Origin of the sequence: Micromonospora sp. RTP1Z1, from assembly GCF_033804685.1 — a bacterium.
Classification (GTDB): domain Bacteria; phylum Actinomycetota; class Actinomycetes; order Mycobacteriales; family Micromonosporaceae; genus Micromonospora.
On the sequence record NZ_JAPFQV010000059.1, the window covers coordinates 1 to 41505 of the forward strand.

Genomic DNA, 41505 nt, shown 5'->3' on the forward strand with positions numbered 1-41505 from the left:
CCGCCACACGCCGGCGATCCACGAGCCTGCGGCAGGGACGGAAGGCAATCCTTGACCGGGCAGTGGTTCTCGTTCAGAGAGGCGCACAAACGAACAGGCCAGTGCACCCATCTGCCGCGATCCGCGCCTGGCGGAGCGTGACGGCGGCTGCTACCGCTCGGCATCCTGATCTGCCGATGAGGAGCGGACGTTCTGGCGGGGTGACAACTATTGAACCCACCGGTCGCGGACCGTGGTTCACTCTCAGTCGTGAACACCCCCGATCTCGCCGCTCTGGTGCCCGGTCAGATGGCTCGGCATCTAAGCTTCGAGTGGACCATCCTGTCGGGCTGGGTCCCGGAGGAGGACCTGGTGGTCGAGTTGCACCCTCGCGGCTGGCCGGAGCGGGTGGCCACAGTCCAAGTCAACTCCGGGGCGGAGGTCTTCAGCTTCACCTTCGCTGGGCACTTGAGCCACGGGTTCGCCTACGAGGATCAGGACCGGTCCGAGACCCTTCAGGAGCGAATCGACCTTGCCGCTGAGGCCGCCAGCGGGCCCACGCGAGTCATCCGTGACTGCCGTGGCGGCATCACTGTCAGAAGCACGTTGGTGGTAGATCCCGATGGGCCGTACCCACGCCCGGACGTCGTCAGCTACCCCTTACGGCGCCTTAAGTCGCTTTTCAGAGCGGGCCGCGGTACACGAGAGGTTGACGACTTCCCCGCTGTACGCTGCAGCTAGCAATCACGACTGCTCTGCGCCAATGCTCGCGCATGCCACGAGGCGTGCGCCCGAAAGTGACGGATGCCGAGCAAGCGCGACCGCGACGAGAATGGCTGCCCGCACTGGCAGGGCTGCTTCGAGCAGCCGCGTTGAAGACAAGGGCGGCAAGGGATGACCACCAAGATCGTCCAACTGTGGGCCGAGGGCCTCGCGCCTGCGTGGGACGGCCTGTACCGGGCGGACGGCTCTGCACGCGCCGTCGAACTGAGCGGCGGAGCGAGGTTGGTCGGGTTCGAACTCGGCCCGCCGCTCGACGTGGACGCCATGCTGGACGAGGACCCCGACAACGTAACCCACGTCGACATCCTTCGCGGCGCGGACGTCCCCATACCGGACGGTTCCGGTTACGTCTGCGGCGGCGACGGAGCCCACGGTTCCGAAGGCTTCTTCGCCCGACTGGACAAGGACCGGAACCTGATGTGGATCGCGGCGCTGACCGACTCCAACCCGTTCGAGAAGGCGGAAGTGCGTGGCTCACTGGCCACGTTCACCAACAACTGGGGCAACTCGGTGACGGTCGACCTCGACCATCCCGACTTCGCCTGAGCGTCCGCCGCATCGGCAACGGGCGGGAGCAGGCCCCCGGGTGCGGGGCGCGCCACCTTGCACCTGCTCGGCCTGGGCAGGTTGGCACCGGGCGATGCCGATCGTGGCAGGCACCGCGAACTGGTACGCCGCCTACCTAATCAGGGTGGTGCGGGTCGGATGGCGCGCTCGGGTCGATGCACTCATTTGCCGCAGCAAGCGCGTCGACTACGGCTTACCGGCGCAGGTCTCGGACGTGAGGCTCATCCATCGGCCGCAGCACCTCCATGGGCGTGCGGCCGGTCGCCGCAGCCAGAGCGGTGATTGCCGTCGCGGCGAGTGCGGTGAGGTTCAGCGCAAGCGCCAAGCTGTCCTCGCGAACAGCAGCGTCCGTGATGTTGTAGACGTCGACATCCTCGTCCGCGAGGTAAGCCGCTACGCCGTTGACCGCAGCTCGACGCGATTCGGCGCCGATACGTCGTCGACTCTGTGCCACGGATCGAGTATCCACCAACGACCCGCGTGCTCATGCGGACGCCCTCTTCTGCCGCGATCCGCGCGGCACGCAGCGTGACGGCTGGAGCTGCCGCTCGCCATCCGGAACTGCCGATGACAGGGCATTCGTTCAGGTTGATGTGCCGGAGCCGCTCGGGTCGCCCCCGGCGATGCGGCTTGACGTCGCTACTACGTCCTGCGATGCTACGCACAACGTTGTAACTGGAGGAAAGTATGTCTGGGCTGTCTCAACTCGGTAGGTTCTCGGAGCCCGCGTTGCTCATCCTGGTCAGCCTCGCTGACGGGGCGAAGCACGGCTATGCGATGCAGGACGACATCGCCGCCCTTACCGACGAACGGCCAGGACCGGGCACGCTGTACGGCGCGATCCGCCGCCTAGAGGAGCAGGACTACATCGAGTCGTTGCCGGAGCAGGACCGTCGGAAGCCATACCAACTCACCGACAAAGGCCGGGCGGCCCTGCAGACCGAGCTGCAGCGCATGCGTACGGTCGCCAGCACCGGGCTGCGTCGGCTGGCAGTCGCCTGATGCCCACGAACCGAAGCCGGTTTGTCCACGTGGTGCTCGCGCTCTACCCGAGACGCGTCCGCGACCGCTACGGCGCCGAAATCACCGAGTTGCTCACCCACTCTCCCACGCCGGGACGTGACCTCGCCGACGTGGCGTGGTGCGCCCTTGCCGACCGAGGAGCGTCGCTGACCATGTCCCACGCTCGCCCACACCTGCTCAGACTGACGGGGCTGCTCGCCGCCCCGCTCGCGTTCGGAGTCGCGCTGGCGACCCTGGCCAGCATTGCTGTCGCCGTCCTCGGTTTGTTGGAAGGTTTCGGCTACCGGGTCGGTTACCGGCTCGTGGACGTTGTGATCGCCGCTTCCGTGGTGCCGGTCGCTGTGGGCACGGTATGGCTGGCGCGCAGAACCGGGCGTAGGGAACACATCGCCGCGCCGATATTCGTCGTACCCACGGCCCTGGCGCTGGGAACCATCGCGGTGGCGAGCCTGCCCTACCTAGGCGAAGCCCTGGGCGAAACATGGTGGGCAACGCTGGTGTCGTCGCTGTGCTGGTACGCCGCCACGTTCGCGCTCGCCACGGGCGGCGCCGCACTGAATCAGCGGGCAAGGACCGGCGCCGCCTGGACGGTCATGGTGCTGGGCGGCCTCGCCATCCTCGAACTCACCTGCACCGTGTACGTGCTGCTCGTACACCGTTCGTACGGACTGCCTTCGTCGTCCGCGTTCGGCGCCTACCCGGTAGTGATCACCGGAATCGACCCCGGGCTCGTCGGTGACCCGGCGGGCCAGTTGGCCGAGGCGCTCAAAGGTCTGCCTGCCCTGCTCACGGTATGTACAGCGTTCACGCTCACGCTGGTCATCACCCGCGCCACGCGACGGCACGCGACGCCGAAGCCAGCCTCAACCCCACCCGCCACGTCGTGAATCGTGCAGAGCCAGCAGAGATCTCCACCCCCTCCGGACGCAAAGCAGATATCCGCTTCTGCCGCAGACCGAGCGGTTGAGGTCGCGGCTGGATCGCGACCAGCAGGCCAGGCAGAAACGAAACTGATTGGTGCGGGCGGGCGCGGCTGGCATGATCATGCGACCCGGACGGCGACCGGTCCGGACGCCGGGGTTACCGAAGGTGATGCCAGTGCGACTCTTCAAACGGCGACCGTTGACTCCCGTCGAGCGGCTCATGGCCGCCGCCGGGCTGCCCACTGCGGGTGGCGAGATCCCGGTGCGGGACGTCGTCATGGACGTGGTGCAGCGTAGGAGCAGGCGGGTCACGGCAACCCTTGCCGTCGTCGAGGAGTTGCTGGTTGAGGAGGGCGACGCGTCGCGCATCGCGCTGGACTTTCTCGAGGATCTTCAGAACGCGGCGTCACACGGGACGGAGGGACTGTTCACCACGGAGGAGCTGCTGCCGTTGCGCGGACCCCGGACGGTGGAGGGCTGGGAGACGGTGGACCGGTTCTGGGCCGCTGTCGTCGCCTGGTGCGACGAGAGCGGGGTGGAGCTGGAGTCGAGTGAGTCGCTCCGCGTCGTCGAGCATCCGGCACTGCGGTCGATCATGTGGCCGTCGTGCCGCAGCCTCGCTGACGGGCGACGGGTAGGTCTCAGCAATGTGGTGCTGTACGAGAAGGCGGTTGGCGTGCCGATGGCCGGCTTCGGTCACCACCCGACGGCATGACCGGACAGGCGGCGGCGCGACCAGCACGCCGCCCCGCCGGAACCCGAATCATCATCTCCCAGAGCAGGACCTCGACGGCGACAGCCGGAAACAGTCCTGTACAGCTACGCGGCCTCCGACGCCCCGGATCTGCACGCCGAGGTTTCGGCGATCCTACGGCCATAGCAATCCACTGCATCACTCTGGAGGCCTCGCCTCGCAAGTCGCTGGCTTATCGGGCACGTGGAACATCACGTCCAGGCCCCAAAGGCAACGAGACGTGCCCCCGACGCACATGCCGACGCAACACGCTCTTCTAATGCCGCGATGTGTGCGCGGCGGTCGATGTCGGCTTCGTACGCTTAGTAGCGACACCCGATTGAGGGCACGGCCAGCAAGCAGGCGACGGACGTCATGGAAACATCCGCGCCCGTATGCGAAGCTCCGCGCCAATACGAAGGCAAACCAGGTCGGTAAAGCTGACGACTACCCCGAGCTACTGATCGCAGGACTGGACCCCGCCAAATCGAAGGCGCTGCTCAACGACCTCGCCGGCAGGGTGTACGACAGGGCCGAACGGTTCCACCACGGCCAGCGCATCAGCGACCTCATCGCCGGCTACGACGCCGTCATCGTAGGCGGCGACGCCACGCCGGAGTTGCATCCCGGCACCGCCTATGGCCGCTATTGGCGCGACCGTGTGCGCCTGCAGCAGATCGTCTGGCCAGATCCGCAGGGCCGCTTCCCCTGGGACAGCGGCTACGCCTACCCCAAGGGCTGCAGCCGATCATCGGACGACTGTAGTCCCGCCCTGTCACCACGGGCTTGAGGCTGGGCCGGCGCTCTACGTGCGTCGGCCCAGCCTCCAGCGGGCCCTGCCGCCGACGGCTCGCGTGCCCACGCTCCCGGTGGGGTTCCCGGGCGAGGAAGGAGGCGGCCTTTTGTCGTTCACCGTCCGGCAGATGCGGCCGAGCAAGGGCCTCAGACGGGCCTCCCGTCCTCATCGGGCGGACGGCGTACGTGGGAGTCGTGGCCGCTGCGGCGCAGGTCTGCCATGAGGCGGTCGGCCAGTGTGAGGGTGTCGTCGCTGGGCTCGGCATCGATCTCGGCGAGCTGGCGGGTCAGGGTCCGGCGCAGCGCCCGCACGGCGTCGAGGTCGCCGAGCTGCGCGCGGGCGCGCATCGCTGTCTGGTAGAGCGCTTCGACGTAGGGGTGTTGTGGGATCGCCGCGTCCAGTACGGCAAGCTGCTCGGCTGGGTCGCTGGTGAGTTCCTCGGCGAGGGCGACGGTGGCGTCGAGGGCCTCTTGGCGTATGGCCTCCCGGTAGGGCTCGAGCCATTCGTACTCGCAGCCCTGCGCCAGTGGCCGGCGGTAGGTGTCGGCGGCGCGGCGCAGTGCCGCGACCCGCTCAGGTTTGCTGGTGGCGGCGTCGGCGGCGCGGATGTCGGCGCGCATCCTCCACAGGTCGATGTCGAAGCGCTCGGCGTTGAGCTGGTAGCGGTGGTTCGGGTGGGTGAGGTAGCTGCCGGGGCCGGCGTTGTGGCGCAGGACGCTGCGCAGGTCTGAGACGTAGGTGTGCAGCCGGTGCGCGGCCTTGCTCGCTGGGGCGTCGGGGAGCAGGTCGTCCAGGATGGCCTCTGCGGAGGCGCTGCCGTCCCGGACCGCCAGGTACACGAGTAGATCGAGGGACTTCGCGCGCAGGTGGCGTTGCGGGTCGGCGCCGACGATGCCCGGCGCGCCGAGCACGGCGACCTCGACCGGGCCGGGCATGCCTGCGGTCGTCTCCGTGCGAGGTGGCGTCGGGGCGTCGGTGGCCGAAGCGTGGCCTTCGCCGGGGTCGTCGGTGTCCGCTGTAGCAGCAGGGCCGCCGCGGGCCGTGGAATCAGCGGCCGATGCCGTGCCGCCTGAAGCACCCGCGGTGCCGCTGTCGACTGGACGGGCGGGAGCTTCGGCGGCTGCTTCCGTCGGTGGCTGCGCATCATCAGGTTGGGTCGGCGGGCGGGCTGGCGGCAGCGGCTCGGGGTCCTGCTCAGGAGGGGGTGCGGCTTCGGCGGGGGCGGGTGCGGGAAGCTGGCCGGTGTGGGATTCCGCTAGGGTCGCGAGGAGGGCGGCGGTTTCGTCGGGGTTGATGACGGCGAGCCGGCCCACGTCTGCCGGGTGGGAGCCGTGGCGGGTGGTGTCGCCGTCGGCGGGGGTGGTGGTGCCGTCATCGGCGACGTCGACGGTGTTCCCGTCGGGCCATGTTCCGAGGAGCACGCCGTGAATGTCCAGGCGTTGGCCTTGCGTGAGCAGGGCGGCGATGCGGGCGCGTTCGTGGCGACCGGTGGCGTCGGCCAGCAGGATGATCGGTGGCAGGGGTTCTTCGTAGGGGTCGGCGGCGCGCAGGTCGGTGACGGTGTCGACCTCGTGTTGGTAGACCAGTCGGGTGCGGTGCAGTGTCTGCGCTTCGAGGATCTCCAGGGCGTCGTCGAGGCCGGCGGTGATGGTCAGCCGGGGCGTGCGGGGCAGGGTGACTGCGGCGGCGCCGAGCAGCGTCGCCGCGGTGGCTGAGGGCATCACCACCTGGGCGCGGGATTCGGGGTGGTCCGGTCCGCCTGCGGCCAGGGCGGCGGTGAGGAATCCGCGGGCGGCGGCTTCCGCGCCGGGGCCGGTCAGGCCGAGCCCGGCGGGCGGCCATACCGTCGTCAGCGGGTGGGCGAGGGCCGGCGACACCGGTGTGGGCTCGCCGCTGCCTTGTTCGCCGACGTCCTGGGCGACTGCGGGGGTGGTGTCGGGGTCGCCGGTGCCGCCGTGGGTGGGCTGGGCGTCGGTGTCGTCGGGGTCGCGATGGGTTCCGGCGGTGGGGTGGTCGTCGCTGCCGTCGAACTCGCCGGTGGGCCTGTCGGCGGTGTCGTACTCGTCGTGGTCGGGCGTGTCGGGCTGCCCGGCAGCGGTGCGGCGCAGTGCGCGGCGGATCTGGTCTATGACGGGAGGCATGGGCGCGAGGTTGGGGTCGCCCAGGCGCGGCAGAGCCGAGGGCTTGCGGGGGGTGTAGCGGCGTTGGCGGTGTGCCCACACCAGCGCGGCGGCGGCGGCGATTGCCAGGGCGAGGCCGAGGTCGACCCAGCTTCCGGTGGGAAGTGACACGCCGCGGTTGTTCCGCTCGCCGTTGGGGCGGCTGGTCTGGGTCGGGCTGGAGCCGGCCGCGTCGCTCGTGCTGGTGGTGGCAGTGGTGGGTGCGGGCGCAGTGGTGCCGCTGCTGGTGGGCGTTGGGGTGGTGGCCGTAGCACTCGGGGTGGGGGTGGATGCCGACGCTCTGGTGGCGGTCGGTCCGGCCGTGGGGGTGACGTCGGTGGCCGTCGGGGGTGTCGGTGCCTCAATGTCCGGACGCTCTGCGGGTGGCTTGGGCGGCGCGGGTCGGGGGTGGTGGCCGGCGGGTGGGGTGGCGTCTGCGGGCAGGTCGAGGGTCCAGCCGGGGTAGATGATGTTCGGGTTGCGCAGGGTTCCGCCGACGTCGGTGAAGTGGGTGCCGCGGTTGAGGGCGAAGATTTCCGGCCAGCGGTGAGGGTCGCCGAGCCACTGCTCGGCTATCTCGGACAGGGTGTCGCCGCGCTTGACGGTGTAGGTGTATTCGCGGCCAGCGGCGACGAGGATCAGGTCCCCGGTGGTTTCGGTCTTGCGGGCAGGTGCCGCAGCGGCCGACGGTGTGTCCGTCCCGGCCGCGGTGGCGGCCCGTCCGCTCCCAGGGTGCGACGTGTCGGAAGCTGCCGTGATCATGACCGTGGCGCCGGGGCTGGCCTGTGCGGGCGCGGACAGGGGCGGTGTGGCGGCCTGGGCGGCGGTGGCGAGGACGCCTCCGGTGATCGTGGCGACGAGGAGCGCGGCGAGGCCGCGCGTAGGCGCGAGGGCGCGCGGTTGGGGTAGCCGCACGCCGGTGAGGGCGGCGGCGAACTCGGCGATGACCGACCAGGCGAACGACGTCCAGGCCAGCCAGAGCAGTCCGACGAGGAGTGCGCCGAGGGTCTGGTCGGTCAGTGGGGTGGTCAGGGTCGTCGCGATGTCGTGCCAGGACGGCAGGCTGTTCGGCAGCGGTGGGTGGAGGTAGCGCAGCAGGGTCCAGGGAATCCCGGCGAGCAGCAGCGCCAGCATCGCGACGCCGGCGACGCGGCGGGCGGTGGAGGTGAGCAGGGCGAGCACGGTGGCAGCTCCCGGGAGGAGTCGGGGGTGGTCAGGTGGGGGCGGTGACGCCGGTGAGTGGTGTGGCGGTCGCGGTGGCGGAGACCGGCAGGCTGGTGATGCCGACGAGGGTGAGCAGTTGGGTGGGCCGGCGGGTCGTGATGGTGACGGTGACGGTGGTGGTTGAGGCGGTGGCGGTGCCGGGGACGGCGGCTTGGGCGAGGAAGGCGCGGGCGGCGGTGGTGGCCTGGGCGGGGTCGAGCTGCACGGTGCCGGTGCGGCGGTAGGTGTCCAGGTCGATCTCGCGGGCGCCGGCGCGGGCGGCGGCCTGGGCGAGGTCGAGGACGCGGACCTTGTCGGACATGCCGAGGCCGAGGTCCAGGACGAGGCCGGCGAGGATGAGGACGATGAGCACGCCGACGATGGTCCAGGGGGTGACTTGGCCGCGGTCGTCGTCACGCAGCCGCCGCAGCGGGCGGCGAGGCTGGTGGTGGGTCATGGCTGTTGTTCCCCGATGTAGGTGTCGACGGGCTGGCGGGCGGTGCCGGTTATGCGGACCGCGCCGGGCAGGCCGAGCCCGTAGAGGTCCTGCAGCGCGACGGTGCAGGTGACCGTGACGGCGACCTGTCCGCCAGGGGCGAGGCCGCCGGCGTCGACGGTGACGGTGCGCGGTGAGCAGGTGATGTCGCGGCCCTGCAGGGTCGCGGCGGCGGCGTCTTGCCCGCCGGCGACCGCGGCGGCGGGGCTGCGGGCCAGGGATGCTTGCCGGGCGGCGGCCGCGGCGGCGGCGTTGACGTCGCTGTCGGCGGAGACCAGGCGCAGGCAGGCGACGATCGCGACGGTGGCGAGGACCATCAGCGGCACGTAGCTGAGCACGATTTCGGTGCTGACGGAGCCTGTGTCGTCGCGCCACCTCGCCCGGCGGCGTGTCGGTCCAGGCCCAGGGTGCTGGCGGGCGGTCATGCTCGGTTCTCCTTCGCCGTCTCGGTCTGCTCCTGTCGTGGCATGGCTTGGGGTCGGAATCGTTCGGTGGGGGCGGCGGCGGTGGTGGCGACTCGCAGGCACAGGAAGGGCACGACGCGGGGAGCGGTGCCGCTGATCCGCACCGTGGTGCGCTCCTGGGTGCGGGTCACGCTGACCTGCCGGTCGCCGACGAGGCTGCCGGCGAGTTGGGTGAGCACCGTGTTCGCGTCGGCCTGTCCGGCTGTCGTGGTGCCCTGGTAGACGCGGGTGGTCTGCAGGGCGTGGTTGGCGGCGTGCTGTACCGCGAGGTGGGCCAGTCCCAAGGTGGCGAACTGCACGCTGAGCAGGACGAGCAGCATCAGCAGGGGGGCGTAGAGGACGACCTCGGTGGTGACGGAGCCCCGGTCGCCACCGGGTCGTCGTCGCGTGCGGCGCATCGTAGTCCCCGTCCGTTAGAGGTTGATGCCGGTCATCTTCGTGATGATCTTGGTGTTGAAGATGGCGTAGACGGTGGCGACGAGGATGACGAGGAACGCGATCCACAGGACCTTCTCGGTGGTCTCGCTGCCCCGGTCGCGGGAGTCTCGCAGGCGGCGCGTCCGGTCGGTCAGGGTGAGTCCGAGCAGGGTCAGTGCGGCGTGCAGTCGGGACACGATGTCTGCTCCTTGGCGAGAGGGGTTAGAAGGTGTCGATGGCGGCGACGGCCGGGTAGAGCAGGAAGATCATGTAGGCGACGGCGAGCAGCATCACGGGCATCGACATGCGTTCGGTGGCGGAGTTGGCCTTGGCCTCGAGGGCGTTGGCCTGGTGGGCGCGCATGGTGGCGGCGCGGATGCCCAGGGATGTGCGGATCCGGGCGCCTTCGGCGCCGGCGAGGCTCATGGTGGCGGCCAGTTCCTGCAGTTCGATGACGCCGGTGTCCTCGCCGAGCTGGCCGAGGGCCTGCCAGGGTGGGATGCGCAGCAGCCGTGCGGTGGCCACGGCTCGGTTGATCCGGTTGGCGGCCCAGCCGGAGGTGTCGGCGCAGGCGTCGTCGAGGGCCTGTTCGAGTCCGGCGCCGCCGGCCAGGGAGATGACGACCAGGTCGAGCACGGCGGACAGGGCGTAGCGCAGCTCGTCGCGGCGGCGTTGCGCCTCGGCGTGCACCGTGGTTTCGGCGAGCCACCATCCGCCGACGCCGCCGGCGAGGGACGCCCACAGCGGCACACCGGCGGCGAAGGTGGTGCCACCGGCGGCCAGCAGCGCGACGACCAGGGGCGGCAGCAGCAGGCCGGCGATCACGGCGAGGGTCTGGTCGGCCAGGTGCGCCGCGACGAGACGCTCCAGCACGGCCAGGTCGGCGCGGGTGCGGGCGCCCGGCAGGTTGACCGTCTGCCACGGCCCGGCCAGCAGCCGCACGCGCCACGGCAGCGGCCCGCCCACCGGTTCGGGTGCCCGGCGTAGCCCGTCGAGGACCTGGGCCAGGCTGGGGCGGGCTGGCACCAGACCGGACACGGCGAAGAGAACGCCGATACCGGCCACGACGCCGGCGGCGAGGACCAGGGGGCTCATGCCGGTATCCGTTCGCCGGCCTCGGAGAGGATGCGGGGTGGGGCGGGGATGCGGGAGGCGCGGGCCAGCCACCAGAACCCGCCGGCGAACACCGCGCCGACGAGGAGCAGGACCATCTGCCCGGTGAGGGTGCCGTAGGGGGCGAGGAAGCCGCGGTTGAGCACGATCAGCCCGGCGACCATCACCACCGAGGTGCCGGTGATGACCCGCGCGGCGGTGCGGGTGGTGGCCCGGGCGGTGGCCACGCGCATCCGGATCGAGGCCTGCTCGCGGGCGGTGGCGGCGAGGCTGGTCAGGCTGTCGGTCAGCTGCCCGCCGTGGTAGCCGGCGGCCTGCTGCAACGCCCGCACCACCAGGTCGGCGGTCGGGTCTGCCAGCTCGGCGGCGAAGACTCTCAGCGCGTCCAGCAGCCGCGCTCCCGACCGGACGCCATCGGCCAACGCCTGGACTTGGGCGCGGATCGGTGCCGGGGTGACCGCGGCGGTCACGGTGATCGCCTGCTCCAGCCCAGCCGCCGAGGACAGGGTGTCGCGCAGCAGTTCCGCCCACGTCGCGATCGCCTCGATGCGCCCCAGTGACCGCTGGTGCTCCCGGTCCGGCCCGAGTACCTGCGGCAGGGTCCACACCCCTGCTGCGGTCAGCAGCGCCGCGACCGGCCAGCGGGTCAGCACGGCGGCGGCGAACCCCGCCGCCACCGCCACCGCCAGGCGGGTGCGGTCCGCCGGCGTCCATGCCCGCCGCCGGGAGGCCGGTGCCGGGCCGGGTGGGCGGCGGCGCAGCCCGTCGACGATCAGGGTGAGCCCGGCCGCGCACACCAGGCCCAGCAGGATCGGCAGGAGGTTCATCGCTTACCACCGGTCCTTGTCGAGCAGGTCGGGGTCGAGGCCGGCGGCGACGAGCTGGTCGAGGGTGTCCGCGCGCATCGGCGCCGCGGGCAGGGCGCGCCGGTCCGGGCCGGGCCGGTAGATCTCGTTGCTGGGCACCTGCGTGCCGTCGGTCTCGAGGACCTGCCGGATGGAGGAGACGACCCGGGTGCCGTCGGTCGCGGTGTCCAGGTGGATGACGAAATCGACGGCCTGGCCGATGAGCATGTTCGCCGCGTCGAAGGGGAACCGCTCCGGTGCCTGCATGACGTAGGTGGCCAGCCGGGACAGGGCCTGCTTCGACGAGGAGGCGTGCAGGGTGCACATCGACCCGTCGTTGCCCTGCGACATGGCCAGGAGCATGGGTACGGCTTCGGCGCCGCGGGATTCGCCGACGATGACCCGGTCGGGGCGCATCCGCAGCCCCCACCGCACCATCGTGGACATGTCGATCCCGCCGACGCCCTCCAGGTTCGGTTCGCGCTGCTGCAGCGCGGTGGTGTTCGGGTGGGCGTCGGCGTCCTCGTCAAGGCCAAGTTCGTAGGCGTCCTCGACGGTGACGATCCGCTCCAGCGGGCTCATCGCCCCCGCCGCCGCGCGCAGCAGGGTGGTCTTCCCGGCGCCGGTGCCGCCGGAGATGATCAGGTTCTTGCGGGCGCGGACCATCGCCGCGATCAGCTCCCGCAGCCCCAGGGTGATCTCCCCGCGCTGCTGCAGGTCGTCGAGGGTGACCTTCTGCAGCACGTTGCGGCGGATCGACAGGCTGGGTCGCTTCGCCACGGCCATGACGGCGAAGAGCCGCTGCCCGCCCGGCAGGCGCAGCGACAATCCCGGCGACCCGCGGTCGAAGCGCCGCTCCTCCTGCCCGCTGCGGGCCGCCGCGACGCGGACGAGGTCGACCAGGTCGGCGTCGGAGGCGGCCACGGGCGGTAGCCGCATCACCCGGTCCTCGGTGGTGCGGATCCACACGTTGTCGCAGCCGTTGACGAAGATGTCCTCGACCTGAGGGTCGTCCAGCAGCCGTTGCAACCCGCCCAGCCCGGTGAACGAGTCCCGCAACGCGCGGGCGACCGCCGCCTCCGCCTGCGGCGACGGCGGGGTACGGCCCGCGGCGATGTCCGCCTCCGCGCTGCGCACCAACTCCTCAGCGATAAGCCTCGCGATCAGGGCATCACGCTCGGCGTCGGGCAGCCCGGCGCCCCGTTCGGCGAGCCGGTCGCTGACCCGCGCCCGCAGGCGCGCCACCACCTCCGGCGGCGCCGCCGACCGCCCAGCAGGGTCCGCCCCGGTCACCGCGACACCACCCCCGACTCCGCCTCATCCCGGTGGGTGACCTGCTGGTGCAGGGTCGCGGCGAGGTCGCGCAGGGCCCGCACCAGACGGGTGCGCTGCCACGCCCGGCCGACCAACCGGCCCGTCAGGACACCGGCTCCCCACCGGTCGCGCGGCAACACCGCCCACACCGGTGCTCCCAGCCGCGCAGCGATCTCACCGGCCGGGTAGGAGCCGGGCCCGGCGAGCGCCAGTCCCAGCACACCGGGCCGGGTCACCTCCCGCAGCCACGGCATCCGCGCGTCCACATGGTCCAGGTACTCCGTGGCCGGCGATGCCAGGACCAGCACCGCGTCGGCTGCGGGCAGCAGTCCCCCGGCGGGGCTGCCCGGGTAGAGCCGGCCCACGTCCGCGACCACCACGCCCGCGACGCCCCGCAGCACGGTGCCCGAATTGCGGCCCAGCACCGTCACCGACCCGGCGACGGTGTCCGCCGACCCCGGCGCGACGACCGCCTCGATCCCCAGCGGCAGCCCCTGCAGGTGCTCGGCTATCGACTCCACCCCGCCGCCGTGGCGCGTCGAAGCCGCCAGCGAGGTCAGGCCCGGCTGCTGCGCCAGCCCGAACCGGGCCGCGACCACCCCACCCGACGGGTCCGCCTCCACCAGCAGCGCCCGCCCTCCCGGCCACTGCGCCGCCAGCCCCACCGCCGCCGTCGACACGCCTGGAGCGCCCGACAGGGACCCGCACACGATCAACATGCGGTCCTCACCTGCCTGGCCCGAGCTGCACCACCGACACGTCCCCCGTCGCCGACGCGACCGCCTCCGCCGCGTCCGCAGCGAGCAGCACCGTCACCAACTGCGCGCCGACCTGGTCTCCGCCCGCCTCGACCGACACCACCGTGGCCACCGCCCGCCGCACCCCCGCCCCACCGGCGGCGCCCTGCGGCGCGGTCTGCGCCGCGCCGGCCGGCGGCGCGACCAGCACCACCACCCGCGCGCCCGCCGCCAGACCGGCCGGCGCCCGGCCCGGCTTCACCGGCAGCGCGATCACCGCCTGCCCCGCCGGAGGCCACGCCGCCGGCCCCACCTGCCCGACGGTGAGCAGGCTGCCCGCGGCCAACGGCACCGCCGCGGTCCGGCCCACCACACCGGTGCGCTGCCCCGCCGGCAGCAACGCCAACCCCGAGGAGTTCGCCACCCACACCACCTCGACGTCCGCGTCGGTGATCACCTGCCCAGCCGCGACCGGCCGCGCGACCGCCAGGAATGACTCATCCGCATGCCGCCGCAGATCGACCTGCCAGAACACGACCACGCTCAGCACCACCAGCAGCGCCCCCACAGCGACCCGACGGCCGCTGCGCTGCCCCACCCGGCGCCCCGCAGGCGGCACCGCTACCGTCCGCGCAGCCCGATCCGCTTCCGCCGACCGCGGGCGGTTCACCGTCACGCTCATCGCTGCCCCGTCACCGTCGCCTGCGACTCCGCCACCGGCAGCCGCACCGACCCGGTCGTCGTCAACGGCGGCACCCTCGCGCTGCGCCCACCACCGGACCAGGACACCGACCAGATCACCGTCGCGGTCAGCGTGAACGCGTCGCCCGGCGCGCCCGCCGAGCTGACCCGGTAGGTGTGGCCGCACGACGACGCCGCCGCCGGGTCGCCCCCGGGACGCCACGGGGTTCCCGGCCCCTGGCACACCACATCGCCGGTGCCGTCACCCGGGCGCCACACCACCCGCACCGGCGTCGCCGTGGCCGTCACCGACATCCCCGGCACCGACGCCGTCGCCGTCGCCGAACGCTGCCCCCACGTCGAGGGATCCACCCACCACCACACCGGGACCTGCGCCAGCACACCCGCCGCGGCGCTGGGGTTCCTCCGGATCGCGGGGGCTGGCAGCCGCAGCCGCGACACCGCCACCCGTGCCAGCGCCTCCGGGTCGGCGACCTGCCCGTCGGCCAGCCACACCACCTGCTGCGAGCCGATACCGCCCTGCAAGCACGACTGCTCGTACCAGGCACCCGGCCCCGCACCCGCCGGCGGCGCCTGCTGCTGCGGCAACCTCCTGTAAGTGCAGGGCGATTCGCTGCCCCCGCCGGATCCGTCCCCTGATTCGCCGTTGCCATCGCCGCCGGACCCTCCGCCGCTCGGCGACCCCGGTGTGCCTGCGGTGACCTGGCACTCGGGGGCTGTGGGCGTCTGGTCGCAGGTAACGCCGCCCATGCCGCCGTCGGCCCTGGCACCGGTGGCAGGAACGATCAGGGCAGCGGCGAGGGCGGAGACGATGGTTGCTCGTAGGAGGTTGTGCCTCAGCATGTCCCTACTTCCTGTACTCCGAAGCTGGTCACGCTCCAGCCCTCCGCGCCGAGGTCGGTCACCGTGGCCCGAGTAGCTCGGCGTCCACCAGGCGTGTCGTTGATCGGCTGGCCGGAGGCGGTGTAGACGAGGAACTTGGTGTCGTCGACGCAGTCGGTGAGAGTCACCGTCCGCGGCGTGGCGGCGAGCGAGACGTCGGCGACCTCTGGGTTCGAGATGTACTGACCCGAGAGAATCTGTCCCTTGCGCCGGTAGGCCGTCAGGCCGTTCCGCAGGTACTGCAAGGCGTTCCCGCTGGCAAACTTCGGCAGGTTGGGCTCCTGCGGGTTGGCCGTGAGGCCCGCCTTCGCGTACGCCTGCCACATGCCGCGGTACGCAGCAAGCGCCGCCTGCTCCGCAGCGTCTCGGGCATCTGGAGCCGGTGCCGACACCGATGGCGGCGCGCTCTCGTTGGCTTTGGGGGAATCGGTGCTACGGCAGGCTCCGACCAAGCCCAAAAGCACAACGGCGGCAGCGGTGACGCGAAGCCGTCGAGGCCAGGGCGCAGGGAGGAAACTGGGGACAGGCTCTATCCTCTGGTCACCGTCCGTCACGTCGTTCACGTTCAACCGGACGCGTGCCCGCCGCACCATGACACCCCCGCAGAAGTCGCACCAATCAAGGTCTGAAATCACCTCTACACCCAACACCCGCGGTTACCGCAAGGTGCTTACCGGCCAGTGACTACCGATTGGTAACCACCTCCTGGTAACTAGCGATGTACACGTATGGGTTCAAAACCGGACGCCGAATGTCGGCTTCGCGCACTATGCCCGCAGGGTTCGAAAATCGTAGAACCGCGTCACCATCGCTGGGGAGTGCGGATATGAGGAGCGATGACGAGGGCCGAGACCCTCACGGTCTTGCGACTGAATTGGCCCGCAGATCGAACGCGATCACGGCGCTCGTTACTCTGTGCACATTGGAGGGCGCCACCCTCGGCGAACTTCATCAGGCGGCGCGGTGCCCGACCGGGCAGCGGCTGGGACAGGACCTCCGGTGGCTGGCGGCTGTCGGGCTGGTGCGTCGCGAGTCAGCGTCGGGCAGCTGGGATGTCAGCGACCCCGCCGCGATCTATCGACTCTCCGAGCCCGAGCCCGAGCCCGAGCCCGGGCACGCGCTAGCCAAGTCACTAGCGGAACTCGCTGAAGGGTGCGCCAACCTGCGCATTTACCAAGAGCACCCCACTATCTGACGCATCCCCGTCGCAGGGACGGCAGTCAATCTCACAGCCGAGCGCGGTTCACGGATTGCATTCGTGCGCTTACACTCGCCGAGTTGGTCGACCGTGACGGGGAGGGAAGGCGGGTGCAGCGTTTTGAAACTGTCTACGACGCGGTCAGGCTGTGCGGGCACCGGTGGAGCCTAGAAATCCTGACCGTGCTGGATCACCACCGGCAGATGCGATTCACCGATCTGCAGCAGACAATACGGCCGACACCCAGTTCGAAGTCTCTCATCGAAGCGCTGCGCCGCCTGCAAGACCACGGCCTCGTCGACCGTTCCACACTCGCCGACGCCAGCCCCTACCAGCTCAGTGCCGCAGGGCAGCACCTCCTGCCACTCCTGCTGACCTTCATGGACCAGCTTCAGAAGTGGACAGACACCTACCGCGACGGCACCGGACAGCGCGTCGGCCGCGACACCGACGCGGGATAGCCCACGCACGCGCACGGGCGCCAGCAGACTCATGACGAGCAACGCAGCGGCCGCCCTCGCTGTGAGTGCTGGGGCGGGCGTGGCCGCAGGAGCGTCGCTCCCGTCATTGATGCGACGCCTCACGATTCCGCCGAGGCCAACGCCGGATCCTCATTCCTTCCACGTCCCGGTGAGGGTGCAGGACAGACCCCGCCAATCCATGTCGCACTCGGGTCGTCGACTCTGACTGGCGTTCGGGGTGGGACTCGGCCTTGCCTCGGCGGTCATCGCGTGGCGGGTCCCGGTCGACCCGTCGGGCAACGGGTTCGTCCTGGCCGTCTGGCTGGTGGTCCTGTACGCAGGTGTCCTGCTCTCCGTTGTCGACGTAGCCGTACGTCGCCTGCCCACCCTGGTCATCCGCCTCGCAGCAATCACGGCCGGCACGCTCCTGCTTATGCACGACCTGTTCACCGACCGGCCGTCCCTTCTCGGATCCGCGCTGCTGGCTGCAGCGGCGCTCGGCGGCGGGTACGCCCTCCTGGCCCTGGCGACGGGTGGCGGCCCGGGCATGGGCGACGTACGGCTCGCCCCGCTGCTCGGACTGGCGCTCGGTGCCGTCAGCTGGTCGGCCGTGCTGGTCGGCGGGCTTCCTGCCCTATCTGCTCGCCGCGCCGGTCGCGCTGGTACGGCTCGCCCGACGGATACCGGACCTCCCCCCTTCGGCCCATTTCTCGTCGCGGGAGCCGTGCTGGCGGCGCTCGTCCATAACCGGCAAGGTGCGCAAGGGGGCGCTCGTGAGGACCACAGCTGGTCAGGGGTCTCCTGCGCCCACGCGGACTTGTCCGTTGCTGAGGAGAACCCTGCGCCCTCGTGCGGGTCCCGCCGGTGCGCCTTGACCACGCCGATCGCCCAACTCAGCATGTCGCACCCGTTGTCCCGGCACTGCATGCAGCGGCCAGTGGCCCGGTGCGGGTTGGGCGGCTCGGAGTGCGCCGTGATCACCCGCTTGGCCGTCCAGAGAACCAGGGCGGGCGTGATGGGTCCGTCATCAATGGGCACGGTCAGACCTCCAGGGGCGAGCAGGTCCGGGCACCGATCGCCGATCAGGTGCCCGGACCGCTATCCGAGGTCCCGTAGGTTGCCGACCGGAGGGACCTGGCATCGAACCTGCCATGGTTAGCCATTGCTAGTCAAGGACTCGCCATGGGTGATTGAGTAGGAGGTGCCGACCGGAGGGAACTACCAGTGCCACCGCAGTACGCCTACCAGCGCGTAGCCGAAGACATGACGAACCGGATCAAGTCCGGGGAGTTTCCGCCCGGCTCACGCCTGCCGAGCCGCGCCGAATTGTGCCAGCAGTACGAGGTGTCCAGCTTCGTCGCGGACCGCGTGTTTCTGATCTTGAAGATGCAGGGACTGACGGAATCGCTGCCCGGAGCTGGGGTCTACGTGAAGGAGAACGGCTAGACGCCAAGCGGCCGCACATCTGCTGATACGACTTTCAACCAGCGGGTCGACAGCGGTACCTGGCCAGGCTTTCGGCCGCAGCACCCGGCGGCCACAAAGGCGCCCCCGGCGATGCGGCCAAGAACCCGCGATCACGAAAGCTCGTGCACCCCACCCACCGTATGCCGCTATGCGGTGGTCGCGGATGAACCGGTCGAGCGTGGCCACCTGCCCAGCGGACGTCGGGACTTTCATGTCCGCTGGCACTGCACCCGAACCGCCAGCCGGCCACCCGGCTTTCCCCTGGGTGCGGATCGCCTAGTGAACGCCCGGGAGCGGCAGCCTTCACCGTGGCGGGCGGTCGCGGCGGGAGGCGTCAGCCGGCCAGCGCCGCGGCGGCGAGCAGGAACGGCCCGAACGGCAACTCCAGACTGTTCCGGTCGTGGCCGGCACGAACCAGCTGGGTCAGGGCCACCGGCAGCGCCATCAGGTACGGCAGCACGGCCCCGAGCACGACGGCGGTCCAACCGCTGGCGCCCAGCAACAACCCGGTCAGGGCCGCGACGCGGACGTCTCCCATGCCGACCTGGCTGCCGAGGACCAGGACGAGTAACAGGTAGAACAGAGTCAGCACGGCGGACGCCGCCAGCGCTGTCACCAGCAGGCCAGGACGCCTCGACAAGTTGGCGGCGGCGGCGATCAGCACGGCTGTCATGGCCGACGTCCATGCCACCACGGGTGTCGGGAGGCGGCGTACCGCCACGTCGACGCTCGACAGCAGGACCCCGGTCTGGATGAGCCACGCGGTGAACAGCACCGCGTCTGCGGGGTGTGCGGCGGGCGATCGCCAGCCCATCACCAGCGTGGCGGCCGCGGCGGTGCCGCTGCACCACCACCACGGCGGGCCGGGTCGGGTCCGGCACCGGCCGCACCGTGCCGGTAGGGACAGCCAGCCACGCCAGCCCGCAGCGAAGGGTTGCCCGCACTCGTGGCAGCCTGCGCGCACCTGGTGCCCGGCCGGCACCGAGAGCCGGTAGGCCATCCGCGACAGCGCTGCCGCCGGATCGGGTAGTGCTCGCCGCCATCGACACCTACCGGGCCGTGCTCGGCACCGCACCTGACCTCGCATGGGAAGGATGCAGGGAGGTGGCGTTGGCGTCCGGGCCATGGTGGCCGTTCGCGGACGTAGCCGTCATGAGCGAACGACCCACCCTCCTGCGCCTCAACGCACAAGGCCAACTTCACTCCGACGACGGACCTGCTGTCACCTGGCCGGACGGCAAGCAGGTGTGGGCGCGAGATGGTGCGGTCACCGAGGCACGTCCCTAGGTGATCGTCTGCTCGCAGCGGTGTCAGCAGGGGACGGCAAGATGGTGGCCGTGTCTGCTCCCACCCGTCCCCCGCTGGCCACCCTGGATGCGGTGTTGGAGCGGCTGACGTACGTCAACGAAGAGACGGGGTACACCGTCGCCCGCGTGGCGACCGACCGCGGCAGTGACCTGTTGACCGTGGTGGGTGCGTTGTTGGGTGCACAGCCCGGGGAGAGCCTGCGCCTGTCGGGGCGCTGGTCGTCGCATCCGCAGTACGGCAGGCAGTTCGAGGTCGACTCCTACACCACCGTCTTGCCGGCCACGGTCCAGGGCATCCGGCGCTACCTCGGCTCGGGCCTGGTCAAGGGGATCGGGCCGGTGTTCGCCGAGCGGATCGTGGCGCACTTCGGCCTGGACACCCTGCGGGTGATCGAGGAGGAACCCTCCCGGCTGGTGGAGGTGCCGGGGCTGGGGCCGAAGCGCACGGCGAAGATCACCGCGGCGTGGGAGGAACAGAAGGCCATCAAGGAGGTGATGGTCTTCCTGCAAGGTGTCGGGGTGTCGACGTCCCTAGCAGTGCGGATCTTCAAGCAGTACGCCGACGCGTCCATCGACGTGGTCACGAAGGAGCCGTACCGGCTGGCCGCGGACGTGTGGGGCATCGGGTTCAAGACCGCCGACACCATCGCCCAAGCCGTCGGGATCCCCCACGACAGCCCTCAGCGGGTCATGGCCGGCCTGCAGTACACCCTGTCCGAGGCCACCGACTCGGGGCACTGCTACCTGCCTGGCGCGCAGCTCGTCGCCGACGCCACGAAGATCCTCGACGTGCCCGGCGACCTCGTCACCGGCTGCCTCGACGACCTGGTCGCCGACGAGGGCGTCGTCCGCGAGACCCTGCCCGGCGGCGACGGTGAGCCGGTGCAGGCGGTGTACCTGGTGCCGTTCCACCGCGCCGAGCAGTCCCTCGCCGGCTCCCTGCTGCGTCTGCTGCACGACCGGGCCGACCGGCTGCCCCACTTCGCCGGGGTGGACTGGGGCAAGGCCCTCACGTGGCTGAAGGCCCGCACCGGCGCGGACCTGGCCCCCGAGCAGGAACAGGCCGTCCGCCTCGCGCTCACATCGAAGGTGGCGGTGCTCACTGGGGGGCCGGGCTGCGGCAAGAGCTTCACCGTCCGTTCGATCGTCGAACTCGCCGCCGCGAAAAAGGCCAAGGTCACCCTCGTCGCCCCGACCGGCCGCGCCGCCAAGCGCCTCTCCGAGCTCACCGGCCACCCCGCCGCCACCGTGCACCGACTCCTGCAGCTACGCCCCGGCGGGGACGCCTCCTACGACCGGGACAACCCCCTCGACGTGGACCTGCTCGTGGTCGACGAGGCCTCCATGCTCGACCTGATCCTTGCCAACAAGCTCGTCAAAGCCGTCCCACCCGGCGCGCACCTGCTCCTGGTCGGCGACGTCGACCAACTCCCGTCGGTCGGCGCCGGGGAAGTCCTGCGCGACCTGCTCGCCGCCCCGGCGATCCCCAGGGTGCGGCTGACGCAGATCTTCCGCCAGGCCGCCCAGTCCGGCGTCGTCACCAATGCCCACCGCATCAACGCCGGCAAACCACCCCTTCTCGAGGGCATGTCGGACTTCTTCCTGTTCGCCTGCGACGACACCGACGCCACCGCCGCGCTCACCGTCGACGTCGCCTACACCCGCATACCGGCGCGCTTCGGGCTCGACCCGCGCCGGGACGTTCAGGTCCTCACCCCCATGCACCGCGGCCCCGCCGGCGCCGGCGCCCTCAACACCCTGCTGCAACAGCGCCTCACCCCGCACCGCGAGGGCCAGCCCGAACGGCGCGCAGGCGGGCGGGTGTTCCGCATCGGCGACAAGGTCACCCAGATCCGCAACAACTACGACAAGGGCCAAGCCGGCGTCTTCAACGGCACCCTCGGCATCGTCACCGCCCTCTCCACCGAGGAGCAAACCCTCACGGTGCGCACCGACGAGTACGAGAGCATCGACTACGACTTCGACGAACTCGACGAACTCGCCCACGCCTACGCCATGACCATCCACCGCTCCCAAGGCTCCGAATACCCCGCCGTCGTCATCCCCCTGACCACCAGCGCGTGGATGATGCTGCAACGCAACCTGCTCTACACCGCCGTCACCCGCGCCAAACAACTCGTCGTCCTCGTCGGCTCCCGCCGCGCCCTCGCCGCCGCCGTACGCACCGTCGGCGCCGGCCGCCGCCACACCGCCCTCGACCACCGACTTAGCTGACGCACGTCGGTCGAACACTTGTACGATGCCGTGGTGGAGGACGTGGCGGCAAGATGGTGGAACGGGATCTGGGGGCGCCTGGGCCGCCGCGACGTGTGGCTGACCCGCCAGGTCCGATGGAAGGTCGTCGCCCGCGCCGGGGACAGCGAGACAGGCCGGGTGCTGCGGTGGGAGTTCGACACCGAGCCCGAAGCCCTCGCGATGATCCAGCGTCTCCTCGCCGCCGACGCCGGCGGCAGTTGGCGCAAGCAAGCCAGCGACGCCGCCTCGTCCCCGCCCTAGTGACGGAGAGGGTCCGGCTGGCGGTCGCGTCTCAGAGGGCAGCGCCGCCGGCCGGAACTGCGCGGTCAGGAGGTGCAGGTGTTGAGCATGCTCTGCAGGGCGGACTTCTCCGACGACTGCAGCTTCAGGCCCCAGCTGTACTTCACAGTGATCCACATCTTGCTGTAGGTACACCGGTACGACGACAGCGGCGGCTGCCAGGTGGACGGGTCCTGGTCGCCCTTGGACTGGTTCACGTTGTCGGTCACCGCGATCAGCTGGGGGCGGGTCAGGTCGTTGGCGAAGCTCTGCCGGCGGCTGGTCGTCCAGGAGCTGGCGCCGGAGCGCCACGCCTCGGCCAGGGGTACGACGTGGTCGATGTCCACGTCGGAGGCCGCGTACCAGGTGGCGCCGTCGTACGGGCTGTACCAGCGGCCGGAGGTAGCCGCGCAGGAGCTGTTGACTACGACGGAGGTACCGTCGCGCTTGAGGACCTGCTCGCGGGTGTTGCAGGTACCGCTGATGGTGATCCAGTGCGGGAACAGATCGCGGGAGTAGCCGCTCGTCGAGCCCTGAGCCGCCACCGTCAATGCGTTGAGCTGCGACTGCGCGGTCGCCTTGGATGGGATGCCGGGAGGCGTTGCCAGGACCGGTTGAGCATTGACGGCGGCCAGGCAGGCGCCAGTTAGGGCTGCGACGGCCGTCGCGGCAACACGTCGCTGCAGTGAAGGTCGATCGGATCGTCGGATGACGCGCATGGCAGGCCTCCTTGGCAACCGCGGTGGACAGCGACCATCTCCAGCGAGCATGTCAATCGACGGTCATCTCCGTAAAGAGGTGAGGATCCTTCCGCGAAGATTGGTCCCAACCGACCCCTCGTCCGCGTCGCGCCGTCGGCAGCTGTGGCAGGCCCTTCTGTGCCACCCTGCTCGTCGCTGTCGACATGGCGACGCAGAGGCAATCCATGCTCGAACGGCGTCCTACAGTGCGACCTGAGGCTGGTAGCACACCTGGACGCAGGGGGCGACGGTGGCCAACGACCTGATCGTCATGACCTGGAACGTGGAGAACCTGTTCAGGCCTGACAGCACCGACACCTCGGCAGCGGAGACCTACGCCGCGAAGCTCGCCTACCTTGCCGGCCTCATCTCCGGCACCGGCGCGGACGTCGTCGCCCTGCAGGAGATCGGCCCTCCGGCAGCGGCTGAAGATCTCAGGGCAGCCCTCGGCGACCCGTGGCAGGCGGTCGTGTCGGCGCACCCGGACGGCCGTGGGATCCGCGTCGCTGTCCTCGCCCGGCACGCCCTCACCGAGGAAGCGCAGATCGTCGCGCTGCCGCAGGCCGGCCTGCCGGCGGTCCCCGACGTCGATGACGGGACACTCACCGCGCTCGGCCGCGGAGCGGTCCAGGTGCACGTCGACCGCGGCGGCCCAGGGCTGCGGCTGCTCACCGCCCACCTCAAGAGCAAGCTACTCACCTACCCGGGCGGGAGGCGCTACCCCGTCAACGAAGACGAACGCGCGCGCGGCGCCGGCTACGCCCTGCTGCGCCGCACCGCCGAAGCCGTCGCCCTCCGCGTACACCTCAACGACGTTCTGGCCGGAGCCGCTGTCGACGGGCAGCCCGGGATGCCGACGATCCTGTGCGGGGATCTCAACGACGGACCGGACGCCGTCACCACTGTCCTGCTGGAAGGTCCCGCCGACGGGGACATTCACCGCCCGGACAAGGGCGACGCGGTGCGGGTGTACAACCTCGGACGCCGTCTGCCCCCAGCCCGCGCCTACTCCCGCATCTACCAAGGCCGCGGCGAGCTCATCGACCACATCCTCGCCACCCGCGACCTACAACTGCGCCTGGCCAGCATCGACTCTCTGGTCGACGACATCACCTCCATCGGCGCTTCCACCCGCAGCCGTCAGGCTGCCGTCGTGCCAGATCACGCACCGGTCGTCGCTCGCTTCGCCGCTATTTAGCGCAGACCGCCGCTGCGCACGGCCAGCTACGCCGACTCGTTGCTCATGTGCCGCCAGGGCTTGCACCCGAGCGGCTCACCACTGGTTGCCATCCCGCAAGTTGCCGGTCGTACTCGGCGTCCACGTCCCAAGCCGCGTCGGCGTGGCGGGCGAGGTGATGGCCGAGACGGAACCTCAGGCCTCACTCGCCAACCTGGTATCGCAGCAATGCTCGGTCCGCAGGTAGAGGTCGCCGGGGCGCACCGCAACCAGGTGAGAGGGGCTTACTGGTCCCCGATGAGTCCATCGGTACCCATCGGCCTACGCCTCGTCGGTCCGCTGGTACCGGTAGACGTGGATGTCGTCGAAACGATCGCCCAGGACGTACACGTGCTCAGCCGCCGACGCCGCAACCTCGGATGCACCGACATACAGCCCGCCCTGAGGCATCCTCACCACCTCTGGCAGGTCGCCCTCAACAGTCGTCTCCACCGGCATCAGCCGTCCGTCGACCGGTCCGCCAAGGAACCACGCTTCCACCGCCGCCACAAAGCCATGATGACCGTCGCCATCAACCTCTGCGGTTCGACTGGCGCTCGGACCGCGTCGACGTCGGGTTGGTCCAAGATTGAGCGCACGAGGGTGGCGATCCACGGCTGCGTCGGCTTGGGCACCTTGATCAGCAGCTCGCGCAGGTAGCTGGTCCGGGCCGACCCCTGTGACCTGGGACCGGGTAGTGCGGCGCCGATCGGGATGGCGAGACCGCGGTGAGCATCGGAGATCACAAGCTACGCGCCGGACAGGCCGCGGGCGGTCAACGACCGCCAGAAACACCAACCAACCGGCTCCGTCCTCGCCTGAGGCGACGTCCAGGCCGAGAACCTCGCGTCGGCCATCTCCGATGACGTCAACGGCGACGAGAGCGTGGACGTTCAGGGCGGCCGGTGTCCCGGACCTTGATCGTCAACCCGCCCATCCACAAGAACGTGTAATGCCCGCTGCCAAGAGGCCGGCTGCGGAACGCCTCGGCCTGCGCGTCCAGATGCGTTGCTATCTCCCCGACCTGGCCCACCTCCTGCCCTGCCGAAGCAAAAACCCTGCAGTCGCGTACGACCTAATAGGAGGGACCGGCGGGTACCAGTGGTCACCGTCCGCCCCTATGCCCCTGCTCTACGTCCGAATCGGTCGGCTTTCCTGTGCACTCGTCGCTTCAGTCGGTCCGTTTTCTCCATGCACCTTAGGTGTAGTTTGCGTGAAACCCCCGTTACGAGGAGTGATCCATGCCGGAGGACACCTGGCTTACCGCCCGTCTCATCCCCACGTCTGGGATTAACGGCGCTGAAGAGCAGGAGCGGCGCGCGACGTCGGCACTGCTCGCGGTAATGACCGCCGTACGAGAGTTCGGTCGAGCCCTCACCCAGCCGCTGGGCGCGCCAGCCGGTCCCGTGCAGACGTTTATCGAGGTTCCCTTCAAGCACGGCGACAAGCAGTGCTTCCCCGACGGCCTCATCCGGGTCACCCGCGGCCAGCGCCAGTGGACCGCGCTCGTAGAGGTCAAGACAGGCAGCAATCAGCTGCAGTCAGAGCAGCTCGAGCGCTACCTGGATGTGGCTAGAGACGAGGGCTTCGATGCGTTGATCACGGTCTCCAACGAGATACCTCCCGTCGCGGGCCAGCATCCGACGCCGGTCGACAGACGCAAGCTCAAGAGGGTGACACTTCACCACCTACCGTGGAGCGAGATCCTCACGGCAGCCGTCATGCAGAAGGAATATCGCGGCGTCGCAGACCCTGACCAAGCGTGGGTTCTTGGCGAGTTGATCCGATACCTGGAACATCCTCGGTCCGGGGCTATGGAGTTCAACGACATGGGCCCGGCATGGGTGCCGGTGCGGGAGGCGGTCAGCGCGGGCACGCTGCGGCCCACCGACTCCGTTGTCACCGAGATCGCCGGACGGTTCGACGCCCTGGTGCGCTACGCCGGCCTCAAGTTGGGGCGGCGACTGGGCACGGAGGTCACGCCTGCCCTTACCCGCCGAGAACTGGCCGATCCCGCCAGCCGAACCCAGATGCTGGTCACGCAGTTGGCGTCCACCGGCCTCATGACCGCAGGGCTGAAGATCCCGGGCGCCATCGGCTCGCTCTACATCACGGCCGATCTGCGTGCCGCCAAGATCGTCTGTCACGTTGATGTGGATGCGCCGCGCGCGGGCAGACCCGCGACCCGGGTCAATTGGCTGATACGCCAGCTTAAAGATGCCCCGGACAACGTGCGGATCGAGGCGTTCACGATGCATGGCCGAGGGCCAGGAAACGTTGAACTTCTCCGAGTGGTCCGGAGTGACCCGACGACCTTGATCAGCGACCCCACGAAGGAACTGCGGTCCTTCCGCATCGCGCAAGTCTCTGCGGCGGGCTCGAAGCGCGGTACCGGCCGAGGGGCATTCATCGACTCGCTCCTCAGAGCCGTCGACGACTTCTACGAGCAGGTCATTCAGAACCTCAAACCCTGGATGCCGGCGCCCCCGCGGCTCAGATCCTCCGACGAGCCCCAACCCGTCGAACCAGTAGCCCCGAGCCTCGTGTCCACGGCGATCTCCTCCCAAGATGGCCCACAGCCGGATCAGACCTCGCCGAAGGCATCCGACGATGCACAACAGCACGCGACAACCACCGAGAAACCCCTCCCCAACCAGCTTGCCAAGCCGACCGGAAAGACCGCGTCCTCCACCACGTAATGACAATTATTGGTACACCACCAACCTTGCGGGAGCGCCGACCCTGTATTGCGTTCGCGCCCTGCTGTTCCGCCTGACGGTAGCTGGGAGCGCCTCGACGACCACCGGCCCGGCCGAGCCTGGCAAGAGGATGCTGAAGCTGGCACTGACCCTCCGCCTCCTAGAGGACCGTGCACCGCACGAGCCAGTGCAGGTGCATCTCCGCGGCAAAGCCCGCTGGCCGACGATCATCGGGCCTCGCCCCGGCGTCTGCCCCCAAATCCCGGTGCCGACACGATCGGGGCTTGCGGTAGCCCAGCACACTGTTAGTCGTGGATGAGATTGCTCGGCGAGCGGCCGGCGTCGCCGGCCAGTGGGCGAACGGTGGCGCGGTGGCCCCGGCGGTTGCGGCAACGTGCACGATGATTGGCATCGCTGCTCAATTGCCACCAGAGGCCGCCACCGCCGTAGGCGGGAGCGTCGGAGTAGCCGCCGGCTCGGTCGCCGAGGCCATGGTCGGCGTAGGTTACCGGCTCTGGTCCGACCGCGTGGAGAGGGTGAAGCAATTCACCGAGTCAGTGTCCGCTGAGGCGGGCGTACCGGCCGAGGACGTGCTCCGAGAGGCCATGGAGGACCCGCGCACGCTGGAGTTGTTTGCTCAGGTCGCTGAGTCTGCGTCGCGGGCGCTGGATGGCTGGAAGATCGATCTCCTCGCGAGCATCTTCGTTCGTGGCGCCCGGGACGGCGCGAATGTTGACGTTGCCGCCATGGTCTTCGACGCCGTGCGCGACCTGCAGAGACCCCACCTGCGGTTGCTCCAGATCTTGTCCGAGCCCAACCCGAACGGGGTGGAGGGACGCTGGCACGCTGAGCATGTGATGGCCGCCGACGAGGGCATCGGCGAGGCGTTCGACGCGTTGATCAGCAAACTGGCGGCCGCAGGTATGGCGACGGACACCCGGACGAAGACGCTGGTCTGGTACACCGGCGGCGCGTGGACGTTGACCGAACTCGGGCGGCAGTGCGTCGCCTACCTGGCTGAGCGCGGTGCGCAGTTGAACACGAAGTCCTGAAAGGCCACAGGCCCGGCTCGACACCGGCCCAGCGGAACCGAGCCCCATGCTCACAGGCTCGCCCCCGGATCAGTTCGTGCCGCCCGGCCACCATCGCGACGTGCTGGCAAAACTCGACGCCGTACACCCCCGGCCGCCGCATCAGTGGCCCTATGGGATGGGGATCGAAGCGGACGGTGAAGCTGAGGCTGTTGGCGTCACCTGCTTTGCAGCCTCCGTATCGCGCTAACCGCCACCCGCCCAAGCTCCGGATCTTCCACATACCGCTTGAGGAGTTCCACTGTTCCGGCATCGCCCACCGATTCGAGGATGCTCACGATACGGATATCCCGGTCTCCGAACGCGTGTTGGAAGATCGCCACTAACTCAGTGCGATGCGTCAGGCTCCATTCGAAAATGTCCCGAATCTTGCCGGGAAAGGTTGTCGCAATAGACTGAAGCAGTGGCGGCCCGCCACTGATCAGCGTGCTGCCCGCGGTCGTAAACCAGTACATTGGATCGGCGGCTGCCGGCAGTAGGTCAGCCTCCAGCCTTCTCCACAACGGCTCGCAGCGTGCAGCGACCTCTTCTGTCGATAGCCCTTTCTTGTGGAGCCAGAAAACGATGCCACCGTAACACTGCCAAGCCTCCTCAGCTTGCGTGCGGCAACTGAGTAGCTGCGGTGGCTCACCGAGAAAGAGCGCACAGCCGGCCATCGCGAGCATGTAACTGGCACCGACTCCCTGCTTGAAAGGTGTTTCGGTATCCAAGTGGCTGGCCCAGTATTGGAAAGCCGGTAGCGTCTGTGGATCAGCCGCCCTAATTAGTTCCTTGAGTAACGTGTCGAGCCAGAAGCTGTCCGACGTCGCGCCGAGCGCGGCAACGGTAAGTAGCGCGACCCGCCGCTCCGGCGCAAGCGCCTCCAATGCGGCGAAATATGGTGGACCGACAATATCTTCAAATTGGCTCGAAAAGATGCCGTACGCTCGCTCCTGGTACTGCCTGTCTGTGGGGTTCTCCAGTACCTCCTCGATCTCAGCCGCGATGTGGTCATGTTTTTCTGGTAGGTCGAGGAGGCCGTAGGCGTTGAGGGTTTCGAGAAGCAGGCTGGACAACATGATGTGGTCGGTGTGAAGTCCTTCGAGGACGGCGACGATCTCCTCGCGCTCGGGTTCTCCGTCGGTCGCCATGACGAACGAAAGGATCATGTCGAGCGCTTCGAGCCGCACGTGATACGCAGGGGTGCTCCAGCAAATTCGCAATACGCGTGCCGCCAGCGCTGCTGTCCGCAGCCCATTGACCGCGTGGAGCACCTCACACAGCAGGAGCAGCCGTCCAGGCGTCTGTGGGCCTGCGCCATCCACCAGTAGGGCCAAGCCATCGTCGCTAATCTCGGCGGCCCCGTCCCAACACAAGCGGCGGTCAAGGCTCGTGCGGCCCATGCGGCAAGCCTCAATGATGATGGCCGCGGCTACATCCCTGCGGGCGTTGCCCAAGCCGAACAGTACAGCCGACACGATCGTTGACATCGAGGGCTGCTTCCCGGCAGCACCTTGCGCCGCGAAGGATCGCCGGCATGCCGCGTCGGTGGCGTCCAGCAGTCTGGCTACTTCGGCGACAAAGTGACCGCGTAGTACTGCAATACCGACCATCGACAGGAGCGCCAAGTCGTTGGCCGTGACCCGGTGCCCTCCCACTACCTCGACCTTGTACTCGGAAGGAACAGTGAACGTCGTCTGCTCTAGGCCACGAGTGACGTCGTCAAGCAGCCGCACCGTGGCCTCGCGCGTCACGCGGGCGGCAAGCGCGCCGTGGCTAGCTTGCATGGCGCCCACATACAAGTCGTACTGAGCGAGACCGGTGAGCAACTGATCCAGCCGGGTGGTGTCTCCTTCGAGTTGGACGGCCAGCGGCATGAGGTCTTCATGCCGGGGCTTACGGAGTTCGGCGGCGAGATCGGTGGGATTGGGGTGTTGCAGCGCCAAGCCTTCAACGGCTAGGAACCGGCCGATGAGTTCATGCGAGAACGCGAACCTGCCCTGATCCGTCGCCGCCAGGGTGGTAGCGAACACGTCGTCGATCACGTTCGCTGGTGCGGACACGTCGGCGGCGTATCGTTCCACGACCCGCCACACTTCATCGAGAGGCAGCGACGTCACGAGCTGCTCGTCCATGGCGAGCGCGATCCTTCGTAGCGCCCCGCGGGTATGCGCTGGCGAGCCGGCCGTCCTCAGCCGTTTCCGAACGAACGCGGCGAGCAGTTCCGCTGTTGTGGGCGCGCCTTGCAACTCGGCGGCGCACTCGGCAGCGATCGCAAGCTCATACGCCGTCGTGAAGGGATCGCAGAGTGACAGGATCTCCGGTGCCCCATACGACGCGAGTATCGCCCGACGATCACCCTCTGCCAGGTCCCCGAGCCACATGCTCTCGCCTTGGAGGACCTCGGGCGAGGCGATTGGGGCCTGGCTCGTCAGCAACGTCCAAGCAGGTATGCGCAGGCAAAGCGCGCTCAAGTCGCCGAGCAGGGCTTCCTGGAAGGGCTGCGGACATTCGTTGAAGCCGTCGACGATGAGCAGAACTTGCTGGTGGGCGACAGTCGCGGCCTTAAACAACTCTCCAGCCGTGACGGAGGAAAACCGGGCTACACTTCGGTCGAGCGTCCACGATAGCCGGCCCTCATAGGCACCCGCGGCAATAAAAACCGGAACGTGGCCTTCCGCAGCCTTGTCCAGCGCGGTGTGCTTAGCGAGATGTGATTTTCCGCTTCCCGACGGTCCAACGAGCTGGAGATGCCTTGCTGCGGCGAGCACGCTGTCAGCCCGGACGGTTACCGTCAGTTCGGAGCCGACACTGGCGGGCAATGGGACGAGTTCGTGGAGCCCAGTGCCGTAGAAGCCGCGTAACCGCCGCCGGTAGTTCTCGATCAGCTCGATCGCCGCAGCCACGGAAAGATCTTGCTTCGTCACGGAGTCGACGGCGTTCGTCAGCGCCAGCATCCGAACAAATGCAAGCCAGTGTTCGCGGTTCCAGGTTGGGCGGGCGCCCGGCGATGTCAAGAAGTCCAGGAATTCGGGATAGCCGAGGGTCCTCGCCTTGTAGTCGCCCGGAACTTCCGAGCCCTCTTCTAAACGAGGGTAGACACACACAACGCTATCGAACTGTGTGTAAAACTTCCTACCAATCAGGGGCGGTACGCTCTTGTCTTTCTCGATAAGCGAGTGCATGTCGTCGCTGAGGGCAAACCGACAGGTGACCGCTTGAGTGTACGGGTTCTGGCGATCGATGACCTCGAGGCTGCCGTCGGGCTGTCGCGCAGACCAAGGTCCATTCGTTTGTCCGACAATGGGTTTCGTATAGTTCTTGAGTTCGACGTGGCACACATGCTGGTCAGTGATAATGAGAAAATCGACCTGGCGAGAACCATTTGCCGTGAAGAAGTTTACGAGGATGATCGTCGATACGCCTCGCGAAATTAGGTCGGCCTTAAGCTGAGCGAGAAACTGCCTCTCAGACAGCTCCTGCGGCTCCTCATTCCAAAATACCTCGATCGTTACGCTCATCCTGCGCATACTTTGCCATGACCTAGTCAGTCCTTCAAGGACTCGCCCGCAGGCATGAGCACCGCCGGCGAAGACGACGCGCACGCCGGAGAACTGGAAACTTCCGTTCTGCTGCACTTGGAGCCACAGCTCGTCCAACCCGGCCACAAGAGACTGGGTCCTGAAGACGCGCTGCGGTCGACGAACGAGCCGATGACCGCCTGGCCCAACCCCCGAGGTGGATTACGAGCCCTGCCCGGCACAGGGCGGAGAGCTGGCGCGCGACGGGTCTAGCCAGCTTCGCCTTCAAGCTCCCTGCGGCGCTTCTCTGCCCAGGCCCGGATGTCGGCCGTCGCCCACACCCGCCCCACGGTCAGGTGCGCAATCGGCTCAGGGAAGTCGAGACGGTCGGCGAGTGTGTTCGCTCGCTGCCTGGACACACCGAGGAAGGCCGCGATCTCGGCCATGGCCATTACATCCCCGGTCATCAGTGCCGACCATGCGACCGGGGCTGTTTACGACACGTCACCCTACCCCCTTGACGAGTCGTAAACCCGTCGGCGAGAGTCAGCGCATGCCCAGGAGGAGAGCACCCAAACCCGTGCCGCTCGCACCCATCCATCGGCCCGTGTGGCGGCGCTGGTTCCGCCGCGATTGCTCCTGCGGACTGAGGTGGAAGACGTGCCCAGACAAGCGCCTTCCCGTGCCCGTCGAGCCTCAGCGGGTCGAGCCGCCCAGGCGGGCCGACTCGCCCCACTGGAATCAGCAGACCGAGATCATGTGGGTGGGAAACGGGCTCACGAGAGGACAGGCGTACCGCGCGAAAGGCGGCCGGCATGCGTGAGCATCTACCCATCCGCCCTTTATGGCTGTGTCGAGACTGCGCGCAGCCGTGGCCGTGCGGGGAGGCTCGGTTGAGACTCTCGGCGGAGTACGCAAACGATCAAGTAGCGCTGCGCGTGTACCTGGCGTCCATGCTCGGCGAGGCCGCGGACGAGCTGCGCAAGCTCAACCCCGAGCCTGGGCCAGATCACATGCTCCTGTTCGGAAGGTTCCTTGGCTGGACGAGGCAGGGCAAGAATCCAGGTCAGGCGGGCGAATAGGAGCCTCATCCGCTACATATCGTCCTAACCGCCCTGGGCCTTAGGCCACCGCTCTAGATCCGCCTCGACGGAGGAGTCGGCCCGGTGGCTTCTGGCCTTAGCCGGAGGCCGCGGCGCTGACCGTCGATTCGATGATCTCGGACGTTGCTGTCCTTCCCGCCGAGCCATCCAGGCTCGGCATGTCGCGCCAGACCGGTTACACCCGTACTCGGACGGTCCCGCCGGTCCGTGAGTGGCTCATGCTGGGCGCCGGCCTTGCCGCCGTCATTGGCTCGGTCATGCCTTGGGCCAAGGTCAGCGGACCGATCCTGGGCAAGATGTCCGTGTCCTGGGTCGACGGTTCGGACGGTTGGATCACTGCCGGGCTCGGCCTCGTGGTGACTGTCTACGGCGGACTGGCTCTGCGGGGCCAGCGGACGCCCGCCGCTGCACCGGTCTCTGCTGGCCTCTCCGCCACCGGATTGCTCGGAATCGGGGCCTTGAAGATTGCCGAGCTGCAGCCGACGGAGGCGGACATGCAGCGAGCAGGTCGGTGGGGATGATCCTCTGGGCATCGGGAAGGCGAACGAGCGCCGCCACCCAGATCAGCGTGGGCTCTGGGCTCTGGCTGCTCACGGTCGCGGGCACAGCTGCTGCTGCCACCGTTGCGCTGATCATCATCACCCGTTACCGCTCCGCCAACAGATGACGCAGCCCGAGGTGACTGCCAACCGCGGCAGGCTATCCGGCCGCCACGTTCAACCCAAAGCCGGAGGAGTTTCCGGCCCCGGGTTCGCGCGCCCGCCTAGAGGGCCACTACTCCAGGTGCGGCAACGGCGGGTGCCTCCGAGGCCTGCTCCCAAACTGCTCCCAAATTAAGCGGCAACAGCGGAGAAGCCCGTTACCGGCGGCTCCGGCGACGGGCTTCCTACCTGCGTATATCGATGGTGGGCGATACTGGGATCGAACCAGTGACCTCTTCGGTGTGAAGGAAGTGCTCTCCAGAGCGTCACTAGTTGACCCGGACGCGCAGCGGCAAGTTCCCCGGCCTATCGCCAACTCGGCCTGCGGCTGACAACCACCCGGAAACACAAACGGTGCGAGCCGCACTGGCTCGCACCGTTGATCTTCTGGTGTCCGAGGGGGGACTTGAACCCCGCAGCTCCAACCCGTTGAGCTGCAAATATTCTATCGGCGCTGCTCAGCTCGTGTCTACTCGTGCTCCCTTGTGGCCGCTTGTAGCCCTCTGTTCCCCGCCGTGATCCCCCGGGGATCACCGTTGATCTTGCCCAAGCGAAGGGGGCCGGCCCATCGGACCGGCCCCCAGCTGTACGGCTACAGTCGCTCAGCGACCCCGTGCACCGTGTCGGCCGCGTCGACCGGCACCTCTTCCCACATCCAGTGGCCGCCCATCACAACGTACCGGCCGTGCTCGTCCGGCTCGATGCGCAGGTCCTCCTCGTCGAGCGCCTTCCGGTCGACCACGATCGTGTCGCCTTCCCAGCGCATCGGCGGCACGTCCTGGTCGAGGTACCGCTCCAGCTTGTCGCCGGCCATCCCGTGCGCCGCCAGCAGCACCCGGTTGTGCCGCCGGGACAGCTCCTGGTCGGTCACCACCGCGGCGGCGACGTCGCGGGTGCAGGACCACACCGCCCAGCCGTTCCAGCGCCGGACCAGCGTGCCGGCGTACGCCGACTCGAACCGGCGGCCGCCGTCGTACGGGTACTCCAGCCACTCCCCCGAGAAGTACCCGGGCTCGCCGGGCTGGAGGTCCGGGTTGAGGTCGAGCGGCACGCTCGCCTCCGGTCGTTCAAGAGTCAGTTCCACGTGAACTCCTTCGTCGTCAGAACAGGGTTGCTGCCGGCGTTTCGCGCCGCCGGTCCAGCTCGCGCACTTCGTGTCCGGTCTGGTCTTCCCACCACGCGGCGAACATGCGCCGATGGCACCAGTTGTCCGGCGGCGGCACGTTCAGGTCGCAGAAGCAGAGCAGGACCAGGCGGTCGCTATCGGCCGCGTCGGCGATCTCCGCGAACTGCTCGGAGATCAGGTCCACCCCGGCGGCCTCCAGCCGCTCCAGGTAGATGTGCCGGTACGGCCCCTGCTGCATCCGCAGCATCCCGTACGTCGGCGCCAGCAGCCGGGCGAAACCGGCCAGGTCGTACGGCAACGGGAACCGGGGCTTGCCGACCGTCGTCCGGACCGGCGCGCCCTGGTCAGGGCTGAACCGCTGGTAGCGGTTCGTGTACAGCTGCAACTCACCCTCCATGTTGAGGCTCTTCGTGGTCGTAGTAGAGCTTCCCGATCAACGGGACCAGCTCGTCCAGGTGAGCGCCCAGCGCGTCCAGCGCGGACGCGACCACCGACGGCGGACCCTGGATGGTCAGCAGCTCCAGCTCCACGATCGCGTCGCCGTGGGCGACGTCGACCGGCTGGGCGTCGGGCAGCGGCGGCAGCGGCAGGACCGCCTTCGCCTCCACCCTCGGCACGTAGATCCCGCCCTCGTGCCTCAGGATCACGCTCACGCTGCTCCCTCCATCAGTAGCCGCTTGATGCGGCACTTCGGTCCGACCCGCTCGGCGCGAGCCCGCTTCGTCCGCAGCGGACGTCCGCAGTCCTCGCACTCCACGGGCTCTTCGTCGGGGCTGGCCGCCACCTGGTCAGGCATCGGCTACCTCCTCCCTCGCAGCCGGGCGGCGATCCCCCGGCACCAGCCGCGGTCGACCCCGAGCCGTTCGGCCACCTCGCCGGCGCTGTAGCCGTCGACGAGGTACCTCGTGGCCAGGGTCGCCACCCGGTCGTCGACCGGCGGGGCGTCCGCCGGCGGCCGGGCCACCGTCGGGCGCCCCCGGCGCGGCGGCGGCTCGGCCCCCGTCTCGCGCCGGGTGGCGCGGGCCCGGGCCAGAGCCCGGTCCCGCGCCGTCTTCGGGTCGTCGGCCACTACGCCGCGACCTTGGCCCCGGCCCGGTGCTGGCCCTTGTCCGGGGTCGGCATCGGCACCACCGCGACGACCTTCTGCCGCTCGGCCATCCACTGCCCGCCGCCCCGGGCCAGCCGCTCGACCAGCTCGTCACGCAGCTTCTTCGCGCCCTCGACGTACTTCTCCAGGTCGTGCAGCACGGCGCGGGCCAGCGGGTCACCGGCCTCCGCCTTCGCCCGCGAGGGCGGCAGCAGGTACCGGTGGTGGGCGGCCAGCTCCATGTCGGCGACGTCGCAGGCGAACGCGATCCCGCGCACCTCGGCGCCCTTGTGGATCGCGTCGACCACGGCCTCGGCCAGGTCCCGGGCGTCGCGCTCGTCGAGCCGCAGCCCAATGTCCTTCCCGGCCGCGAGGAGCACGGCGGCCGCCATCTCCCGCACCGCCAGGTAGCCCGGCAGGGCCGCCTTCACCTGGCGAGCCTGCTCTTCCTGCTGGGCGGTGAGGCTCATCGGGCCTCACCCCTCACGCAACGCGGGCCGCAATCTGGCATTGCGGCCGTACAGCTTGCGGACACACTCGTCCCCTCTCCGTTCGGTTTCGGCAGCTGGGCTGCCCTGACTTCCGCGACGAGCGCCGGACCGGCTTGGCTGTCGAACACCGCGCGTCGGGCGACCCGGAAGGCCGCCGGTCCGAGCGGGACCGCGTTCAGCATCCGCGCCTGCCGGTACAGCTCGGCCTGCGCTCGTCGCATCGCCTGCCGCAGGCGGGCCGGCCCAGACGGCAGCGGCCACGCCCACAGGACTGTGACCACTCGCCTCGCACCGATCGCCTCCAACAGCCGGGGGTTGTACATAGACATTGTATCGGACAGAACACGCACAGTCAAACTGCGACCGTACAGCTGACGCCCACGGCGAAGCCGCCTCACAGGTTCAGAGCCCGCCGCTGATCGTCGGAGAGCACCTTCCGGGCCTTCTCGACGAGCGGCCCGCCGTCGCAGGCCAGGCACAGCACCACCGGGTCGCGTTCGCCTCGGCGCACCCTGACCTTGCCCCGCCGGCACACCCCGCACGGCGGCAGCTCGATCGGCCCGATGACCGGCATCAGCCGGCCCCACGCGAACAGGCGCCCACGCCCGGAGCATACGCACTCCCACTGCGCCCCGACAGCCAGCGAGCGGACAGACGAGGACGCCCCGCGGGTCAGCCCGCCGGGCGTCCACTCTCACCGGTCAGTGCTGGCACACCGAGCAGAAGCCATACTCCTCCACCGCGTCGGCGTGGCCCTCCCACTCGCAGTTCGGGTCCACCTTGATCGACCCGTCGTTGACCGGCACCGTCGGCACCGGCGTCACATCGATCAGCTCGGCCGGCACCTCCACCACGACCTCCGGGTCCAGCTCCACCTTGACCGACGCCGCGATCGCCTGCGCCTTGCGCAGCTTCGCCGACACCTTCCCCGCCGCCGTCCGCAGGTGGTCCACCCGCTGCCGGTACGCGGCCACGCCGCCGTCGGCGCCGGCGAGCAGCTTCGCCAGCTCCACCTCGTCCAGCTGCGCCAGCTCGGCCAGGATCTCGCCGGCCGCCGCCAGGCGGTCGATCTTGCTGGTCACCCGCTTCCGCTTGGCGACCACCTCCGCCTGCTCTTCCTCGCTGTGCTCGGCCTCGTCGAGCTGGAAGAACCCGCCCTGGTCCTCCGCCGCCTTGCACGCCTTGGCGAACGCCTCCGCGTCCCGCGCCGACGAGAACTCGCCGCGCGCCCACTTCACCAGGAACCGCCGCTGCTGGTCGGCGGACAGCCGGCACACGTACCAGGCGACGCCCACCTGCAGCTGCCCCTTGGCCACGAGCTGCTTCGCGTCGTCGATCAGGCCGAGCAGGTCGATCCGCCACCCGATGTACGGCTGGCTCTTGCCGAACAGCTCGGCGATCGCCTCGACCTCCCAGCCGGCGTCCGCGAGGCGCGCATAGGCCGCGGCCTCCTCCATCGCCGTCATGTCCTGCCGGTTGACGTTCTCCGCCACCTGCGCGATGAACGCCGCCTCGTCGTCCATCTCCCAGACCATCGCGGCCAGCTCCTCGATGCCGCCCTGCTGGGCGGCCCGCCAGCGCCGCTCGCCGACGACCAGGCGGTAGGTGCCCGCCTTCGCCAGCTTCCGCACGGCGACCGGCTGGAGCTGGCCGAGCTTCTTCATCGACGCCGCCAGCTCGGCCAGCTCCTCCTCGGTGAACTGCTTGCGCGGCTGGTCCGGGTCCGCCTCGATCTTCCCGACGGGGATCGTCCGCAGCACCGGCTTCGCCGGCTTCTTCGCAGTCACACTCGCAACCATCGTCTTCCTCCACAGTGAACGGGGCGCACCAAGCGGTACACATTCATTGTAGTCAAAAGACGATCTTGCCGTCAATGTTTTATGTACGCCGGACCGTGGAGCGCCTCACGATGCCATCGCCGTCGAGGACACCATCGCCGCGAGGAGCGTCGGGGCCAGGGGGCCGGCGGCCGCCATGCTGCGAGCCGTCCGCACCGTGCGCCGCACCGTGCGCCGCACCGCCCGACCGGCCACTCTCGACAGCATCTCGACCGGCGCCTCAGGCCGCAGCACGGCCGCCACCTTCTCCGCCTGCTCGTCGCTGAGGTCGGCGTCGTCCGCCCGCCCCGACGCCAGCTCCGCCTCGATCCGCTCCGCCAGCGTCTGGACCTCGATCTCGCGCTTCCGGTACAACGTCTCAGCTCCCCGTCATCCGTCTCGATGCACTAACCATCCCACTGCGGCCCCACAGGGCAGCCGGCGGCTAAGGCAGCCTTAAGAAAGATCAACGCAGATGATCCTATGCAGACGGTGGCCGGAAAAAACAGGGCGGAACCGAACTCGGCAAATACTTTTCACGCACCACGCGGCAGCGCCCTGTTACATCGAGGCACCCCGCGCCGATAGAACAATGCGGAGGAAACTACTCACCGGTCACTTCCAGACGAACTCCAGGCGGTCGACGTCGAGCTGCGTCGCCCCCGCCCGGGTCGCCGGCTTCACGACGATCCGGTCCAGCACCAGCGCCAGCAGCTCGCGGCGGCGCTCCAGCGGCGCGTCGATCCACCACTCGGCCAGGCCTTCCGGCGTCGTCGCCGGCAGCGCCTGCAACCGCTGCGCCTGGGCCAGCCGCTCGCGCAGCTGCTTCTGCTCGCGCTTCGCCTCGGCCTCGATCGCCGTCAGCGTCACCAGGCTGATCTCCCGCTTGGCGTACGCCTGGCCGGCCTCGGCGAGACGGTCGTCGATCGCCTGCAGAACCGCCTGCATCGTCCCCTCGCCGCTTAGCGCCGAGCCGACCGCGCGCTCCAGCCGGGCGCGCACCTTCGGCGACGCCAGCCGCGCGAGCGCCCGGGCGGCGACCTCCTCCTCCAGGCTCTCCGCCGCGATCCGGATGCGCCCGCACCCGTAGCTCGGGCTGCCGGCCCGGCAGACGTACCCGCGCTTGCCGCTGTTGCTCGGCTGCGTGTAGAGCGGCTTGCCGTCGATGTGCGTGCCCGGCCCGTGCTCATCCGGCAGCGGGTAGCCGCACACCAGGAACCCGCCGGACAGCAGGTACTTCCGCACGTTCGTCGCGCCCGGCTGCTTGCGCTCCGGAGCGTCCAGCAGCTCCAGCAGCCGCTGGTGGGTGGCCGCGTCGATGATCGGCGCCCACGAGCCGCTGCCGACGACCTCGCCGTGGTAGGTCCGCAGGCCCGCCAGCCGCGGGTTGCGCAGCAGCCGCGACAGCGACTGCTGGGTCCAGGGCCGCCCGGCCGACGTCATGATCTCCCGCGCCCGCAGATCGGCGACGGTTGATCGCATACTCTCCCCGTCGAGCACTCGCTTCACGACGTCGCGGATCACCGCCGCCTCGGCGTCGATGATCTCCAGTCCTGTCTCGTCGTACCCGTAGCAACGCATCGGACCCCCAGCACGCGAAAAGCCGGCCTGAACTCGACCGGCCTATAAGCTAGCAGTGCTCCATCGCACCGTGCTACCTACGGGCACGTATGAGTCACCCGCAGCAATTGTCGCCTTCCAGACACTGTTACCTCACAGGCAACTCGGACAACTGCGGACACAAAGAGCCCGGGACCCCCTGCTCGAGGTCCCGGGCTCTTGGTCGGTTGCGGGTCCGGTCAGGCCTCGCTGTCCCCCGACGGCTCTCCTGACCGGCCCCGCACACCGCACGGCATCGTGGGACGAGGCCGGTCACATTCAACCACTGCGACCGGACGGCTCGCCACTACAGCGAAACCCAGCGGTCGCCCTCGCGGTACTGGATCTCGACGCACCCGTAGTTCGGCGTGCCGAAGTCGTACAGCGGCCCGAAGTCGGCCTCGCCGCCGGGCTCCCCCTCGGTCCAGATCAGGCCCTCGTACACCACGCCGCGCTCGTCCGGGTCGACGTCCTTCCCGTCCGCGATCGCGCCCTCGTCGATGTCGCCCTCGTCGAGCAGTCGGAACCGGCGGCCCTGCGTCCGGGCCCGCTCGAACATCTCCTCGGTCGCCTGCCCGGGGCCAGCCGTCCCGACCTCCGACTCCGACGTGCCGTGCAGCTCGTGGTCCCGGTCCCGGGTCAGCACCCAGGCGTACGGGTCGCTGGGGAACTGCGCCGCCCGCGCGGCCTGGATCATCGCCATCGACACCATCTGTCTCTCCTCCTCTACTGGACCCCGGCGCCGACCGGCACCCGGGCTTCCTGCTGGTCGGTTTCGCCGGCGACGCCGCCGCCGGCCTCCTGCTCGGCCTGGAGCTCGCCCCGGGCCTCCTTGATCCGGTTCCGGCCCCACCGCTCGCTGCGCTTGAAGCGGTCGCCGAGCGCCTTGCCCGTCAGCGGCTCACCGGCCGCCAGCGAGTCCCGCCACACCTTCCGGGCCGCCGCGTTCTCGTCAGCCGTGTCCGGCGGCACCGGGTCCGGCGGCGGCACCGGCTGCTGGGCTGGCCACGGCTCCGGCGGCACCACCACGTCCAGCGACGGCAGCGGCACCCACGCCGACTGCGGCACCGGCTCGGGGTCCGGCGGCACCGGCAGCGGCTCCGGCTCGGGGTCCGGCAGCGGCACGGGCTCGGGCTCGTCGGCACGCGGCACCGGCTCGGGCTCCGGCACGGCGGCCGGCGGCACCGGCTCCGGCTCGCGCTGCGGCACCGGCACCGGGGGCGGCGGCACCGGGGCCGCGCCGACGGACGCCAGGAACGCCTCCCGCTCGGCGGCACGGGCCAGGGCGGCGGCACGCTCGGCCGCGTCCGCCTCGCGCCGCTGCTGCGACAGCACCACCAGCCCGATCGACGCCACAACCACCAGGCCGGCGACGGACAGCGGCAGCGTGCTCGCCGTCAGGCCGTCCTCGCCGTACTCCAGGACCAGGCCCGTCATGTGCCGGTAGCTGGCCAGCGCGGCGACCCCGGCGACGATCACCGTGCTGGCGATCTGCACGCGCCGCAGCCAGGTGTGCCGCGGGGGCGGCACCCGCGTCATCACCTCCGAGCACAGCAGCAGCGCCAGCGGCGCCCACCCCGCGACGGCACGCGCCACGGCACCGGCACCGGCGTGCGCGATGTTCGCCGCCAGCGATGCCGCGATGCCGGCACTGAACGCCAGCCACACCGACGACCACGCGCCCCGGCTCGGCCGCTCCGGCACGTCGACCTTCTCCACGTGAACCACGCCGCCCTACCCGGCGGCCTCGGCGGCACCGCCGCCGGTCGGCAGTGCCGGCACGTCCGGCACCCTCTTGCTCTCCATCGGTTTCCCTCCAACAGGTCGAGACCGCCCGGGGTCCCGGGCGGCTCTCGTCGGTCGTCACAGGCGCGTCAGCGTCTCCCCCACCAGCTCGCCGCGCTCGGCCACCGCCGCCTCGTGCTCGTGCAGGTGGTTGGCGCACAGCAGGCACTCCTGCGTCCACGGGGCCAGCTCCAGGCCCTCCTCCGGGTCGAACAGGCACAGCCCGCCGTCCCCGCACTTCTCGCCGTCGTGCTCGATCACCACGCGGGCGACCGCCGGCTGGGTGCACGGCCCGCCGTCCTCCTCGGGCACGAACTCGGCGTTGAAGGTCGGGATCACAAGGCGCTCGGTGCAGGTCAGCTCGGTCATCTCTCGCTCCTCAGGTCAGGGCAGGTCGGGTATGGAAGCGGGGGGGGGGGGCGGGGGGGGGCCGGCGGGGGGGGGGG

The 41505-nt window shown here is 69.7% G+C and carries 47 protein-coding genes and 1 pseudogene; 15 read left to right on the forward strand and 33 right to left on the reverse strand.

Features of this window, described 5'->3' with window-relative positions; genetic code table 11:
- Positions 1-873 precede the first annotated feature (873 nt).
- Entirely contained in the window at positions 874-1308 is a 435-nt protein-coding gene (locus SLP03_RS24595) for a hypothetical protein (RefSeq protein WP_319462998.1), read from the forward strand.
- Positions 1309-1522: 214 nt separating this feature from the next.
- Here the strand turns inward: SLP03_RS24595 and SLP03_RS24600 are convergent, their stop codons facing one another.
- Entirely contained in the window at positions 1523-1783 is a 261-nt protein-coding gene (locus SLP03_RS24600) for a hypothetical protein (RefSeq protein WP_319462999.1), read from the reverse strand.
- Positions 1784-2058: 275 nt separating this feature from the next.
- On the opposite strand from SLP03_RS24600, the gene SLP03_RS24605 reads away from it, so the two are divergent.
- From SLP03_RS24605 to SLP03_RS24620, 4 genes are all read left to right on the forward strand, one after another.
- Positions 2059-2331 (forward strand): PadR family transcriptional regulator, encoded by a 273-nt coding sequence (locus SLP03_RS24605; protein WP_319463000.1) that lies wholly within the window; start codon positions 2059-2061, stop codon positions 2329-2331.
- A 29-nt stretch (positions 2332-2360) separates the two neighbouring features.
- Positions 2361-3239 (forward strand): hypothetical protein, encoded by an 879-nt coding sequence (locus tag SLP03_RS24610; protein ID WP_319463001.1) that lies wholly within the window; start codon positions 2361-2363, stop codon positions 3237-3239.
- 256 nt (positions 3240-3495) lie between these two features.
- On the forward strand, positions 3496-3990 hold the full coding sequence (locus SLP03_RS24615) for a hypothetical protein (RefSeq protein ID WP_319463002.1): 495 nt from the start codon (positions 3496-3498) through the stop codon (positions 3988-3990).
- A gap of 358 nt (positions 3991-4348) precedes the next feature.
- The gene (locus tag SLP03_RS24620; protein WP_319463003.1) at positions 4349-4798 is read left to right on the forward strand and encodes a DUF4262 domain-containing protein; all 450 of its coding nucleotides are present in this window, start codon (positions 4349-4351) and stop codon (positions 4796-4798) included.
- A 152-nt stretch (positions 4799-4950) separates the two neighbouring features.
- On the opposite strand, the gene SLP03_RS24625 is transcribed toward SLP03_RS24620, so the two are convergent.
- The 12 genes from SLP03_RS24625 to SLP03_RS24680 are packed head-to-tail and all read right to left on the reverse strand — an operon-like array spanning position 4951 to position 15462.
- Positions 4951-8145, reverse strand: a complete 3195-nt coding sequence (locus SLP03_RS24625; protein ID WP_319463004.1) for a BTAD domain-containing putative transcriptional regulator — start codon at positions 8143-8145, stop codon at positions 4951-4953.
- A 31-nt stretch (positions 8146-8176) separates the two neighbouring features.
- Entirely contained in the window at positions 8177-8623 is a 447-nt protein-coding gene (locus SLP03_RS24630) for a pilus assembly protein TadG-related protein (protein ID WP_319463005.1), read from the reverse strand.
- On the reverse strand, positions 8620-9087 hold the full coding sequence (locus tag SLP03_RS24635; protein WP_319463006.1) for a hypothetical protein: 468 nt from the start codon (positions 9085-9087) through the stop codon (positions 8620-8622). Before SLP03_RS24635 ends, SLP03_RS24630 begins: the two co-directional genes overlap by 4 nt.
- Positions 9084-9524 (reverse strand): TadE/TadG family type IV pilus assembly protein, encoded by a 441-nt coding sequence (locus SLP03_RS24640; protein ID WP_319463007.1) that lies wholly within the window; start codon positions 9522-9524, stop codon positions 9084-9086. Before SLP03_RS24640 ends, SLP03_RS24635 begins: the two co-directional genes overlap by 4 nt.
- A gap of 15 nt (positions 9525-9539) precedes the next feature.
- Positions 9540-9740, reverse strand: coding sequence for a hypothetical protein (locus SLP03_RS24645; RefSeq protein ID WP_319463008.1), 201 nt, complete (start codon positions 9738-9740; stop codon positions 9540-9542).
- A gap of 25 nt (positions 9741-9765) precedes the next feature.
- Positions 9766-10638, reverse strand: a complete 873-nt coding sequence (locus SLP03_RS24650; protein ID WP_319463009.1) for a type II secretion system F family protein — start codon at positions 10636-10638, stop codon at positions 9766-9768.
- Positions 10635-11483, reverse strand: coding sequence for a type II secretion system F family protein (locus SLP03_RS24655; RefSeq protein WP_319463010.1), 849 nt, complete (start codon positions 11481-11483; stop codon positions 10635-10637). The genes SLP03_RS24650 and SLP03_RS24655 overlap by 4 nt, the downstream gene beginning before the upstream one ends.
- A 3-nt stretch (positions 11484-11486) precedes the next feature.
- The gene (locus SLP03_RS24660; protein ID WP_319463011.1) at positions 11487-12794 is read right to left on the reverse strand and encodes a CpaF family protein; all 1308 of its coding nucleotides are present in this window, start codon (positions 12792-12794) and stop codon (positions 11487-11489) included.
- The gene (locus SLP03_RS24665; protein WP_319463012.1) at positions 12791-13534 is read right to left on the reverse strand and encodes a hypothetical protein; all 744 of its coding nucleotides are present in this window, start codon (positions 13532-13534) and stop codon (positions 12791-12793) included. The genes SLP03_RS24660 and SLP03_RS24665 overlap by 4 nt, the downstream gene beginning before the upstream one ends.
- A gap of 7 nt (positions 13535-13541) precedes the next feature.
- Complete coding sequence (locus SLP03_RS24670; protein WP_319463013.1) at positions 13542-14234, reverse strand: SAF domain-containing protein; 693 nt, start codon at positions 14232-14234, stop codon at positions 13542-13544.
- Positions 14231-15097, reverse strand: a complete 867-nt coding sequence (locus tag SLP03_RS24675) for a hypothetical protein (protein ID WP_319463014.1) — start codon at positions 15095-15097, stop codon at positions 14231-14233. Before SLP03_RS24675 ends, SLP03_RS24670 begins: the two co-directional genes overlap by 4 nt.
- On the reverse strand, positions 15091-15462 hold the full coding sequence (locus SLP03_RS24680; RefSeq protein WP_319463015.1) for a hypothetical protein: 372 nt from the start codon (positions 15460-15462) through the stop codon (positions 15091-15093). The genes SLP03_RS24675 and SLP03_RS24680 overlap by 7 nt, the downstream gene beginning before the upstream one ends.
- Positions 15463-16414: 952 nt before the next feature.
- Between SLP03_RS24680 and SLP03_RS24685 the strand changes: the two genes are divergently transcribed.
- Both SLP03_RS24685 and SLP03_RS24690 read left to right on the forward strand, forming a co-directional pair.
- Positions 16415-16795, forward strand: coding sequence for a winged helix-turn-helix transcriptional regulator (locus tag SLP03_RS24685; protein ID WP_319463016.1), 381 nt, complete (start codon positions 16415-16417; stop codon positions 16793-16795).
- A 1224-nt stretch (positions 16796-18019) separates the two neighbouring features.
- Positions 18020-18241 carry a winged helix-turn-helix domain-containing protein gene (locus SLP03_RS24690; protein ID WP_319463017.1) on the forward strand — a complete coding sequence of 74 codons (222 nt, stop codon included), beginning with the start codon at positions 18020-18022 and terminating at the stop codon, positions 18239-18241.
- Positions 18242-18596: 355 nt separating this feature from the next.
- On the opposite strand, the gene SLP03_RS24695 is transcribed toward SLP03_RS24690, so the two are convergent.
- Entirely contained in the window at positions 18597-19262 is a 666-nt protein-coding gene (locus tag SLP03_RS24695) for a peptidase A24 (protein ID WP_319463018.1), read from the reverse strand.
- 59 nt (positions 19263-19321) lie between these two features.
- Between SLP03_RS24695 and SLP03_RS31740 the strand changes: the two genes are divergently transcribed.
- From SLP03_RS31740 to SLP03_RS24705, 3 genes are read left to right on the forward strand one after another with little or no spacing between them, the layout of a single operon-like run.
- On the forward strand, positions 19322-19549 hold the full coding sequence (locus tag SLP03_RS31740) for a DUF6745 domain-containing protein (protein WP_413644745.1): 228 nt from the start codon (positions 19322-19324) through the stop codon (positions 19547-19549).
- 41 nt (positions 19550-19590) lie between these two features.
- The gene (locus SLP03_RS24700; RefSeq protein ID WP_319463019.1) at positions 19591-21804 is read left to right on the forward strand and encodes an ATP-dependent RecD-like DNA helicase; all 2214 of its coding nucleotides are present in this window, start codon (positions 19591-19593) and stop codon (positions 21802-21804) included.
- Positions 21805-21837: 33 nt separating this feature from the next.
- Entirely contained in the window at positions 21838-22086 is a 249-nt protein-coding gene (locus tag SLP03_RS24705; protein WP_319463020.1) for a hypothetical protein, read from the forward strand.
- 65 nt (positions 22087-22151) lie between these two features.
- Here the strand turns inward: SLP03_RS24705 and SLP03_RS24710 are convergent, their stop codons facing one another.
- The gene (locus SLP03_RS24710) at positions 22152-22823 is read right to left on the reverse strand and encodes an HNH endonuclease family protein (protein ID WP_319463021.1); all 672 of its coding nucleotides are present in this window, start codon (positions 22821-22823) and stop codon (positions 22152-22154) included.
- A gap of 271 nt (positions 22824-23094) precedes the next feature.
- Between SLP03_RS24710 and SLP03_RS24715 the strand changes: the two genes are divergently transcribed.
- Positions 23095-24042, forward strand: a complete 948-nt coding sequence (locus tag SLP03_RS24715; protein WP_319463022.1) for an endonuclease/exonuclease/phosphatase family protein — start codon at positions 23095-23097, stop codon at positions 24040-24042.
- 300 nt (positions 24043-24342) lie between these two features.
- Here SLP03_RS24715 and SLP03_RS24720 read toward each other — a convergent pair whose 3' ends face one another.
- The 3 genes and pseudogenes from SLP03_RS24720 to SLP03_RS24735 form a co-directional block, all read right to left on the reverse strand.
- On the reverse strand, positions 24343-24570 hold the full coding sequence (locus SLP03_RS24720) for a hypothetical protein (protein WP_319463042.1): 228 nt from the start codon (positions 24568-24570) through the stop codon (positions 24343-24345).
- On the reverse strand, positions 24519-24806 hold the full coding sequence (locus tag SLP03_RS24725) for a transposase (RefSeq protein WP_319463023.1): 288 nt from the start codon (positions 24804-24806) through the stop codon (positions 24519-24521). The genes SLP03_RS24720 and SLP03_RS24725 overlap by 52 nt, the downstream gene beginning before the upstream one ends.
- A gap of 97 nt (positions 24807-24903) precedes the next feature.
- Positions 24904-25093: pseudogene (locus tag SLP03_RS24735) on the reverse strand (transposase); the annotation flags it as partial.
- A 208-nt stretch (positions 25094-25301) separates the two neighbouring features.
- Here SLP03_RS24735 and SLP03_RS24740 point away from each other — a divergent pair.
- Positions 25302-26759: a stress response protein gene (locus SLP03_RS24740; protein WP_319463025.1), complete on the forward strand. Its 1458-nt coding sequence runs from the start codon at positions 25302-25304 to the stop codon at positions 26757-26759.
- Between the two features lie 311 nt (positions 26760-27070).
- The gene (locus SLP03_RS24745) at positions 27071-27811 is read left to right on the forward strand and encodes a hypothetical protein (RefSeq protein WP_319463026.1); all 741 of its coding nucleotides are present in this window, start codon (positions 27071-27073) and stop codon (positions 27809-27811) included.
- Positions 27812-28008: 197 nt separating this feature from the next.
- Here SLP03_RS24745 and SLP03_RS24750 read toward each other — a convergent pair whose 3' ends face one another.
- Positions 28009-31488, reverse strand: a complete 3480-nt coding sequence (locus tag SLP03_RS24750) for an NERD domain-containing protein (protein WP_319463027.1) — start codon at positions 31486-31488, stop codon at positions 28009-28011.
- Between SLP03_RS24750 and SLP03_RS31745 the strand changes: the two genes are divergently transcribed.
- Positions 31405-31623, forward strand: coding sequence for a hypothetical protein (locus SLP03_RS31745; RefSeq protein WP_413644744.1), 219 nt, complete (start codon positions 31405-31407; stop codon positions 31621-31623). The genes SLP03_RS24750 and SLP03_RS31745 overlap by 84 nt on opposite strands.
- Here SLP03_RS31745 and SLP03_RS24755 read toward each other — a convergent pair.
- Positions 31620-31796, reverse strand: a complete 177-nt coding sequence (locus tag SLP03_RS24755; protein WP_319463028.1) for a hypothetical protein — start codon at positions 31794-31796, stop codon at positions 31620-31622. The two genes, SLP03_RS31745 and SLP03_RS24755, sit on opposite strands and share 4 nt — an antisense overlap.
- Positions 31797-32563: 767 nt before the next feature.
- On the opposite strand from SLP03_RS24755, the gene SLP03_RS24765 reads away from it, so the two are divergent.
- A complete protein-coding gene (locus SLP03_RS24765) occupies positions 32564-32974 on the forward strand; it encodes a hypothetical protein (protein ID WP_319463030.1) in 411 nt (136 codons plus the stop codon).
- 772 nt (positions 32975-33746) lie between these two features.
- On the opposite strand, the gene SLP03_RS24770 is transcribed toward SLP03_RS24765, so the two are convergent.
- The 13 genes from SLP03_RS24770 to SLP03_RS24830 form a co-directional block, all read right to left on the reverse strand.
- The gene (locus SLP03_RS24770) at positions 33747-34238 is read right to left on the reverse strand and encodes a hypothetical protein (RefSeq protein ID WP_319463031.1); all 492 of its coding nucleotides are present in this window, start codon (positions 34236-34238) and stop codon (positions 33747-33749) included.
- A 16-nt stretch (positions 34239-34254) separates the two neighbouring features.
- Positions 34255-34665, reverse strand: coding sequence for a hypothetical protein (locus SLP03_RS24775; RefSeq protein WP_319463032.1), 411 nt, complete (start codon positions 34663-34665; stop codon positions 34255-34257).
- Position 34666: 1 nt separating this feature from the next.
- Complete coding sequence (locus tag SLP03_RS24780; RefSeq protein WP_319463033.1) at positions 34667-34933, reverse strand: hypothetical protein; 267 nt, start codon at positions 34931-34933, stop codon at positions 34667-34669.
- Positions 34930-35076 (reverse strand): DUF6011 domain-containing protein, encoded by a 147-nt coding sequence (locus SLP03_RS24785; protein ID WP_176737432.1) that lies wholly within the window; start codon positions 35074-35076, stop codon positions 34930-34932. The genes SLP03_RS24780 and SLP03_RS24785 overlap by 4 nt, the downstream gene beginning before the upstream one ends.
- Before the next feature lie 3 nt (positions 35077-35079).
- Positions 35080-35349 carry a hypothetical protein gene (locus SLP03_RS24790; protein WP_319463034.1) on the reverse strand — a complete coding sequence of 90 codons (270 nt, stop codon included), beginning with the start codon at positions 35347-35349 and terminating at the stop codon, positions 35080-35082.
- Positions 35349-35837, reverse strand: a complete 489-nt coding sequence (locus tag SLP03_RS24795; RefSeq protein ID WP_319463035.1) for a hypothetical protein — start codon at positions 35835-35837, stop codon at positions 35349-35351. The genes SLP03_RS24790 and SLP03_RS24795 overlap by 1 nt, the downstream gene beginning before the upstream one ends.
- Positions 35838-36252: 415 nt before the next feature.
- Entirely contained in the window at positions 36253-36432 is a 180-nt protein-coding gene (locus SLP03_RS24800) for a hypothetical protein (RefSeq protein ID WP_319463036.1), read from the reverse strand.
- A gap of 127 nt (positions 36433-36559) precedes the next feature.
- Positions 36560-37645, reverse strand: coding sequence for a ParB/RepB/Spo0J family partition protein (locus SLP03_RS24805; RefSeq protein WP_319463037.1), 1086 nt, complete (start codon positions 37643-37645; stop codon positions 36560-36562).
- A gap of 117 nt (positions 37646-37762) precedes the next feature.
- A complete protein-coding gene (locus tag SLP03_RS24810; protein ID WP_319463038.1) occupies positions 37763-38050 on the reverse strand; it encodes a hypothetical protein in 288 nt (95 codons plus the stop codon).
- Positions 38051-38290: 240 nt separating this feature from the next.
- On the reverse strand, positions 38291-39256 hold the full coding sequence (locus SLP03_RS24815; protein WP_319463039.1) for a recombinase family protein: 966 nt from the start codon (positions 39254-39256) through the stop codon (positions 38291-38293).
- 325 nt (positions 39257-39581) lie between these two features.
- On the reverse strand, positions 39582-39986 hold the full coding sequence (locus SLP03_RS24820; RefSeq protein ID WP_091105796.1) for a hypothetical protein: 405 nt from the start codon (positions 39984-39986) through the stop codon (positions 39582-39584).
- Between the two features lie 14 nt (positions 39987-40000).
- Positions 40001-41002, reverse strand: a complete 1002-nt coding sequence (locus tag SLP03_RS24825; protein WP_319463040.1) for a DUF2637 domain-containing protein — start codon at positions 41000-41002, stop codon at positions 40001-40003.
- Between the two features lie 135 nt (positions 41003-41137).
- Entirely contained in the window at positions 41138-41428 is a 291-nt protein-coding gene (locus SLP03_RS24830) for a hypothetical protein (RefSeq protein WP_319463041.1), read from the reverse strand.
- Positions 41429-41505 lie beyond the last annotated feature (77 nt).

Bases quoted from the DNA above. Each gene is read 5' to 3' on its own strand.
- SLP03_RS24595 (WP_319462998.1), top strand. From the start codon at position 874: ATGACCACCAAGATCGTCCAACTGTGGGCCGAGGGCCTCGCGCCTGCG.
- SLP03_RS24830 (WP_319463041.1), bottom strand. From the start codon at position 41,428: ATGACCGAGCTGACCTGCACCGAGCGCCTTGTGATCCCGACCTTCAAC.
- SLP03_RS24655 (WP_319463010.1), bottom strand. From the start codon at position 11,483: ATGAACCTCCTGCCGATCCTGCTGGGCCTGGTGTGCGCGGCCGGGCTC.
- SLP03_RS24630 (WP_319463005.1), bottom strand. From the start codon at position 8,623: ATGACCCACCACCAGCCTCGCCGCCCGCTGCGGCGGCTGCGTGACGAC.
- SLP03_RS31745 (WP_413644744.1), top strand. From the start codon at position 31,405: ATGAGCACCGCCGGCGAAGACGACGCGCACGCCGGAGAACTGGAAACT.
- SLP03_RS24795 (WP_319463035.1), bottom strand. From the start codon at position 35,837: ATGAGCCTCACCGCCCAGCAGGAAGAGCAGGCTCGCCAGGTGAAGGCG.
- SLP03_RS24800 (WP_319463036.1), bottom strand. From the start codon at position 36,432: ATGCCGGTCATCGGGCCGATCGAGCTGCCGCCGTGCGGGGTGTGCCGG.
- SLP03_RS24640 (WP_319463007.1), bottom strand. From the start codon at position 9,524: ATGCGCCGCACGCGACGACGACCCGGTGGCGACCGGGGCTCCGTCACC.
- SLP03_RS24755 (WP_319463028.1), bottom strand. From the start codon at position 31,796: ATGGCCGAGATCGCGGCCTTCCTCGGTGTGTCCAGGCAGCGAGCGAAC.
- SLP03_RS24695 (WP_319463018.1), bottom strand. From the start codon at position 19,262: ATGGCCTACCGGCTCTCGGTGCCGGCCGGGCACCAGGTGCGCGCAGGC.
- SLP03_RS24785 (WP_176737432.1), bottom strand. From the start codon at position 35,076: ATGCCTGACCAGGTGGCGGCCAGCCCCGACGAAGAGCCCGTGGAGTGC.
- SLP03_RS24650 (WP_319463009.1), bottom strand. From the start codon at position 10,638: ATGAGCCCCCTGGTCCTCGCCGCCGGCGTCGTGGCCGGTATCGGCGTT.
- SLP03_RS24680 (WP_319463015.1), bottom strand. From the start codon at position 15,462: ATGTGGCAGGCGTACGCGAAGGCGGGCCTCACGGCCAACCCGCAGGAG.
- SLP03_RS24670 (WP_319463013.1), bottom strand. From the start codon at position 14,234: ATGAGCGTGACGGTGAACCGCCCGCGGTCGGCGGAAGCGGATCGGGCT.
- SLP03_RS24700 (WP_319463019.1), top strand. From the start codon at position 19,591: ATGGTGGCCGTGTCTGCTCCCACCCGTCCCCCGCTGGCCACCCTGGAT.
- SLP03_RS24815 (WP_319463039.1), bottom strand. From the start codon at position 39,256: ATGCGTTGCTACGGGTACGACGAGACAGGACTGGAGATCATCGACGCC.
- SLP03_RS24675 (WP_319463014.1), bottom strand. From the start codon at position 15,097: ATGCTGAGGCACAACCTCCTACGAGCAACCATCGTCTCCGCCCTCGCC.
- SLP03_RS24635 (WP_319463006.1), bottom strand. From the start codon at position 9,087: ATGACCGCCCGCCAGCACCCTGGGCCTGGACCGACACGCCGCCGGGCG.
- SLP03_RS24740 (WP_319463025.1), top strand. From the start codon at position 25,302: ATGCCGGAGGACACCTGGCTTACCGCCCGTCTCATCCCCACGTCTGGG.
- SLP03_RS24710 (WP_319463021.1), bottom strand. From the start codon at position 22,823: ATGCGCGTCATCCGACGATCCGATCGACCTTCACTGCAGCGACGTGTT.
- SLP03_RS24820 (WP_091105796.1), bottom strand. From the start codon at position 39,986: ATGGTGTCGATGGCGATGATCCAGGCCGCGCGGGCGGCGCAGTTCCCC.
- SLP03_RS24765 (WP_319463030.1), top strand. From the start codon at position 32,564: ATGATCTCGGACGTTGCTGTCCTTCCCGCCGAGCCATCCAGGCTCGGC.
- SLP03_RS24615 (WP_319463002.1), top strand. From the start codon at position 3,496: ATGGCCGCCGCCGGGCTGCCCACTGCGGGTGGCGAGATCCCGGTGCGG.
- SLP03_RS24665 (WP_319463012.1), bottom strand. From the start codon at position 13,534: ATGTTGATCGTGTGCGGGTCCCTGTCGGGCGCTCCAGGCGTGTCGACG.